Origin of the sequence: Clostridium neonatale (genome assembly GCF_900465025.1) — a bacterium.
Lineage (GTDB): Bacteria > Bacillota > Clostridia > Clostridiales > Clostridiaceae > Clostridium > Clostridium neonatale.
In genome coordinates this window covers 605,343-663,013 of sequence record NZ_UICR01000001.1, presented here as the reverse complement: position 1 = coordinate 663,013, position 57,671 = coordinate 605,343, and the positions used below count along the sequence as shown (strand labels likewise).

The window sequence follows — 57,671 nt, the reverse complement described above, 5'->3', positions numbered from 1 at the left end:
TTATCTTAACTATTTTTCCTGCACCTGAAATAGTTATATAACCTGCTAATGTTTTTGATACTTTACTCCAATCTATTGAAATATTAATTGTCTTCCCATTAGAAATGCTTCCATGCATGTTATCTACATTTATCCAGTCTTTGCTTGTTTTTACTTCATATTCAAACTCAATTTTCCCACCATTACTTATAGTGATATCATAATTTTCTTTATTTAAATTTGTAAATGACGGTAAATCTACTGTACCACCACTATATCCTTTTTCACACCCTTCAACATCTACAATCATAATACTTTCATTCTGAAGAGAAACATTATTAACTTCTGGATATTTCCATCCATCTGGACACCATTGAGTATATCCTATATGAGGAGAACTCATCATTCCTTTCCACTTGCCATTCGACATAATATTATTATAATAATTCTGCATTTCAGTATCCTTAACTTTGCACTCTTCAACTAATTGTGCATACAAATTAGCAAGGCAACTTTTACGTTTATAATAAATACTATTTAATCCAGCATATATCTGCATTTTTACTACATTAGCAGATGCTACTGCTGGATAATAAATAAGCTGATAATATGCATCTTTTAAATAATCTGGCATCTGATCATAATATTTCTTAGATCTATTTTCTAAATCAATTACTTTTTTAAGTACTCTTTTAGCTTCATTATAATTTATATAGCTGTATGTTGATGCAGATGTAACTTCAGGCTTTCTACTTCCATTCATTTTTGTATAATCAGTCAATATACTCTCTATTCCATTTATTAAATCTTGTCCTACAACTTTTCCAAATTGCTGCATACACCACTTCTTTGTATATTTTCTTATTTTATTTATTCCATTAGTACCCCATGTTTCGAAACTATAAGCTAAATCTAGAAAATATGAAACTGGAAATTCCATTGGTTTTAAATCTCCAACATTTACAATCCATATATCACGTACACCATAATCATAAGCCATAGACATCTGTTCCCATATCTTTTCAAGTGGAGTTACATTTACCCATTCATAAGAATATGGGCCACCATGATAGTCAAAATGATAATACATTCCCCATCCAGCTTTTCTACTTGCTTCTTTTTCTATAGGAAGTGTACGGACATTTGCGAAATTATCATCAGCAAGCATAATAGTAACATCATCTAATACATCCCAATTTCTTAATCCTTCAGCTTTATCTGTTCCATACCAGTATTTTTCTACCTCTTTATATATTGTAAGAACCTGTCGTTCTTTCTCAAGCCCATGCTTCTTCAATAAATCCTTTTGTGTTATTATTATTTCCTTTAAAAGTTCAATATTTTCTTCTTCTGAACCTTCTAATGCAGAATCTTGCTCTCCTCTCATACCAATTGTAATAAAGCTTTCAAAATTCTTATTACGCTTAAGTCCATCTTCCCAGAATTTTGTTATGGCTTCTTTATTGCTTGCAAAATCCCAGGTTGTGTTATCACCGTATTTATTATTAATCTTCTTCCATTCTTCACCTGAACGAAACATTGATTCATGATGAGATGTTCCCATTACAATACCATATGTATCTGCAAGTTTTGCATTTGCTAAAGGATTGCTTTTACCATTTTCACTAAATACAGCACTCCACATAGCAGGCCACATAAAATTCCCCTTTAGTCTAAGAATCAATTGAAATATTTTCTCATAAAATTCTTCATTAAAATCTCCAAATGAATTTGTTACCCATGAACCTAACGATGGCCATTCATCATTTAAGAAAAATCCTCTATATTTTACAGATGGCTCCTTTGATGTAAAGTTTAAATCATTCTCATCAAAAATCAACTCTGACTTCTTTTCCGGTACAACATCTCCAAAATAACTCCATGGACTAACCCCAATCAATTCCGAAATGTAGTAAATTCCATACATTGTTCCTCTTTTATCGCTTCCTACAATAATAATAGCTTTTTCTATTCCTTTATATGGATTTTCAACAACTTGTATCTTATAACATTCTCTTCTCTCTTTTATATCTGATACATCAATTCTTTTATTAATGATTAATGTGTCAATAATAATATTATTTCCTATAGAACCTGCAATTATGGCACTTTTCTTTAGTTCTTTCACATCTGTTACAACTTTAGGTTTTATTCCAGTAACCATAGTAATATCTTCTGTAAATGATTTTGCCACAAGTTTTAATCCATCGTAATCATTTCCATATCTATCTATAAAAATATCACATGCTTTTCCTTCCGCTGTAATTGCTATCTTTGATTTATAATACAACATTTTCAAATATTCTCCTTTGTTGTCATTTTAATATATTAATTATATCCAAATCCAAGAATAGTAAAGTATTTATCCTTATCACCATGTGCCATCTTTATTTCTATTTTATGTTCCCTTATGTTTTTCTCATTGTATAGAATAACAGTATTACAATGAGTCCATCCTGCTTCTTGTGGATCTATAGTCATAGCAAAAATACCATCAACAAATATATCAGCCTTACCAAAATCTAATCTTCCTGAATCTTTAAATACAAGCAGCAAACTTCTGCTGTTAACTGTTAAAAGAAAGCTTTCATCTCCAAAACCTGGTGCATGCATCCAGTTATATGGAAACTGTGCTGTACCATCTTGATTATCATCCATTTCAACAAATTGAAGATCTGTATCTATTTGTTTAAAACTGCCATGTTCTATTACTGCTTTACATTCATTATCTCTTCTATCAATCAGATGCATTCCTATAAATTCATCACCTATAACTGGTTCTTTATCCAATGAAATATCAATAATATCACAAAAATTTTTTTCAGTTTGTTCAAACAAGTATGCAAGACAATCTGCCATTATAGTATGTCCATCATTTGTAGGATGATAAATGTCATAAAAATACTGTCTCTTACTTATTACATTCCCTTCCTCTTTTGTAAGTTTAAATTGATCAACCACTGCATCAGATATGCTTACCATTGGAAGATTATAATGTTTTCCAACTGGTGAAAGTCTCTCTTGCAAATTCCAGTCATTAGCAAATACAGAAAATAATAAAATTACTGCTGGCTTATTTTCATCAGAAAGTATATTTAAAATCAAGCTTTCATAGCATTTCCCTTTAGTTTCATCGCCTTCATCATTTACCGCAAACTCAACAACTACAATATCAGGCTTTACGTTTCCATTTCTAAGAACATCTCTGTTATATCGCACTATTCCTAGCTCTGATGGTGTTCCACCAACTCCTGCTTTTATAAAGTGAACATTATCTGCTCCATCCCTTTCAAACATCTCTTTGAATTTCAAATAAGATTTGTAAGCATAACAGTTTGTGTGAATTGGTTTAGCTCCTGCTCCTTGAGTTATAGAACCTCCAATATACGCTATGTTTATATCTCTTCCATTTTTCGCCTTATCTATTGCAGCTTTAAGCCTTTTATTATTTCCTAGGCTTAAAAGAGATCTTGAAATCATTGAATTGTAGTCATCACTTTCAAATTCAACTGGCGAATCTATTGAAATTTCTGGAGTCTCATATCCATCATTAAGATAAATTTTCACAGTTGCTTTTGCCGTAAGTCCTGGCTTTTCAAACTCAAAAGCCATCTTTCCTACAACATATTCATCTTTTAACCATTCATACTCATCAATATTAAAAATCATCTCCGAACCATCCTTCTCGCAAGGCAGCTTAATTTGTGTCCCCCCTCCATACTTATCTGTTTCCCCATAATTTTGAAACACAAAATTAATTGTTCCAGCCTCGTCAGATGCTACTACAGAAATTCCTATACTGTGAACTACTTTATAAAAACCATCAAAATTTTTTAAAAGATTAAGTATATTTTCATCTTCAACACCACCTACAAATTGTGCATCAAAAGATAATCTTCCCTCATCTAGATAAAATTCCTGTGAAGGTTTTCCTTCACATCGTGCAGTAGCCTCTAAAATTTTATCTACCATAATATAAAATCCACTTCGTCTTTTTTGTGGATCCTTTGGTGCTTTAGGTCCTGATTGTTTATTATTTGACATAAACTATTTTCCTCCTATATTTTATAAAAATGCTATGATAATATATATAAATTATATTATCTCATTACTTTTAACTATATACATAAATAGATTAATAAATTGTCTCAATTATCATGAATTAATTTACATCCAAATCAACAAATTTCATAAAAAGTATTACAATACATCTAAACTAAATATTATCCTTAAGCTAAATTACTTTTTAGTCTAAATAATAATTAATTATCTTTTACATGAAAATATGAAATTGTATTTTCAAGTTTTTCAACTATTTCATTTAATTTTTTTGAAAAATCAGCTACTTCTTCTATTTCTTTAATTTGATCTTGTGTTGCCTCTGATACTTGTTTGGTTGTTTGTGTTGTTTCTTCTGAAATGGATGATATCCTTTTCATTGCACTTCTTGTAGCTTCCTTTGTACTTACTATTTTTTCAATTGCTTTAAAAACCCCTTTTAATTCATTATCTATCTGATTTATTGAAAAAAATGTTTTATCAAATGCCATGCTTGTATTTTTAAGTGAATGAATTTGATGTTCTATTACATTACTTGAATTATCCGACATTTTAACTACTAATTCAGTTTTAATTTTAACATTATTTATTATATCGTGTATCTTAATAGAAGATCTTTTTGTTTGATCAGCAAGTTTTTTAATTTCATTTGCTACAACCGCAAATCCTTTACCGGCATCTCCTGCCCTTGCTGCTTCTATTGCTGCATTTAAAGATAATAAATTTATTTGTTCAGAAATATCTGCAATTATATTTATAATATCTCTTATATTTTTGACCTCATAATTTAAAGAATTTATTTCTTCAGTTATTTTAAAAGATACTCTATTAGATTCATTAACTCTTAAATTTAAATCTTCAACTGACTCTAAAGCACTTTCTTGCACCTTTTTAGTATTTTCTAAATATCTTGAAACATTTTGTGCTTTTTCGTTCACAGCATTTATTTCATCCGATAAATTATTCATAAACTCTAAACTCTTAATAACACTATCTTCTTGAACAATAGCTCCTCTTTCTATTTCCAACATTGTAGCCGCTATTTCTTCGGATACAGCATATGAATGTTCTGATATATTCGAAACAGTTTCAGTTCCATCAGATATATTTCTTATTAAATTCTTAACGTCACTAATCAATATACTTATTTTTTTTATCATACCTTTAAATTTATAAGTAACTATTCCTACCTCATCAGTATAATTATTATTTATATCTAAATTTAAGTATCCACTCTTAGCTTTTTCCATAAGCTCAACAAGATTTTGTAATGAGATTGAAATGTCTCTAGATATTAATAACGAAATAATCATTGCTACGATAAATGATATTGTTCCAATTATTATAATATTATTTTGCATTTTATTCGCTTCTTGATTTAAATAACTATATGGAATAGTCGTTACTATATACCAGTCATTTATATTTAAACTAGAATATGAAACTAGATTTTTACCATCGCTACTCGAAAAAGTTCCTGATATATCAACATCAAATCCGTCTTCTTTTCTAACTCTATTATTAATTTCATTTAATAAGTTTCCTTTCTCGTACTTTTGGCCTACAAAATTTATATCTTTATTTCCTATAATAGTTCCATCTAAACTCAATATAGATACCTCTGAATCAATTCCTAAATTAATATCTTTCAGTATATTAGTAAACATTTCTCCTTTAATTTCTTGTATTACTGTTCCAATTCTTTGGCCATTATATGAAGATTTTACGCCAAATAAATTATATATTGAATATTTACCTTCCTCATTTTGTAGCACCCATTTACTATTTATATTTTTCTTAATATTATCTTCATTTTTTTCTAAACATTTCATCATATTAGCTGATATATTACCTATACTAATATTATTTTCATCAACAATACTTAAATTTGATACATAATCATTAGATGATATTCTCATTCTAACTATTTTTGATAACGATGTTGTTTTTTTGTATTTATCACTATATCCTAGTGTTTCACTATTAATTAAATAATCCTGAATATCAGAGTCTAACGCTAAAGCCTTCGATAAATCTACATTTTTGCCCATTTCATTAAACACATTGTTTTTTATTTGATTTGTAATTTGTGAAGAAAACTGTATACTTTTATTGTCCATTGCTTTACGAGATTGTATTATAGATGCTTGTCCAATTATTAATAGTATAGCTAATATTAACACTCCATAAGAAATAATTAATCTAAATTTTATTTTAAGATTTCTAGTTAGAACATTCAAATTAATCATTTCTACATTACATATTCCTTTTTTTTTCAATACTTTTTTAATACTACATATGGTGTTTTTCATAATTTTCATGATTAGTTCCTCCTGCCTCTTACATCCGAACTATACTTACTACTAAAATTAAACATGTAATAAAAAATTCTTTAGAATTTGTACTACCTCGTAGCATTTTTAAAGCTTTCTTAATCTATAATATCATTACTTAACTTTTATTTTATATATACTTTCTATAGATAAAATACTAATAATTATATAAAATAAAGAATATACTTTACCTTAGTTAATTTAAATTATCCTCCAAGAAAATAAATCTACAGAAGCAATTCTTATTATAGAATTTGTTTCATTATTATAATTAAATAAATACCAGTATAGAAGTCTTATCTTCTATTAACATCTATAAGATGTCTTCTATATTGTGACGGGGTCATTCCCTTTAACTGAACAAATTTATTAATAAAATAATCAGTATTGCTATATCCAATAGCCTCAGAAATTTCATAAATTTTTTTATCACTTGTCGCCAATAATTGAGAAGCTTTTTCTATTCTAAAATTGTTAAGATATTCTTTGAATGATGTATTATATTTCTTTTTAAAAATCTGTCCTAAATATGCACTATTAATATAGTACTTTTCACTTAAAGATTTTAAACTTAGCTTTTCCATATATCCTTCTGAAATTTCTTTATCTATATAAGTTAAAACTCCTGATACTGAATTCTCTCTTAGTTGAGCTAAATACTTTGCAAATTCAAATGAAAATTCCTTTAAATGTTCTGAACTTCCTCTACTAACTATTTTAGAAAATGCTCCATAAGTAATATATCTCATTACCTCTTTTTGATCTGCATCAGCATCTAATTTTTTAGCAATATTTATTAGATTGCATAATAAGTAATTCACATTCATTTTTATAACATCTAAATCTATTGCAGTTTTCTTAAAGCTACTATACAACCTATCCACACAGTTTGAAATTTCTTCCTCATTATTTTCTTCAATTTCTTTTATTAACTCATCTATATATTGCTTTTCTACTCCATAAGAAACTTCATTTATTTCAATAATCTCATCATAATACGTTATACAGGAAAAATCAGTAAATATTTTTGCTATATTAGCACTTTTATATGATAATGACAAGTCTTCAATACATTCAACTTTCTGCCCAATATACATATAAAAGTCGTATTTTATTCTTTGTATTAATTCACCTCGAATTATTGATATATATTCTTTTTCCGTCAACCCTTTTTCTTTAGCTAATTCTTTATTATAGATAAATCCAACATCATAACAATTTCTATCATTACTTACATCAAAAATAACATTATAATAATGTTCATTTAAAATATCCATCATGCTTTTATATAGTTCTCTTTGAGCTTTTCTCTTACAGTCATCTGAAATATAGGTATCTGTATCATAATTTATTTCGACTATTATATATCTTAATAATCCATCAAAATCTAAATATTTTTTTACATAATCTAATTCAGCTTGGTCATATTTACCTAATATAATTGAACTTAAATTCTTATCATAAATAGTTTTATCTTTTATCTTTTCTTTATTATCCTTTATTTTTTCTTTTAGATATTCTTCTTTGAAACTAGTCAACACTTTTATAAGTTCATCCACTACAATTGGTTTTAAAATATAATCTTTGACATTATATTTTATAGCTTTTTTGGCATATTCAAATTCATAAAATCCGCTAAGTACAATAAATTTATACTTTTTCTTTATATTACTTTGGGTATACTCAATAAATTCTAATCCATTCATTTCTGGCATTTTTATATCTGTTATGATTAAATCTATTTCATTTTTCTGTAATTCCTTTATTGCTTCTACTCCATTACTTGCTTCTGCTACAATTTCATACCCATAACTCTCCCAGTCTATGAGTATTTGTATACCTTTTCTTATAAAAGGTTCATCATCTACTAATAATATCTTTATCATAATACTCTCCTCTCATTATTTAATGGTATTTGTATCAAAATCTCTGTTCCCCTATTTAATTCACTATCAAATTCAAATTTCATTGAATAATTACTATATGCTTGTAATCTTATACAAGTATTAATCATGCCTATACTTTTACTGTTATTCAACATTTCTATCTTTAAATTTTTTAGTTTCTCTTTTATTTCATTTAGCTTTTCTTCTTCCATACCTATTCCAGTATCTATGATTTCAATAAATAGATCTACTTCATTCTTAAATATAGTTACATATATACTTGCATTACGTGGAACTTGCTCAACTCCATGCACACATGCATTTTCAACAAAACCTATTATAGATAGCTTAGGTATTTTAATTTTTTTGCAATTTTCCATAACATTCAAAACAAAGTCAAGTTTATCTCCAAAACGATATTTTTGAATATTAAGATAATTCTCTACAAATGTCATTTCTTCTTGAATTGTCACAGTATCATCTCCCCAGTTAACTATATTTCTCAATAATACTGCTAATTTTTCAATTATCTCCCCCGTTTCTTTTTCACCTTTTATTAAACTTCTCATTCTTATGCTTTCAAGAGTATTAAATAAGAAATGTGGATTTATTTGGCTTTGTAGAGCTCTCAGTTCTAATTGCTTTTTAGCCAATTCTAAAGCTTGTTTTTCTACATTTTTAAGAAGTACTTCTTCTATTAATTCTTTTATTCTACATACCATTAAATTATAACTTTTTATTAGCCTCCCTATTTCATCTTTGCCTTCATCACACACTATTGTGTTAAACTCTTCATCTTCAACCTTATCTAAATAACTATTAATTAATAAAATTCTATCTTTAAAAGATTTAGATACCATATTAATTACTATAGTTGGTAACAATAAATTAAATAATATAAGTATTAAAATAACAGCTTTTTCTTCTCTTAGTTTATTTAATACATTAATATTATCCGCAGTAATAACTACATTCCACACTTCGCCTGTTCCTCTTACTTTAATAGATCTACTAAATTTAAAATCTTTTTCTTTAATATTATCAATCGACTTAAATTCTTCTTTAGAATTATCATCTTTGACATTAGAAAATAATATATTCTTATCATTACAGACGTATAAATTAGCATTCATTTTTTCACTTGCTATTTCATTGAATATCTTATCATAGTTTAGATCTATCTTTAAAATCTGGGTATTCTCTGGGGAATCATTTAATTTGTTAATTATACTTATCTTTCTATAGGGGTTATCATTTAAAATGTTTATTACACTTCTATCAAAATACGTACTTAAAATTAAGCTTTTATTGCTCTCAAATGCATCCTTATACCATTTAGTTTCTTTTAATTCTGGAGTGATTTTTTCAAAGTATGCAGAATCAGATATAGTATTGTTATCTGTATAAATTGTTAACTTATATATATTGCTTGAAGTATAGTATGAGTTTATAGATGTTATTTTTAATAAATCAGTATATTCTTCATAGAACTCTATGTAACTAGCATACTTCTTATTTAGAAAACTTTTTAATACACTATTAATATATAAATCGTTTGCAATAGACATACTTTCTTCTATTCTTGTACTAAGATTATATTTTACTCTATCAAGGGTATTCTGAATATTTATCATTTGCTCATTATCGTAATACTTTTTCATACTAAAAAAAATAAGAGAATTAGTTACAATAATAGGAATTAATACACATACTATATATATTATTAATAATTTCGACCTTATACTGTAGTTATTAATCATATATTTATTTTTCATAGCTTTCTCCTTATAATATGAATTTTAACACATATACCTTTATATTTCATTAATTGATATTAATTCTCTTTTCTTTATTACTTTATTTAAAAGCTTAGATTTGCAAAGAGAGGATTCAATATTGAATCCTCTCTTTATTTATAGGTGTAGTTCTTTACTTTGTGCTAAATGGTGAGGCTGGCAATCCTTCTTTATTATATAATGTAACTTCTAACGGACAATCTGCCCAACAATATCTTACACCACATATGCAATCCACTTTATCACTAACTACTTCTACTACATTATTAGTTAATATTGCTTTTGCAGGTATATATATATCATCTTCGCCACATACTGCAAAATGTTTTAATTCTGATCCTTTTACTAAAAGTCCACTAGCTATATTAGTAAAATAGACCTTAGCTTTGTTATTACATACTTCTAACTTTTCATATAGTGGTCCACTATGAACAATCTCTTCATTATAAATTATTTTTCTAGCACATAATGCTAACCTTTTACCAACATCTTTTTTATTTAGCGGATGTAAGTCATTATATTCTCCTAAATCTATAGCTACTGCCATTCCTGTATTATTAACTTTTAACGTTCTCCTTTGTAAATCTCTAACAAGTGCCCAATTACTTTCGCTATATTCTTCACTTGGTTCCATATAATTAGCTAATTGAACAAATAAGAATGGAAAATCACCTATATTCCAAGTCTCTCTCCAATTTTTGATCATATCTGTAAATAATTCTTCATAATCATAAGGATATTCAGTATTGGACTCACCCTGATACCATATAACCCCTGCTATATTATAATCTTTAATTGGATAAATCAACTTATTATAAAGACCTACTGGTTTAAATTCAAAAAATGTTTGCTGCTCTAAAGCTTCCATCTTACATCCTATTTTATATTTCCATAAACCTTTTAAATCTATTTTTTCAGATCCGATAATCAATTCATAATCCTTATCTTTTATAAATCCACCTACATTAATGTTGCTTATTAATCGTATAGTTATAATATTTTTACCTTCTTTTAGTATATCTTTAGGAATATCATATTTCCTTGGTGGATACATATAATCGGTCTGTCCTACTTTAATACCATTAATATATACTGCATCCCAATCTACAATCGCACCTAATAATAATTTACTTTTTAAATTTTCTGCACATTTTGATAAATATATCTCTTTTCTAAACCATATACATCCATTAATATTTTCAAGCTCTGTCCCCTCAAAACTTTGCGGAACTGTCATAGTGCTCCAATTTGAATCATCATAATTTTCACTATACCATCTATCTTGTTCATCCTTATAACCTTCATCAATATTATTTATGGTTGTATACCACTCATTTATTCTATCCATATCGCTTTTTATTGTGGCTTGCACATAATAATCATTTTTACATCTTTCTATTGTTTCAGTAAACCTCGAATATTTATTCAAAGCTTCCTCGCTCATCCAGCTTTCTGCTCTACTTCCACCTACTGCATTTATTATTAATCCTATTGGTATTTTATATCTTTCATATAAATCTTTTGCAAAAAAATATGCTACCGCACTACATTCACAAGCATTTTGTGGATTAATTTCTAACCATCCACTTCCATTAATTTCTTCTTGTGGTCCATGAAAATCATATTCTTTTAGTAATGTAAATCTTCTTATATTTGAATTACTATATCCATTTACTTCATCTTCATATAAATCAACAACTCTACTTATTGGTAATTCCATATTAGATTGCCCACTACAAACATATACATCACCTATTAAAATATCTTTAATTCGTCTTTCTTCTTTTCCCTTAATTATCATTTCATAAGGGCCACCAGCTTCTAAGTTTTTTAATGTCACTTTAAAATATCCATTTTCATCAGTAATACTTTCGTACTTTTCATCGCAAAATTCGATTAGTATATTTTCATTTTTATTTGCTTTTCCTGTAATTGAAGTTTTATTTCCCCTTTGTAAAATCATCCCATCACTAACTAAAGCAGGCAACCACATTTTATTCAAATTTAATGACATACTTTAAATCTCCTTTAAGTTAAAAATTATAAAATATATAAATATCATCAAAATCTCATATTTAGCTTCTCTTTTTTGAATATTTATTTTGTATATATTATTTTTCTAATATATTTATTAGGATTATTTAACCAATTAATAATATATTACCGATATTCTTCAGAGTAGACCATGTCATAGAAGATTCATCACACCAAATATTTACCCCATTTCTTGTACCATTAGTAGCATCATTTACTTGAAAATCAAATCCTAAAATTTGATTAACTACAGCTTGATTATTTAAAGGTATAGCCATTTCTACTACGTATCCATCATCAGTTTTACTAGCTGCTGATTTGAATTTATCAACAATTCTGTTTCCTCCACCACTTTGTTCATTATCATAATTTACTCTATATTGAGCATCATCATTATCATAATCCGAAGTTCTCGCATTATTTTCATCAATAAATGCCTCAACAGAATCTTGCTCGTGTAAATTTTTACTAGTTTTATCTAAAGTGCCATCACTAACTTCACTTAATACATAAATATAATTTTTATCCCATAAAAGTCTAACTTTAGCTTTAGCTGTACCTTCCCCTTGTAGACTTACATCTGTGCTGATAACATTAGCTGTCTTCCATATATCATCTATACTACCATCAATAACTGGAGTTCCTTTTTTAACTTCTACTAATTTTGATGCTTGACTAAATAATAATATTCCACCATTTTCAGGATTTAATGTATCTGTGCTTGCATAATCATTCCAAACTGCTGAAGATGTTATATCCCCATTAGAATCATTGTCATTAATTTTCATATCAAATATAATTTTAGTTCCTAATTTAGCTTCAATGCCCTCTAATGGTAATTTAGCTTGTATTTGATATCCACTAGATGTTTTACTAACCTTAATTCTATCATTGTTAGTACTACGATTAATTGAATATTTTTCATATTTACCTTCACTATTAGATACATATATATCTACACTATCTTTATCTCCAACTGTTTCATCATGTACATCTGCAAAAATATATAAATTATCCACATCCCACATAGATTTTACCTTAGCTGTAGCTCCATCTAATCCTTTTACAAATGAATTAACATCAAAGGATTTAGTTGTGATCCATTTGGCGTCCACATTATTTCCTATTACAGGCGTTCCACTTGATGTATTTACTGTCTTTTTATATACATCAACTTTCGAAGGATCTACAATCGCCCAATAAGCTGGCTTAGCCTGTAAATTTCTATCGAAAAGCAATGCGGCATTATTTCTACCCACTACTGGGAAATTATCTAACCATGAATCATCATCTGAATTACCCCAGAACATAACTAATCCTAAATTACCTTTTTGGGCTTCTTCTTTATAAACATCAAATAGTGATTTGTATTGACTTGCTTGTTGTACTAAAATATCATTTGTTATATTTTCAGGTTCATCATCACTATTATAAATTGACATATCTAATTCTGTAACTTGAACAGTAAAATCTGGGTTGTATTTTTTCAAAGTTGCAAATTTTTCAATACACGATTTAATTTGCTCTACTGAAGGGCTAGTTATAGAAATATGACTTTGAATACCTATACCGTCTACTGGGATGCCTTTTTTAAGCATTCTCTCAACTAAATTATATAAATCATCTCTTTTTCTAGTGCTTCCTTCTGTACCATACTCATTTATAATTAATTTTGCCTCTGGATCAGCTTCATGAGCATATTTAAAGGCTAATTCAATATAATCACTATCATAGCCATCACCATCAATATCTCCTATTATAGATTTCCATTTTGATCCTTCATTCTCTCCTCTTAAGCCACTATTATCTGAGATAACTTCATTTACAACATCCCAATATTTTATCTTTCCTTTATATCTTCCAACCACAGTTTTTATATGATTCTCTAGTCTACTTCTTAATAATTCACTTGAAGCTGATTTAGTTGAGTCATTTTTATCTTCAAAGAACCAATTAGGTATTTGACTATGCCAAACCAAAGTATGTCCTCTTAATATCATTCCATTTTCTTGACCAAACTCTACATACTTATCTGCTTCATCCCAATTAAAATTACCTTCAGTTGGTTGTAGTGCATCAGGTTTCATAAAATTACCTGGCACCAATGCATTATATTGATATTTTAAGAATTCAGAATGAATATCACTACTATCAAGCTGATTTGAATTAATTGCTGTTCCAACAGGAAAATAATCGCTAAATATCTCTTTTAATTTTGGAATATCTTTTTGGAAATCTTTTTTTGCTATTTCTGTTTTTGTAATAACTAAATTGTCTAAATAAAAATCAATTTTATCCGAATCATTAACTTTATCATCTGCTTTATAAGGTAATTCTATATATAAAGAATATTTATCTGCGCTTTCAGGAATTGTATAGTCACCTTCTATTTTAGTCCACTGACCTTTTTTTGCTATACCACTTCCAGCAGTTTTGTAAGTTTTGCTCTCACTAGTAACATTTTCAAATTGTAAATTAAAAGCTTGATTATCTAATCCATTTTCATCACCATACATTACATATACAGAAAAATGATAAGTTTCTCCTTTAGTAAGTATATTAGTTAAGTCTTTTATAGGTCCTTCCCATGTTTTTGTTCTTCCTGATACTTTTAAAGAATTATTTTCTTCGTATTTTTGTGTTGAATCCTGTGAAACTACAGCTCCTCCTCTAGTTTTCCATTCACCTATACTTTCCTCAAAATTTTCGGAATACTGCACATCTGCTATCTGCTCTGTTTGTGCTAAAGCTGGTACAATATTATGTTGTAATGGTATACAAATTATATTAGTTATTAGTCCAATAGTAATTACGCTAATCCATTTTAATACTTTTTTCTTATTTAACATATAACCTCTCCCTTTACATATCAAATCTCATTATCTATATTGCTATTTTATATCTTGATACTCAAAACATAAAAAGTCTGCATAATTATTGCTTTTATACCTATTACTTGATCCATACATACCTAATGTGCAACCTACAAATCCTCCAGCTACCTCAGTGCTTAAATTCCTTGTATCCACATCACGTTGTAATACCTCATAATTAATCCCATCATAACCATAATAGAATGTTAATAAAGAATCTTTACATTGTATTTTTAAATATAATCTTTTATTTTTTATTTCTACTTCATTAAGTATGATAGATTTTTCTTTATTCTTTTCAATTATTCTTAGTACATATTTTTCTTCTTTTTTTGTGTATTCATATGTCATATAATATTCATTACTTTGAACTACAGCAATACCAGCACACTCATTTTGTGAGTTCGGAGTAAAATCCATTGCTGTTGATGCAATATAGTTATAACTCTTTTGTCTTAAAGCTATATAAGCCGGATTATCTAAATCACTTAAGGTTTGTTCTTTAAGATATAGTCTTAGAGCTCCTTCCCTTTCTTTAAGAGAATACAAATTTTCTGACGGATTTTTTAAAAATAGCCACTCTTTTTCAAGTTGTTCTTTATAAAAATGATATGAATTTGTTTTTCTTTCTACTGGATATTCACAAAGATCAACTTCTTGTTCTTCCTGCAATATTCCAACCCCATAATTTATAATCGGCCAATCTTCTTCCCAATCAACTGTTGCTAAGAATGTTTCTCTTCCTATATTACAATATCCATTAAACTTTCTGCTTGCTAGCATTATAATAAACCATTTATCATCTTGTGTACTTATTAAATCACCATGTCCAACATGTTGTATTGGATATTTATTACCTAAATGTCTGTGCGTAATTATTGGATTTTTAGGATTTCCTACATACTCTCCAAATATAGATGTACTTCTTGCTACTGTGATACAATGATCAGGACCTGTACCTCCCTCAGCAATCATGAGATAATAATAATTGCCTTTCTTATAAATATGAGGACCTTCTGGCCAAATTACATTTTTAAGAGCACCTTTCCATATTTTATGACTTTCTCCTACTAGCTTCATAGAGTTTAAATCTAATTCTTGTGTCCACACTTCCCAATCTCCATTATATCTTACGCCTTGCTGATTCGGTCTTGTTCCTACATAATAAGCCTTTCCATCGTTATCAAAAAATAAACTTGGATCAATTCCTTGAGCACCTTCTAAAAAGTTAGGATCACTCCATGGACCAGCCGGATCTTTAGATGTAACTATAAAGTTACCTCCATGAGTAATATTAGTTGTTATCATGTAATATGTTCCATCATTATATCTTATAGTTGGAGCAAATATTCCTTCTGAATGTCTTGTATTACTCAAGTCTAGCTGAGATTTTCTATCTAAAACATTACCTATCTGTTCCCAGTTGCTTAAATCCTTACTTCTAAATATAGGTACTCCTGGGAAATAAGTAAATGTTGAAGTTACTAAATAAAAGTATTCATCATCTTTACATATTGATGGATCTGGATAAAATCCAGATAATATAGGATTCTTAATTTTCATAAACTGTAACTCTCCTTTACTTCCAGATTTTATAATTTCCACTTAACGCTAAAAAAGCAAATAAGTATAAACAGTTATCATAATATCTTCTTTCATCGCTTCTTAAAGGTGTGTTCCAAAATAAATCTATACATTCCTTTTTATACTTTCCTTTAGCTGCTAAAGATGCCATAGCGTTTGTTGCTATAATAGCTACAGGATGAAGTGCTTTTTCATTTATAATTGTTCCATCTATTTCATAAACTAAATCATCTTGTCCCTTTACTGTCTCACAAAAGAATTTTTGAATTTTATCTGCACATTCACATTCCCAATCCGAATATTCAAACCATTCATAGCTTAGTCCTAAATTTGCAGCAACTCTATATGAATCACTATAATACCTTTCACGATTATCATGCTTAAAAGGAGAGCCATCATAATATGAATATTCAGGTGCTAAACCTGTCACTGGATGACATGCCTTTTTTAAATATTCTCTACTGTTTTGAGAGGCTTTTTTCCAAAACTCTTTATCTTCTTCATTACACCATAAAGCAAACAAATCATAAAAATGTGGTAAATGATAGGATGGATCAGTAAAATCTACTGTTGGAACAAATTTTATTAATTTATTATTTATATCCCACATGCTGTCTCCATCATTTTTTTCACCTTTATGAATACAATCATGTAGAATATTTCTTGCTTCCAAAGAATAATTAAATATTCCTTTTCCATCTCCCCATCTATTACTTGCAAAGAATAAAGATAATGCGAAATATTCTTCACCATCTGGAGCTGGACCATCAGAATTTTTTATACCACTTGGTTGAACTGACCAAGCAAAATATCCTTTATTCCAGCCTGAATCCATCCACATATACGTTTTAGCAAATTTCCATAATTTATCAAACTCTTTTTTCATGTTTCTTTGAACACACATCATCATTGCATATGACATACCTTCTGTTCGTACATCATAATTTCCTGTATCTATAAAACATGCCATATTATTCTCTGTTTCATGATACAATCTTTCCTCTTCATTTCCATAAAAAATTGTATCGTATATTTCATCTAATCTCTTTTCAATTTTATTTTCATCATATCCATATTCTTTAAAAAGATTAGTATAATTTTCAGTTAAATATGCTCCCATTATTCTTTAACGCCTCCAATTGTAAGCCCTGTAACAAAGTATCTTTGTAAAAATGGATATAGACATACTATTGGTGCCGCTGTGATTATTGTAGTTGCTGCACGTATAGATTTCGGTGTTACAATATTACCAGCATTTTTCATCATATCAACAGTACCTGAAGTACCTTGTTGTGTCGCTGCTGATAACAATTTCATAAGTTCATATTGAAGAGTTGTCAATGAAGAATTACCTGCACAATATAACATTGAATCAAACCAAGAGTTCCATTGGCCAACAGCTACAAATAATGCTACTGTTGCAAGAACAGGCTTACATAGCGGTAATATTATTTGAATAAATATTCTAAAATCACCTGCCCCATCAATTTTAGCTGATTCTGATAAACTATCTGGAAGTCCATTCATATAAGTTCTAATTACTATCATATTAAAGGCACTAACTAAGCCTGGTAATATGTATACTAGAAAGTTATTTAATAAATGCAATTTCTTTATTAATACATAAGTTGGGATCATTCCACCACCTACATACATTGTCAAAACATATATAAATGAAAGTTGTTTTTTAAACATATACTCTTTTCTACTTAAAACATAAGCTAACATCGCTGTTAGAAATACTTGCAATACTGTTCCTATTACTGTTCTTGAAACTGAAATAAATGCAGCTTGGCTTAAATTTTGATTATTAAATACTGACTTATAGTTTTGAAGTGTGAACACTCTTGGCCATAAATATATTCCTCCTCTTACCGAATCAATACCATCATTAAATGAAATCGCTAATGTATTCAGTATTGGATACAATGTGACAATTAAAAATAGCACCATGAATATTCCTATTAAAGTATCATATACAATATCTCGCTTACTTCTTCTTCTCCAATTTGCCATAATTGCTCCTCCTTCTAGAATAATCTCTCTTCACCAGCAGATTTAGCCAAACGATTTGCTATGAATATTAAAGTCACACTAATTACGCTTTTGAATATACCTGCTGCCGTTGCTAAAGAATAGTTATTTAAACTAATACCATATTTTAATACGAAAATATCTATTGTTTGTGATACTTCCTGTACAAGACCATTACCTAAAAGATATTGAACTTCAAATCCTGCATTTAATATATTACCAATGTTCATTATTAATAATATAAATATAGTAGATTTAATTCCTGGCAATGTTACATGAAGCATCTTTTGAAATCTTCCTGCACCATCAATTTCTGCTGCTTCGTATAAATCTGGACTTATAGCAGTAATTGCTGAAAGGTAAATAATACTTCCCCAACCCACTTCTTTCCATACATTTGTTATACCTACTATTCCCCAAAAATATTTTGTGTCTGCAAAGAAATTAATTGGCTGATTAATAATATTAGTTGCTAATAAGAGTTGGTTTATAATACCACCATCTGAAGAAAGAACATCTGCAACAATCCCTGTTACAATTATCCATGAAAGGAAATGAGGTAAATAAGATACTGTCTGAATGAATTTTTTTGATAATATATTTCTTAATTCGTTAAGTAATAGTGCAAATCCTATTGAACAAATAAATCCTAATGTTAAATTTATCAAACTCATACACAATGTATTTCTTACTACTTTTAAGAACGTTGGATCTGAAAATAAGAATTTAAACTGATCCAGTCCACACCACGTTTGGTCAAATAACCCTTTTGCAGGTTTATACTTTTGAAATGCCATAAGCCATCCTGCAAGAGGAAGATAATTGAAGATAAATATATATATCAAAAATGGAATAGACATGATAATTAGTGTCTTTTGTTTCATAATTTTCTTAAATAAATCTTTTTTAGGTTTTGTTTCTACGTTTAAGCTAAGATTTTTCATTTCTGCTTCCATACTATTTTCTCCTTTAATTTATTTTAGTAGTAAGGGAATTCTAAAAATCTTCCCTTATTACTAACAATTTTTTATTTACTTAATAATTCAACTCTTCTCTTAACTTCTTGTGTCAATACATCTTCATATGCTTTAACGTCTGCTTGAGTAGTTAATGTTGTTGTATATTCATTCCAAGTTGATTCAAAATTTGAAGTCCCTGACATTACAATTTTTGGAAGCCATTGTTTCTTAATATCATCCATCTTTTGTGATGCAATTCCTGCTGCAGAATCTGCAGTTAAAGTATTAACATATGAATAAATAGGGAACCAAAGTTCATTTTCTTCTGGTGGTGGATTTAAAAAGTCTGCAAATGTTTCATATCCATAAGCATCAAGAATCTTCTTATCTGTTTCACTTAATGTAGCACGGAATTCTTCTGGTTGCTCTCCTGGAAGTATAGTATTAATTCCATCTGCTTGCATTCCTTTATAGTTAGGGAAGTAAGAATATGCACACATATTAGCATTAACCCAATCTTGATTTTTAGAATTATCTCTTTGTTCTTCAGTTCTATAAAATTTACCATTTTCATCCACTTTATAGTCTACGTCTTTTTCCCCCCATGATCTCATTGTTATTACTTCAGGATCTAATAAATCATTTATAACTTTTAAAGCTCCTTCTACATCTTTACAACTTGTTGATATACCAATACCACTACCAGCATTAAACTCTAGTTTGCTTCTATAGTGCTCTGTAACATTTGGGTCAATAGTTAAACCTAACGGTACATAAGTTCTTTCATCTTTGCCTTGTTGCTTTAATGAATTTTCAGCATTTTGAAATTGCCAATGTTGATCAACCATACCAAGAACTCTACCTGTAGAGATCTTGGAAATATATTGGTCATATGATGATGTGAACGTTTCTGGATCTATATTTCCTTTAGCATATTGCTCATTTAATATTTTAAAATATTCTTTTGCTTCTGGAATTGTATTATAATTTTTAGCTGTTAATGTATCTTTATCTATAATGGCTTTACCATCATTAGGATATCCAGCTACAAATTGTGGAGGATTTTCTAAACAGAAATATCTCCAATCATCAGAAAGAATCTCAAAACCTATAGTAGGTTGTCCATCTATTGTTGGGTTTGCTTCCTTATATGCTGATATTAAATCAAAATATTCCTGTACTGTTTTTATTGTTGGATAATTTGCCCATTCTAAAACAGCTTTTTGAATCCAAAATGCTTCTGATCCCATATTGGTATCTGTTTCTTTTCCTTGAACTGTTGAGAATTGATTTATATAGTAAATATGACCATCAGGTTGTGTTAACCTTTTTCTATCTTGTTCAGATAAGTACTTGGATAGATTTGGATATTTATCTATATAATCTTCTAATGGAATAAGTGCGCCAGCATCAATCAATGCTTGTGTTGCATCTCCTGCATCTATAAAATCTGGATATTCGCCCCCCGCAACCATAACACCAATTCTTTCTTTAGAAGTTTGTCCAGTAAGCCATTGTTCATCAACTTCTGCTCCAATTTTCTCTGTTATTAATTTTTTCACTCTATTATTATCTGGAATTTCCTTTCCAGCTGTTGCAAAAAATGCTGTGAATTTTTTTACTCCACCATCGGATGCTGAACTATTATCAGCATCCGATTTACTACCACATCCACCCAATGCACCTACCAAAAACATAGTTGTCAATACTAAAGCTAATAATGATTTTGTTTTTTTCATTTACCTTTCCCCCCATACTAAAATCACATTGATTTTGACTATTATTTGTAAACGTTTGTTACAAATATATTGTATCATCCATCTTTATTAGTTACATCATAACTTTCTATATATAAAATACCAAAAACTATAGTTTTTATAATCAATATATTTTTCTATTCTTCTTATCGCTTATTCCACTTATTCTATAAAAGTACGTATTTATAATGTCTCTCCATTCTTTAGCACTTTCTAGTTGTACATATAAGCCATTTAAGATACTTTCATAAATTTCTCTATTTAGTCTCTCTTTAATTTCTTTTATTGCATCAATGAATTTTTCTACTGTTTCATACCCTTCAAAGTGACTATCATAAATGTGCTCAATCACAGTCTTATTCGATTTTAATATATGATTATAAGAAACATGATGAAAAAATAATAATAATTCATCTGGACATGAATATAAATTATTATATCTGCTACTAAGTGGTTCGTTATATTGATTTACATAGCCTGTACCAGTTTCCATTGTTCTATCTATCCCAATTCCTTTGCAGTCTGCTCTATGATAAGTGCCCCAAGGAGAAAACTCATAGCCATTAACATCTGGTCCATAATGATGTCCTGGAGCTACCATCCATCCTATTCCTAAAGGAGATGTGTAATTTTCATAAGCTTTCCATGAGTTCATTAGTATATATTCAATATTTTTCACAACTAATTCATCATCACCCAAAGTAAGCTTAATCCATTCTTGTGCAATTTGTTCACTGCTTATTTCACTATTCCATATAATTCTTCCATAACCATATAGATTGGCTTGTGCTAATATACTTCCTGTCCAATTTTCATCATTCCCTACATTAACAACACCAGCAATTCCTTCTATTCTATCAGCTACAGAGCTATATTCATTATTTGCATATGTTTCTGACTCTAAAATTTCCTTCCACCATGGAATCAAGTAGCATACATGCTTTTGTTGTCCTGTATATTCTTGAGTTATTTGAAATTCCATTAGCATATTTGTTTTGTCTAATTTCCCAAATAAAGGTGATATAGGTTCTCTAACTTGAAAATCCATTGGTCCATTTTTTATTTGTAAATATACATTATCTAAAAATTCACCATCTAATTGAGCAAAACATTCAAAAGCTGCTTTTGCTCTATCTGTTCTTTTATCTCTCCAATCCTGTCTACAGTTATATACAAAACACCTCCATATAAGCTTTCCACCATAAGGTTGTAATTCTTTTGCTAGCATATTAGCTCCATCAGCATGATTACGGCCATAAGTAAATGGTCCTGGTCTGCCTTCTGAATCTGCTTTAACCATAAAACCACCTAAATTGGGAAGTACACTATATACATATTTTATTTTTTCTCTCCACCACTTAATTACATTTTCATCTAAAGGATCAGAAGTATCTAAATCTTTTAATGTTATTGGTGATGCAAAATTTATACTTAAATAAGTTATTATTCCATATTTTATCATTATGTCACTTATAGTTTTTACAACATCTATCCTTTTATTTATTAGTTCAGTTTCTAATGTGTGTACATTTGTGTTATTTATTGTTATAGCATTTATTCCAATTGAACAAAGCATTCTAGCATAATCATTTATTCTATCTAAATCAGAAGCTACTTTGTAATCATCATTAAATGCATCTCTTATTAAATCGTAAGTTGCATTTATTCCTATAGCAGCCATAATATCTTTCATTTTATCTTTATTTCTTACACTTTCATATAATATAGAACTACCAGAAAATCCTCTTTCAACAGTTCCATCTAAGTTATCCCAATGATCTATCATTCTTATTGATTTCGATGGATTATCTATTATTTCTTTATTATCTAAATCTGTACCTTGTTCCAATAATCTTAATAAAGCAAAACTTCCATAAAGAATACCTTCTTCATTAATAGCACTTATTGTTATATTAGAAGCTTTTCCTTCTTTTAATTCATGTTTTATAATATAACCATCTTTAACTATTCTACTATCTTCTATTAATCTTAAAACTATATGATCTTCCTTTATTTCATATTCAAAAATATTAGACTTACTCTCTTCGAAATCACATTGTTTTAAAGCAACTTCAAATTCATTTATAGCAGACTTAATTAAACTTGTATTACTTTTCACTACTATGTTTTTAAGATAATTTGAATATTTACTCTTTTTTACTTCTCTATGACTTAACCAGCATAAATACATATTGCTTTCTTTATTCACCATAATAAACCCCCATTTTATTTAAAAGAGCTATATCAAAACAAATAATTTTACTACCACTTAATGTTCTGATAGAGCTTCTCATATTTTATTTTTCTATATTTTAGAATCTTAATTCAAATACTTTATTAAAGTGATTCTTACTGCGCCATTACACCTTACAAGCTCCTCAAAATAACTTTCTATCATTTCACCAATACCAGCTTCATATAAATTAATTCCAAAAGTATTTTCATTAGAAAGAATAGGATGTAATTCTTTTGAAAAAGGTCCCTTATCTCCAATTTTTATATCTTTAACATATTCTCTTAATGTCTCTAACATTGGATCACTACTTAATATAAATTCTTTTCCTTCATCATTAATTCCTAATAAATATCTACACCATCCAGCTATAACTAAAGGTATAAATGTCAAGTCTTTTACATTTAAACTATCATGCTTAATATATGATTTGATTGTTTCACCAAAACGAATACCTAACTTTTGTGATGTATCTGTTGCTATTCTTTGAGGTGTATCTGGCATAAATGGATTTGGTAATCTAACATTTAATACTTCATCTATAAAATCTTTTGGCTTTATTATTTCTGGATCAACGACTACTGGTAATCCCTCTTTATATCCTATGTTTTCAATAAGTAATCTTAATTCTTTATCATTCATTTCTTGATATATTTTTGTATGTGATAATAAACATCCATATATAGCTAATGCTGTATGAAGCGGATTAAGGCATGTACATACTTTCATCTTTTCTACTCTATCTACAGTAGCTCTATCTGTAAATTTAACTCCAACCTCATCAAGCTTTGGTCTTCCATTAGGGAATGCATCTTCTATAACTAAATACTCTGATTCTTCAGCATTTGTAAATAAAGCAGCATAAGTATTTTTAGTTGTTATTATAGGATCTACATTTTCAATTCCATCTTGTATAAGGCTTTCCTTTACATTATCATCTGGTCTTGGGGTTATTTTATCTATCATACTCCATGGAAAAGAAACTAATCCCTTATCATTTATATAATTATAAAATCCTTCTTCTACTAATTTATTTTTAGTCCATGCCTTAGCAAAGGAATTTATTGCATTGTAAAGCTTTGTTCCATTATGAGAACAATTGTCCATACTTACTAATGCTATAGGTTTCTTACCGCTTAAATATCTTTCATAGCATAATGCAGATATCTTTCCAATATAGCTTTTAGGATAATTTGGACCACTAATGAAATCTTCTTCAACATCTGTAATTAAATTTCCATTTTTATCATTAATACTATATCCCTTTTCTGTTATAGTGAAACTTACCATTTGTAAAGAATCTGCTTTAAAAATTTCTTTTAATCTTTCAAAATCTTTTTCATTTTGACTATCAGCCTTTAAAGCTTCTACAACACTAGCTACTACCGTCTTTTCTATTTGCCCATCAGCTTTTAAAGTGACTAATAAACTTAGATTATCATGAGGCTTATTCATTTTATCTATAATTTCATAATCATAACCCTCTGCGACTATTATTCCTGTATGCTCTTTACCTTGTTCTAAAAGTTTTTGCTGTAATAATGCTGGAAATGATCTGAATATATTTCCAGCGCCAAAATGTATCCAAGTTGGATTTTCCTTTGTATTTTTTATCGCTTCATTTATATTAAATTGTGGGAGCTTTATGTTTCTTTCAGTCCACGCTTCGTAGTTTAAAATCCCATCATAGTTTAATCTTAACATATACAACCATCTCCTAAAGTTTAGATTAATCCTCTTTATTTTTATGTTCTTTCATATTACTTAACTATAACCAATAATTACATTATTTCACTTCGAATTACTCACCTTATTATTTGCCTAGCTTTTGTAAACTTTCTAGTATTCCATTTAAATATGCTACTCCAAGTGCTCTATCATAAAGCCCATAACCTGGCATTGACTTTTCTCCCCATATAGCTCTTCCATGATCTGGTCTTACTATTCCATTAAAACCAATTTCATATAATGTTTTCATAATTGCATACATATCTAAAGAACCATCAGAAGATAGATGTGCAGCTTCATCAAATTTTCCCTTACCTAAATGCTTAATATTTCTAACATGTGCAAAATGAATTTTTCCTTTTAGAGATTTTATGATGTCTACAATATCATTATTTGGATTTGAACCTAAAGACCCAGTACATAATGTTACTCCATTACATGGACTATCAACCATTGTAACTAATCTTAACAAGTTTTCTTTACATGTCATTATTCTTGGCAATCCAAATACAGGCCAAGCTGGATCATCTGGATGTATTGCCATCTTTATGTTATATTTTTCGCATGTTGGCATAATAGCTTCTAAAAAATATTTTAAATTACTAAATAATTTTTCATTATCCACGTCTCTATATAATTCAAACAATTCTTTAATTCTAGCCATACGTTGTGGCTCCCATCCTGGCAATTCAAATCCATTAGATTTAGAATCCATAGATGATAATAAATTCTCTAGATTTATCTTATCAATTAATTCTTGGTCATATGATAGAACTGTAGATCCATCATTTCTTACTTTTGCAAGATCACTTCTTGTCCAATCAAATACCGGCATAAAGTTATAGCAAACAACATCAATCTTCTCCTTACCTAACCTTTCTAAAGTTGTAATATAATTTTCAATGTATTTATCTCTATCATCGCTACCAACTTTAATAGAATCATGTATATTAACACTTTCTATTCCAGCTATTCTTAACCCAGCATCCTCTACTTCTTTTTTTATAGCTCTTATTTTTTCTACTTTCCATACTTCACCTGGCATAGTATCATATAAAGTTGTTACTACACCTGTAACTCCTGGTATCTGTCTTATTTGTTCTAATGTAACACTATCAAACTTTTTACCAAACCATCTTAAAGTCATTTCCATTGATAATCACTCATCCTTTTCATATTTTAATAAAATAATAATCATTGTGGTTTTTAGAATCTTTACTTAATAATTCACATTGTTATACTCTTAATCAGCAAGTATTCTAGGATTTATTTATTCCTTATTCTATAATTCTAGCTATTTATTATTTGACTTTACAAGTTGTTACTTATATAATTATAGACAAAATTTATCATCTTAGGAGTTTTATATGTTAAAATACGAAGCCTACCATTTTGGTGAAAATAACCTATTTTCTTCTTTTCATAATTACAATTTTAACTATACAAAAAACTTACATAGAAGCTTTGAGTTTGTTTATGTAAAAGAAGGTAATATTGAAATATGTATAAATACTAGAAGTTTCACTTTAAAAAAGAATCAATGTGCACTCATATTACCTTATGAATCACATTCTTTTTCAACTAAGGATTACTCTGATTCATATATCTGTGTATTTTCTCCAGAATATATAAGCACTTTTAATAATATGGCATATGGAAAATTCTTAGAAAACCCTGTTTTTGAACTTTCAAATATTTCTCAAAATTTAGTAATTAACAATATCTTTAACCCAAATAATAATATTCTACAAATTAAATCAATACTTTATCTTATTTGCTATGAACTACTTGAGCAGACTACATTATTAGAAGCTACAAAAACTGATTATGAACTTCTTCATAAGATTTTAAACTACATACAAGAAAACTTTACAAAAGATATTTCATTAAATCATGTAGCTAATAAATTTGGATACAGTTATACTTATATCTCTAAATATTTAAACAATATTTTAGGTATCTCTTTCAATGATTTTATAAATGAAAATAGAATAAGCTATGCTATACACTTGCTAAAAAACACAGATTTGTCAATTACTGATATTTCTTTCTCGTGTGGCTATTCAAGTATACGGTCATTTAATCGAAATTTTCTAAAAATAGTAAATACTACTCCAAAGAACTATAAAAATAACTTAATAAACAAAAACATAACCTAGATATTTTTAAAAAATTAATTAATAATTTCTTACAATTAGAAAAGAAGAAAACATTAATATACCTTCTTCTTTTCTAAAAATATCATATCCATACTCACCTTTTTTAGAATTACCTTTTTGTAAAATTTTTAATATATTATTTATTAAATTGTGGTTTTATTGTATAATATCTGTAAACCTTTCATTAAGATAATAATGATTTATTATAGTATTTTTGATTTATTTTTCCCCGAAAATAATTTGCTAACAATGAAAGGAGCCACTTATGAAAAAAGATTTTTATGATCAGCCACTTTTCACAATTTCAAACTATTTTATTGCATATTTTTTAAACAGTATTTATTTCTCTTTATGCAATATATTACTAATTTTTTTCTTTCTTTTAATAGAAATATCATCAGATAATTTTAGTTTATTTTCATTATTTGTTGCGCTTATACCATTAGGACCTGCATTAGGTTCACTTTACTGCACAATGGGAAAAGTAGTGCGGGAAAAAGAATTATTTTCTTCTTCTTACTATTGGAAATCTTATAAAAATAACTTTATATCATTTTTAAAGATTTGGATGTTTTTTCTTAGTGTCATTTATATCTTGCTATTTGATTTTATGTATTTTTACTTAAATTCACCACAAACTCAACTTTATTGGATCTTTATGATACTAACTGTACTTTTTGCATTATTAGGCACCTATGCCTTTTCAATAAATTCTAGATTTAGAATTACATTTAAAAACTTGATTATTTTATCAATTAGTTGTATGTTTAAGAATTTCGGTACAAGCATCTTAAAGTTCGTAATTATGGGAATCATATATTATTTGTGTAAAAATCTTTCAATTGGATTTTTACTGTTTATTCCTGGTGCAATATGCATGCTTTTTTATTACTATGATAAAGCCATATTAGATAAAATAGAGAAAACATACATTTCTTCTAGCTCCTATTAAAGAGATTAAACTAATAATTCCTCTAAAATATAAAGACTGCTAAGAATTATTTTCAAAAACCATTCTTAGCAGCACTTTTATATATTTATCAATTTATTATCGTTCTATATTTTTACTCTTTCCTATAAAGCTCATTAATTTATCATAATCTGGATATCCCTCACAATCACCTTTAACAAGTGTTGCCATAGCACCTACACCATTAGCATATTCTCCTATTTCTTTTAATGATAACTTTTCTAAATATCCACATATTATTCCAGCTGCAAAACCATCCCCTGCTCCTGCAGTATCTGCAATAATATCATGAACATCATATCCATTTACAACAACGCTTTCTTCTTTATTTTTTAAATAACATCCATTTGCGCCTAACTTTAAGCAAACTAATTTTGCTCCTTTTTCTAGAAAGTAATCACAAATCTCATCTTTATCTTCTAATCCTAAAAGAAGCTGTCCTTCATCTATTCCTGGAAGAACTATATCCGCATGACTTGCTATATCTAATAGAACTTTTTTAGCTTCTCTAATATCCCATAACTTTAATCTTATATTTGGATCAAATGATATAAGTACATTATTCTCTTTTGCAATCTGTATTGCTTTATAAACTGCTTTTCTACAAGATTTTGATAATGCTGGTGTTATTCCTGTAATATGAAGAATCTTGGAATTCTTAATATATTCTTCATCTATATCTTCTTCACTTATATTGCTTGCTGCTGAATTTTTTCTAAAATAATACACATTCGGATTTTTACCTTGGTAACATTCTTTAAAAAGTAATCCACATGAATTTTCTCTATCCACAATAACTCTTGATGTATCTACACCTTCACTTCTTATTGTATTCAAAATAAACTTTCCAAATTCATCATTTGATATTTTAGAGAACCAGCCAATACTGTGATTAAGTCTTGAAACTGCAATTGCAAAATTTGATTCAGCGCCACCTAATGATTTAGTAAATGTGTTTATATGTCTTAAAGGTCCATTACTGTTAGGAGCTAAAACAACCATAGATTCTCCAAAAGTTACAACATCCATAACTACTCTCCTTATTTATTATAAGTTTGATACAACTTTATTACCCACTTCTTTTGGAGATATTTTTGCGTTTTTATAAGCATCTACAAAACGTTTAGCTGTTTCTTCTATTAATTTATAGTCTCCATATTTCGCTCCTTTAGTAAGATCTCCACCAGTTCCTACGGCAACTGCCCCTGCTTCTATCCACTCATGCACGTTTTCTACGCTTACCCCTCCTGTTGGCATAAACTCTCCCTGTGGAAGCGGACCTTTAAAAGATTTTATTACTGATGGTCCATATAAATTTGCTGGGAATACCTTCACTATATCCACACCATACTCGAGAGCTATTATTGCATCATTAACAGTCATAATTCCAGGCATAACTGCTATCTTATACTTATTACAAAGCTTTAATGTATCAATATCCACGCTTGGACTTACAATAAATTGAGAACCTTCTAAAATACATGCTCTAGCTGTTTCTGAATCTAAAACTGTCCCTGCTCCAATTACCACTTCATAATTATCTTTATATTTTTTTGTTATTTCTCTTATTAGATCTATTGGATTTGGAACTGTCATTGTAAGTTCAATTATTTTAATTCCACCCTTTATAACTGCATCTACTGTTTTAATTGCCATTTCAAGAGACTCACCTCTTATAACTGCAATAACTCCATTTTCTACAATCTTGTTTAATACAACTTGCTTTTTCACTTTTACACCTCACTTACTTTATATATTAAAATACTCTTTAGCATTGTTATAGCTTATATCTTCAATAATTTTCCTGATAAGTTTTTCATCATTTGGTACTTCTCCATTTTCTACCCATTCTCCAACTATATTACATAGAATTCTTCTAAAATACTCATGTCTAACGTAAGATAAAAAACTTCTTGAATCTGTTAACATACCTACAAAAGAATTTAATAATCCCATATTAGCTAATGTTTTAATTTGATTTTCCATACCAATTTTATTATCATTAAACCACCATGCACTTCCAAACTGAATTTTTCCTTTTATATTTTCACCTTGAAAACATCCGATTGCAGTTGCAATCCAAGCATTATCATTTGGATTTAAGCTATATATTATAGTCTTTGGGAGCTTATTTTCAACTTCTAAAGAATTAAGGAATTTTAAAAGTGATGATGCAAATTTCTCATCATTTATAGTATCAAATCCTGTATTTGGACCTATTTTATTAAACATCCTTTTATTATTATCTCTTATACAATTACAATGTAATTGCATTGCCCAATCATGATCATAATATAACTTTCCAAGATATTTTAATGTATATATTTTGTATTTATTTTCTTCTTCTAAAGTTATTTCTTCTTTATTTAGAGCTTTATCAAATATTTCTTTTACTTCTTCAATTGATGCCTCTATATATTTAGGAAAAGAATCCAATCCATGGTCAGATATCTTACATCCAACTTCATTAAACTTTTCTACCCTCATTTTTAGTACTTCCAATAGTTCATCATAAGTATTTATTTTTAACCCACATATATCTTCTAATCTTTTTAGGTATTCTACAAATATATCCTTTTTTATTTCAATGATATTGTCTGGTCTAAATGTTGGCAATACCTTTGTTTTAAAAGAGGTATCCTCATTTATTTTCATGTGATACTCTAAAGTATCTGCTGGATCATCAGTAGTGCAAAGACTTTCTACATTTGATTTACTTATTATTTTTCGTACACTAAACTCATCGCTTCTTAATAATTCACATGTCTTTCGCCATATTTCAGGAGCACTTTTTTCATTTAGAATTTCTTCTATTCCAAAGTATCTTTGTAATTCTAAATGAGTCCAGTGGTATAATGGATTTCCTATTGCACTTGAAAGTGCTTTTGCCCATGTTAAGAATTTTTCATAATCAGTAGATTCACCACTTATATATTTTTCTTCAATTCCATAGCTTCTCATTAATCTCCACTTATAATGATCTCGATAAAGCCATAATTGTGTTATATTTTCATATTTTTTATCTTCAAATATTTCCTTAGAATCTATGTGTGAATGATAATCTATTATAGGTAAATTTACACAATAGTTATGGTATAGTTTCTGAGATGTCTCATTATTCAATAAAAAATTTATATCCATAAACTTTTTCAAAAAATCATCCTCCTTTATTGCGAATCTTTAAATTTTTTGTAAATTTAAGAAATTTTTTTATTGTTATATTTATCGAATAATATTATATTTAAAATTAGAAAACTCAGCACATCCTCCAACTTCCTTTGTAGAAAATAAAAATAATCCAAAGCGACATCCTATAAATTGATCCATTTTCCATACCATACTATGGGTTACACCAAGCTTTTCCCATTTCATCTCATTTAAATAGTAAAACTCACCTTCATCTTTTCCATTAATAAAGTTTCCTCTTGCTTTAAGAGTTATTTTACTTCCATGCAAAGATACTCTTCCATACTCAGTTCCAGGTTCGCTATCTACTAAGTTTCCGAAAATTGATTTGTCCTCACTTTCTCTTGCCAACATTACTAAATAATATTTATCTTCTTCTTTAGTAATAGCTATTAATCCATATGTGCTTATCAAAAAACATATACCTGCATAATCTCCATTTTTAAGTTCACTACCATCTAGTGTTACAATAGCTTCACATTCTGGTCCCATGGTACGTTGTGTTAATGTATTAACTGCAAAATTTAAATTTGGACTTATTTTCCCTGATTTAATTCTGTATGTCCCATATTTTTCAGTTACTGACCATAATCTTTCATCTGGAATATGATTCCATTGCCAAACATCTTTAATGTGAACTTTTCCATTAAAGTCTGGTTCATAAACAAAATCATCATCTCCAACTATTGGACTATATTCATACTCTGGCCTTGTACTATCAATTTCAATATGCTCCGGTGCTTTTTTATCAAATAAAGGAAAATCATTTTCAAAGTGCATTGGTACAATAACAGGTATGCGTCCAACAGCCCCTCTGTCTTGGAATAACATTGCATACCATTTACCATCTGGTGTAGATACTATACCTCCTTGTGCTATGCCTGAATTCTTATATCCCATGTCATCATTAAAAACTTCTCTTCCAATAAACTCTCCATCTAATGTATCTGATACAAAGCATGCTTCAGTTCTACGTCCTTTTGATTTAAGTATATGAATCAAGAAAATGTAGTATTTACCATTTATTTTATAAAAATGAGATCCCTCATAGCCAAGATCATACTCTTCTGTTTCAGTTACTATAATTTTATCTAACCCATTAGGTTTAGGCCCCGATAAATCTTCTTTTAGTTCTGTAATATGAATATCTGTATTCCCATAAGCAATATAAACTTTTCCATCATCATCAAATAATAATGAACAATCATGATAAAATCCTTCAATTATTTGTTTTGTCCAATTTCCAGCTATTTCAGTAGCTGTATACAGATATGTCTTTCCTGTATCATTAGCCACAAAACATACGTAGAATTTATTATTATGATACCTGAGTGAAGCTGCCCACATGCCCTTTCCATAAATTTGGTTTTTACCTTCCAATTTTTGTCCACATGTATCATCTAAAGTATCATATACATATGTTGCTACTTCCCAATTAATAAGGTCATAAGAACGTAAAATAACACATCCAGGCATAAGATGCATTGTAGTGCTAACCATATAATATGTGTCGCCAACTCTTATTACATCTAAATCAGGATAATCAGACCAAATAATAGGATTATTTTTCATCTCAAACACCTTACCTTCACTATTAAAATATATTATTAAATATAACCTTTCAAAATTAATCAAATTAGTAATGAAAAATACACTCAACTTTTATCTGAATTATACTTTTACACTTCAAATCTGAACCACTTGAAATCAAAATTACATCCTGGTAAAAATATAAACGTTACTGTCTTAATTCCTGTCATCTTTTCTAAACTAAACACCATTTCTTCATAATCCTGCGTATGTGCAAACTCAACAATCTGCTTGCTTGTATTTTGATCATCTGCAAATTGAATATTTATGGTATTTTTATCAATAGGTGAGTTACCACAAATAATAAGTTTAGATGCACCTTCACTTTTAAAGTCCATATCTTCAAAATATCAGTGAAACATTATTTCCTATTCTTTCAATACTCTCTTCTTTCATTAAGAATGTATCACCATAAACCTTATTACATTCTGTAGCCATAATTTTTTCAAAAGCTTTGTTCTTCTTCTCAAAAATAAATCCTTTCATATGAACTTTATTATAAAAAACAAAATAAACTGAAGTTACATCTTTAAGTTTTTTGTTTAATTTATAAGTTTCTTCTTGATATACGTTCCATATAGATTTTTTTTGATAAATAAATTCACCAACTAGTGTACTATTTTGACCTTCAGGTATACCTTCCCAAACCTGAAAATCGCATTTTTGATCACTTAGGGTAAAGAATGATACTATGATTGTATCTGAGCCATAAGAACCAAAATCAATATCATAAAAACCTACTCTTGTTTCTTTTTAGCGATCTGAACAAAGACCTTTTTCATTTCCATTTCCAACATTCCCTGTTACATCATGATCAAACAAGCCACCTGACACAAATTCATATGGGTTTTTAAATATAGCTTCAAGCCCATTTACTTTAAATTCTAATTGTGATATTAATTTTACTTTATCAGTACCATTATTACTTGTACACCGGATTCTAAACTCTCCATCTCCTAAAGCAGTTACCTTTGCATAATCTCCAAAACTTTGAACTTTAGCTATGTTTGATACTATTCCACTTTCATTTACAGAACTCCAGTTTATCTCTTTATATGAAGCATTTTCTGGATAAAGCTTTGCTTTAACAATTATTTCTTTCTTATTTATATCAAATTCTTGTCCATCTTCACTTACTATTTCTATTTTACGTATTGGTATTTCATCTAAGCTTCCCATTACTACTTCCATTTCCTTGTTTTCTGTACTTGCACAAATACCTTTTAACTCTTCATCATTTGCACTAATAGCTTCAAGCTGTATGGATGTACTTTCTAATCCAGTTGATGAAACTTCCATATTAATATATCCTTCTTCTAAAGTGCTTCCCTATTATAGCCATTAATTTACCACTAAATAACCTTCTGCTTAATCCTTTATATTGATCATAATCGGTACTATCACCATTATCTAACCCAATTAAACGTCCAGCTCCACTTACATTTACTTTTACTCTATTATTTGCATTTTCTACTATGTTTCCATCTTCATCTTTCATAATAATTTCTACGTTTATAAGGAATCTTCCACCATCCAACAAGATCCTTTCCTTTTTTGTGATCTATATTGTATTTTCCTATAACTTTTCCATTAAGCTTTAATTCAATTTTGGGAGCATTAGAACAAACTCTAACATCTACAATTTGATTTTCACTAAAATCCCAATAAGGAAGTATATGAATCATTGGTTTTTTCCTATAATCTGTCCATTCAGACTGATAAATATAATAAGAATCTTTTTTAAATGTTGCAGTATCAATTTGTCCAAAATAGGAATTCTTTGTATGATAAGGTGTAGGTTCACCTATATAATCAAATCCAGTCCATATAAATTGTCCAAGAGAAAATTCTGCATACCTGTCATCAGTTATACATCTTTCTGGACTTTTTGCTCCCCAACTTGTTGTACTATTTCCAAGTACAGAACATTGTTCATCATCATCTGCAAGTATTGATTTCTCAAATGGAAAGTGATATATTCCTCTACTTTGTACTACTGAAGCTGCTTCACTTCCATAAATAATCCAATCTTTATGTTTTTCATGATGTTCTTCATAATATTTTTCTGAATAATTATAGCCTGCAATTTTAACTATATCAACACACTTTTTAGCGTTCTCCCATGGCATAAAATTTGAACCTATTGTAACTTTCGCATTTTCATTTGGATCAAATTCTTTTACATATTCCATAAGCATTTTTGTGATTTCTTGACCTCTTACATCTGCATGAGTATAATAAATCTCATTCCCAATACTCCACATTAAAAGACTAGGATGATTTCTATTTCTAGTAATCCAGCTCATCACATCTTTATGTGACCATTCTTTAAAAAATCTTGCATAATCATAAGTTGTCTTACTTCTTTCCCACATATCAAATGCTTCAGAGGCAATAAGAAATCCCATTTCATCAGCTAAATCCATAAACTGTGGATCTGGCATATTATGAGATGTTCTTATAGCATTTACCCCCATATCCTTTAATATTTTAAATCTTCTTCTTAGTGCTTCTTTATTAAATGCTGATCCTAAAGCCCCTAAGTCATGATGCTCACATACTCCAAATAATTTTATCTTTCTACCATTTAATATTAATCCTTTATCTGGATCCATAATGACTTCTTTAAATTCTATATTTTTAGAAATATGTTCAATATTTGTTAAATTATACCCGTCTATTAATTTTAGTTCTGTAACTAGCTTGTATAAATTAGGATTGTCTATATCCCATAATAATGGTTCTTTTACAATCATAGTTTGAATATTTCTCTTCTCTCCACGCTTAACTTCTTCACTAGTTGTAGAAATAACTTCATTATTATAAATAATGCTATGATATAATTTTGCATTTTCATAAAGCTTTAATTCTGTACTTATTTCTACATTCCATAATTTATTCTCTTTTCTTATAGAAACGTAAATTCCATTAGTTTCAATATGATTTTTATCTCTTGTTTTTAACCATACATTACGATATATTCCTGCTCCTGAATACCACCTACTATTAGGACTTTGATGGATTACTCTTATAAGTATTTCATTTTCTCCCTCCACAAGAACATTTGTTATATCATGCTCAAAGGATGAGTATCCATACTTCCATTCGCCAACAAACTTATTATTCACATAAAGTGTAGAATCCATATATACTCCATCAAAACATAATAGAACTTCATCTTCGTTTTTAGAGTACATAAATTTTTTTCTATACCATCCAATACTATTTTCATAAAGATCTAACGAATTATATATTAACCAATCGTGTGGTATATCTATCTTTTAAAAACATAATCTACCACTATATTCTGTTTCTAAGTTGCCTTTAAAAAATTCCCATTCGTCATTAAAAAGTATTTTCTTATTCACAGACTCCTCCAATTAATATAAATGTGTTAATTCATACTTTCCTAATTTCTATAGAATTTATGCATTATCTATATTAATTTTATTATTTTAAATTTAGTTCTTTCTCTAATGGTGTTATTCCTGTAAGCTCTATACTTCTCTTATCAGGCTGAGAAACTCCAACAAATAATTTAAACTTTTTACTATCTAGAATTCGTTCTCCCTCATCATTGACAACTTCAAATTCTTTTCTTCTAATATTTAAAGTAACAGTTTTAGATTCTCCCTTCTTTAAACTAATGCGTTTAAATGCTACTAAGCTATGATTTAGTACTGCAAATCTAGATTCTAAATTTTTCAAATAGCATTGAACTACTTCTTCAACATCGTAACCTCCAATATTTTTAATATCTATGCTTACATTTACGTTTTCAAAATCTTCTTTAATATCTTCGATATTTAAATTGTTTAACTCTACTTGTGAATATGTTAATCCATATCCAAATGGATACAAAGCTTCTTCTTCAATATATCTATAAGTTCTTCCCTTCATTGAATAATCGCTAAATTCAAGCATATTATCAATGCTTTTATAGAATGTTACAGGTAACTTACCACTTGGAGAACATTTTCCAAATATTAAATCTGCTGCTGCAGTACCTCCATGACTACCAGGGTACCATGCTTGTATAATTGCAGCACAACTTTCTTCTAATCCATTAAGTGTAAGAGCACTACCTGATCCTAAAATTACTATAACTGGTTTTTTAGTTTCAAGAACCTTTTCTAGTAACTCTTGTTGTGTACCTGGCAAATTCAGATTCTCCTTATCTCCTGCTCCATAACTATTTCCTGCATCGCCTTGTTCTCCTTCAATTGTTGAATCTAATCCTAAACATACTACTACTACATCTGATCTTTCTGCTACTGAAACTGCTTCTGATATTCTATCCTTAGGTTGAGCCAGTCCTTCTACTCTATCTTTGTATAAATGACATCCTTCTGAATAATATACTCTAGTATCTTCATTTACAGCTTCATGTATTCCTTCAAGTATAGTTGTATATTTAGACGCCGTACCCGAATAATTTCCTTTAAGCATTACTTGACTATCAGCATTTGGACCTATTACTGCAATAGATTTTAAACTAGATTTATCTATTGGTAATGTTCCATCATTTTTAAGTAAAACCATTGACTTCCTTGCTGCCTTTAATGAAAGTTCGTTATGTTCTTTGCAATCATTTGATTCATAAGGTATTTCGTTATATTCACATTTGTCATCAAACATTCCTAATCTTATTCTAGTAGCTATTAATCTTTCAGCTGAAGTAGTTATATCTTCTTCCGTAACTAACCCTTCTTTATAGGCTAACATCATTTGAAGATATACATTTCCACAATTTAAATCACATCCATTTTTTATAGCTAATGCTGCTGATTCAGTTGCTGTACTAGTTACTTTATGATTCAAATGAAAATCTGCTATTGCCCAACAATCTGATACTACATGTCCTTTAAAGTTCCATTTACCTCTTAGAATATCTTTTAATAATGTTTTGCTTCCACAACATGGTTCACCATTTGTGCGATTATAGGCCCCCATTACAGCTTCAACATCTGCTTCTTTTACACAAGCTTCAAATGCTGGCAAATATGTCTCATATAAATCTTTTTTTGTTGTTACTGCATTAAATTCATGTCTTATACCTTCTGGACCACTATGAACTGCAAAATGCTTTGCACATGCTGCTATTTTTAAATATTTCCCTTCACCTTGTAAACCATTTATAAAGGCCACTCCTAATCTAGATGTTAAATATGGATCTTCTCCATATGTCTCATGTCCTCTTCCCCATCTAGGGTCTCTAAATATATTTACATTAGGCGACCAATATGTTATTCCCTTATATATATCTCTGTCATCTTTACTAGAATACTCATTATATTTTGCACGACCTTCTGTTGCTATAGTATCTGCTACATTTTCTAAAAGTTCTTCATCAAAAGTAGAAGCTAATCCAATAGCTTGAGGAAACACAGTAGCAGTTCCTGCCCTTGCTACTCCATGAAGACCTTCATTCCACCAGTTATATCTTGGTATATTTAAACGTTTAATCGCTGCTGCGTTATAAGTTAACTGCTCTGCTTTTTCTTGTAATGTCATTTTTTCTACTAATTCTTTTGCTCTAGTCAATGCTTCTTCATGTGTAATTCTATTTTTTTCTTTCATAATAACACTTCCTTCACTCTCTTATTAATTAACATCATTTGAACATTTTAAAATCCATGTATTAAATTTTTCACTAAATTAAAATATTAAAATCATTACTTTATGGATATAATTTGAAATTACATCTACTTAATCTTATATATTAATAATAAATAATTTAGCTCTGATTCAACAAGCAAATATTTATGCATTTCTAGACATTATTTATCATTAACTCAACGTTATATAAAACAAAATAAACTTAAAATACGATATTATTAAAAAGCTATCTTAAGTGTTTAAAACACACTTAAGATAGCTTTTTTTATTTTAATAAATATATTACGGAAATTACAAATATTTAAGATTTTCCATACTATTTTAATTATTTTTCAAATGGATTTTCTGTCTTATAAAGCATTCCCTTTGGTTGGTTAAACCCAACTTCTTTAACTCCTAAGTATCTAAATAAGTTGTAGATAGCTTTTCCATAATGACCAAAAGCAACTGCTCCATGATGTGGATATCTTCCTTCAATTAATACATGACGATAGAATCTTCCCATTTCAGGAATTGCAAATATTCCTATAGATCCAAATGATCTTGTAGCTACTGGTAATACTTCACCTTCTGCAACATATGCAGTAAGCTCAGCATCTGCATTACTTTGTAATCTAAAGAATGTAATCTCTCCTGGGACAATATCGCCTTCAAGAGTTCCTCTTGTAATATTAGGTTCTTGATTTGGTTCTAAAGCTCTAGCCATAATCATTTGATTTTTCATAGTACAGCTTGTAAGCTTGCATGCTGCAGTATTTCCACAGTGGAATCCCATAAATGTATCTTTTAATGTATAGTCAAATTTACCTTTGATTTCTGATTCATACATATCAGCTGGTACTGTGTTATTTATATCTAATAATGTAACTACATCTTGGCTTATACAAGTTCCAATATATTCACTTAATGCTCCATAAATATCAACTTCACATGATACTGCAATGCCTCGAGCAGTTAATCTACTGTTAACATAGCATGGTACAAATCCAAATTGAGTTTGGAATGAAGGCCAGCACTTGTTAGCAAATACTACAAATTCTCTAGATCCTTTATGTTCTTTCATCCAGTCTAATAGTGTAATTTCATATTGTGCAAGCTTAGGTAAAATACCAGGCATTTTATTTCCTTCACCTAATTCTTTTTCCATATCAGCTATTACATCTGGAATTCTTGGATCATCTTTGTGATCATTAAATGCTGCATATAAATCTAATTCAGAGTTTTCTTCTATTTCAACACCTAAATTATATAATTGTTTAATTGGAGCATTACAAGCTAAAAAGTCTTGAGGTCTTGGACCAAAAGAAATTATTTTTAAGTTTTTAAGTCCAATTAATGCTGATGCAACTGGTATAAATTCTTTAATCATATCAGTAACTTCAGATGCAGTTCCAACTGGATACTCTGGTATATATGCTTTTATATTTCTAAGTGCTAAATTATAGCTTGCATTAAGCATTCCACAATAAGCATCTCCACGTCCTCCTACTAAGTTGTCTCCGCTTTCTTCTGATGCCGCTACAAACATAACTGGTCCATCAAATTCTTTTGCAAGTAATGTTTCTGATGTTTCTGGTCCAAAGTTTCCAAGGTAAACTACTAATGCATTTACACCTGCTTCTTTAACTTCTGCTAATGCTTTTCTCATGTGTACTTCATTTTCTATTGTTGTTTTGCACTCATAAATTTCTCCATTAAAAGCTTCAACTACTGCCTTTCTACGATTAGTAGATAACTCCATTGGGAAACAATCTCTACTTACAGCTACTATTCCTAATTTAACTTTTGGTGTATTATTCATATTTAATTCCTCCAAATCATATTTTAATATTTATCTAATTTTTATATTTAATTTGCACACTATATATTTTAAAAACAATTACTTAGAAAGTAATAAGTGTTTTTTACTTATTACTTTTATTTTAGAGATATATTCTCTCCAACTAGTCCAATAAATGCACCTTGTTCACCTAAGTCAGTATCCTTATGACCAATTAGCCACTTATTCTTAGCAAATAATAATGCATCTTCTCCACACTTCTTAATATCTTTTTCTAATGGAAGGTTTGTATCCTTAGGTAATACAACAACACATCTAAATCCACTTTCATCTGCATTACAAGGTGCATAATGAAGAGTAGTTGCATATACTTCTATTATTGTTCCTGCTGGAACTAAGAAAGCTTCTATTTTAGAAGTATCATATGAAAAATCATCATTAATATCTTGCTGGCTTCCTATTAATAAAATAAGATCTGTAACTGCTATATTTATTTCAGAAGATCTATGATATTCAACTGCGTTTAAAATATAATTATTACCATTACAGTATCCAATTTGAATTGGAAGACCTCCAAATTCTCTTTCCATTAAGTCTTCATTAATCTTTAACTCTTCTAGTTCTTTTATTGATGGTTCATATATTACATCATTAGGAAGTGGGGTATTTTTCATTTTTTCTATTATTTCAGAACAATCATAATTTTCTAATATTCTTCCATATTTTTTAAACTTTGAATCGGTAACTTTATTAATAATCATTTAATCACACCTTTCTTAATGTCTTATTTATTAAAATATTATGGTTTTTTATGAGATTTTGAAATTAGGTTAACTATCATTAAAATTATTTGTTCTTGGAAGCAGCAAAAGGGGCTGCCACTTCCAAAATAGACTTGTTTTATATCAATAAATATCTTTTTAGCTTAATCTATTAGTAGATTTAATTTTCTACTTATTAACAACCTTAACTGCTGTATAAACAACATTATCAACAGTGAATCCGAATTGCTTAAATAACTCATTTGCATTTCCTGATGCTCCAAATGTATCAAGTGAGATTATCTCTCCATCTAAACCTACATACTTATGCCATCCAAATGAAGTTAATGCTTCAACTGCAACTCTCTTTCTTACACAGTTTGGAAGTACACTTTCCTTGTAATCTTCATCTTGTGCATCAAATAATTCGAAACACGGAATACTTACTACTCTTGCATCAATTCCTTTAGCTTCTAATTCATCTGCAGCTTTATATATAAGTTCTACTTCTGAACCTGATGCCATTAAAATAACATCTGGAGTTTCTTTCTTAGATTCTTTTATTATATAACCACCTTTTAATGCTCTCTTTGGACATCCTTCATATAGTGGTAGTTTTTGTCTTGTTAACACTAATGATGTTGGTGTTTCCCCATTAGTTACAGCGTAATACCAAGCGGCTGCTGTTTCTTTTGAGTCGGCTGGTCTAAATACTGCCATATTAGGCATACTTCTAAGTGCTGCTAATTGTTCAATTGGTTGGTGAGTTGGGCCATCTTCTCCTACCCCAATACTATCATGAGTTAAGACATATGGTATTGGTAATTTCATAAGAGCTGATAATCTCATTGCACCTTTCATGTAATCACTAAATACAAAGAATGTTGAACAGAATACCTTAAGTCCACCATGAGCGTACATACCGTTAGTAATGGCTGCCATTGCATGCTCTCTTACTCCAAAATGAAGATTTTGTCCACTTCTATCTTCCGCTGAGAAGTCTCCCTTGTCTTTCATATAAGTCTTATTTGAAGGAGCTAAATCTGCTGAACCTCCCATTAAATTTGGAATTATATTAGCTAATCTATTTATAACTATTCCTGACGATTCTCTTGTAGCCATTTCTTTATCAAAGCTCCAGAATTCATCATTGTTTAATAATTCTTCTTTATCTATTTCATTCTTCATCCATTTAGTATATTCATCTGCTAATTCTGGATAAGCTTCTGAATATTGTTTAAATAACTCATGCCAGTTTTCTTCTTTCCATACACCTTCTCCAATATACTTGTCCATATTTGTATACACTTCGTCTGGTACATAGAATGCAGGTTCTAATTGCCATCCTAGATTTTCTTTTAATGCTCTTATATTTTCTTCTCCTAATGGCTCACCATGTGCTGATGCCTTACCTTGTTTGGCTGGGCATCCATACCCTATTACATTCTTCACAATTATAATTGATGGTCTTAAACTGTCTCTTTTTGCATCATCAATTGCATTTGAGATTGAATCTATATCATTTCCATTTTCAACTTTGATTACTTGCCAGCCATACGCTTCGTATCTCTTAGCAACATCTTCTCTAAATGCAATATCAGTATTACCTTCAATTGAAATATTATTTGAATCATAAAGTACAATTAATTTTCCAAGGCCTAATGTTCCAGCAAGTGATGAAGCTTCTCCTGAAATACCTTCCATAAGGCATCCATCACCAACAATTGCATATGTGTAGTGATCTACAATATTAAAATGTTCTTTGTTAAATTTTTCTGCAAGGTGAGCTTCTGCCATAGCCATACCTACTGCATTACATATACCTTGTCCAAGGGGTCCAGTTGTTATTTCAACACCTTTTGTGTGGCCGTATTCTGGATGGCCAGGAGTTAAACTTCCAACTTGTCTAAAGTTTTTAATATCTTCAATAGTTATTCCATATCCAAATAAGTGTAATAAAGAATATTCAAGCATTGATCCATGCCCTGCTGATAAAACAAATCTATCTCTATTATCCCAGTCTGGATTTTTTCCATTATGATTCATTTTTGTCCATAATGTAAATGCCATTGTAGCTGCTCCAAGTGGAAGACCAGGATGGCCAGAATTTGATTTTTGTATAGCATCTGCTGATAAAACTCTTATTGCATTAATAGATAATTTATCTAATTCTCTACTCATTGTTATCCTCGCTTTTTATTTATTTTATTTTTTATTAATCCCAAATATATAGACTCATCTTTTTGGGGTCATCTCAAATCAATATATTAATTTGAGATAAAAATTTATTTGCACACTCTAATCCACATAAAATAAGCATATTCTTAAATTCTTAAATTCTTAAATTCTTAAATTCTTAAATTCTTAAATTCTTAAATTCTTAAATTCTTAAATTCTTAAATTCTTAAATTCTTAAATTCTTAAATTCTTAAATTCTGGGCATTTTTTCATTCTTCAAATATTTGTGCAATAAATTTCTTTTATTTAAAATCTGCTACGTTCATACTTTTAACTATCGTACTTTCTAATTATTCAATTTTTAAATGAAACTCACTATTCACATCCGTTCATAGGAGTAAGTTCGAGCAACCAAATATATTCTGAAACTTCTACTCACATTCGTTCGTAGAAGGGCTATACCACTAAACTCGTTCCTCGCCAAGTGTTATATGCCAATTTGGGCTCTCACTTAAATTTATTTATCTCCAAACGCTGCTGCCCAGTCTGCCTTAAATTTTTCAAGACCTTGATCTGTTAATGGATGCTTTAACATTTGTTTAACTAAATCATAGGGAACAGTTGCTATATCAGCACCGGCTTTTGCAGCTTCTATAACATGTATTGGATTTCTTACGCTTGCCGCAATTATTTCTGTTTCTATTCCATGTATTGCAAATATTTCTGCTATGTCTCTTACTAAATCCATACCTATCATTGATATATCATCTACTCTTCCAAGGAATGGACTTACATATGTTGCTCCTGCATTTGCTGCAAGTAATGCTTGTGTTGCTGAGAATATTAATGTTACGTTTGTTTTTATTCCTTCGCTTGCTAAAACTTTAGTTGCTTTTAATCCTTCACCTGTCATTGGGATTTTTACAATCATATTTTTATGAATCTTAGCAATTTCTCTACCTTCTTTTATCATTCCTTCAGCATCTTCACTTACTACTTCTCCACTTATTGGTCCATCTACTATTTCAGTAATTTCTTTTATTACTTCATTAAAATCTCTTCCTTCTTTGGCTACAAGTGATGGGTTTGTTGTTACACCAGAAATTACTCCCATCTCATTTACTTCTTTAATATATTCTACATTTGCTGTGTCTAAGAAAAATTTCATTTTAGATACCTCTCCCTTTTATTTGATATTTTTACTCTTTACTTATAGACTTATAGTTTATTTAAATCTCTAATTAGGTTTATTTAAAAATTGTCTTAACTCCAGAATTCCAATCAGAAATTTAAGACTCACATTACTGACTAAATTTATTTTAAATATACTTTTAAAAATTATTTTAAAAAGTTTATATACCTAATTTACAATATTAATGTTAAATTAGATATTACACAATGCTATTTTATTGTTAAAAACTCTTCTATTGGAAGTCTTGCTGCTCCTAATAAATATGACTCTTTAAACTTAGTTATTTCTACCTTACAATCATTTTCATTTGTAAACAAGTTATCTTTATATATCGTTTCTTTTAAATAGTTTAAATTTCTATCTATTAAATTATTTATTTCTCCACCTATAACAATACTGTTAGGGTCTAATATCATTGTAAGATTACTTATGCCAACACCTAAAATAGAAATATATTCTTTAAGTACATCTAATGCTATCTCATCTAATGAATTACATAATTTTTCAAATTCTTCAATATCACTAATTTTGCTTTTTGCTTTATCATTATATTCATCCAGAATAGCATTTTTAGATGCATATGCTTCTAAGCAACCTTTAGCTCCACATTTACACTCTTTACCATCTAGGTTAATCTTCATATGTCCCATTTCACCAGATGAATTATTACTACCTCTATAAATTCTTCCATTTATAATTATTCCAAGTCCTAAACCATCTGTTATAGATACATATAAAAGATTATCCACAATATCTTTTTTATTTAAGTACTCATAATATGCTGATAAATTTGCTTCATTATCTACATAAATTGGAACATTTAAATATTCAAATTTTTCTTTTATATTAAAATCTTTTATATTTAATAAATAACAATTTTTTATTATCCCATTTTGTGTATCTACTGTACCTGGTATTGATATTCCTATTCCAAGTAACTGATCAGCTTTTACATTATTTTTTTCTAACAAGCTTTGTATATTATAACTTACTATATTAATTATGTCTTCTATGCTGTTATTATCATGTCTTATTCTAAGTAATTCTACATCTTCACTTCTAAGATTTATTAATGATAATTTTACATGCCTTGGTGTTAACGCTATTCCTAATCCATATTGGCAATTTTCATTTAGCTTAATCGCCATAGCTTTTCTTCCACCAGTAGATTCTAATGATCTGACATCTTCAACAATTCCAATTTTCTTTAATTCTGAAATATTAGTAGATACTGTTGTTATACTTATATCCAATTCTCTAGAGATATCTAATTTTGTAATTTCATCTTTTTCTAGTAATAATTTAATTATTTTTTTCCTATTTGTTTCTTTAATTTTGCTATGATTTACTTCTATCAATTTTAAAATTACTCCCCTCTAGCATTTAATAACCATATTCTACTTAATATGATATCATTATTACTGTGCTAGTTAAATATCCTTTATTCTTGGATATAGTGAATTATAAATTTCATATACTTTTGAATAAACTTCTTTTAAATCTTTATTTGGAACAACCTTCTCACTATCATTTCCACCTAAAATCTTCTCACATGCCGTTTCAACTGAATCATAAACTCCAGCTCCAACCCCTGCAAGTATTGCTACTCCAAGTGCTGGTCCTTCTGAGGCTTTTACTGTAGATAACGGATATTGTAAAATATCACTTAAAATTTGCCTCCATATCTCACTCTCAGCGCCGCCACCACTAACTCTTATGTCCTCAACCTTAACATTCATATCCTCTATTATATCTAAGCAATTTTTTAAGCTAAAACTAACACCTTCTAAGATACTTCTAACAAAATCGTCATGATTATTAATCAATGATACTCCAAAAAATCCACCTTTTACATTAGGATCTAAATGTGGAGTTCTTTCTCCCATTAAATACGGCAAATAAATAACGCCATTAGCACCTGGTTCTGATTTAGCTGCTTTTTCTGTTAATAAATCATAAATATCTCTGCCAAGCTTTTCACTTTCTTCAATTTCTTTTTGACAGAAAGTTCTTTTAAACCAATTAAGCGATAATCCTGCGCCTTGAGTAACTCCCATTACATGCCACTTACCTGGCACTGCATGGCATAAAGTATGAACTCTTCCATACTTATCGAACTTAGGAGAATCTGTTGATGCAAATACTACACCTGATGTTCCCATCACAGTTGATATCACACCTTCTTTTACAATTCCACTTCCTATTGCTCCTGCTGCTTGATCTCCAGCACCACCAACTACTGGGGTATCTACTGAAAGACTAGTTAATTTAGCGGCTTCTTCTGTAATCCTTCCGCTTACAACAACCGATTCATATACATCTGCAAGTATTGATTTATCTATATTTAAATCTTTAAGTAACTCATCGCTCCAGTCTCTTTTGTTTATATCAAGCATTTGCATACCACTAGCATCTGATACTTCAGTTGCAAATACATTTGTTAACTTAAATCTTATATAATCCTTAGGCAAAAGAATCTTATATATTTTTTTATAATTTTCAGGTTCATTATTTCTAATCCATAATAATTTAGAAAGAGTAAAACCAGTAAGAGCTGGATTTCCTGTAATTTGAATTAATCTTTCTTTTCCTATAGTGTTTGTTATTTCTTCACATTCTTTTTCAGTTCTTTGATCACACCATATTATAGAATTTCTTATCACTTTGTAATCTTTATCTACTAGAACTAGGCCATGCATTTGACCACTTAATCCTACGCCTTTTATATCCTCTGATTGTACACCAGCTTTTTGTATAACATTACTTATTCCTTTTACACAAGCATTCCACCAATCTTCTGGATTTTGTTCTGCATATCCTGCTTGTGGTTGGAATAAATCATAACCATAAGTTGCAGTAGATATAGTTTGTCCATTTTCATCAAATAATGCTGTTTTTGTTCCAGATGTACCAATATCTAAGCCTAATAAATAACGCATAGTCCTCCTCCTAAATCTTTTATTTTAAATTTATTAAATATATTTTAAAATTACTTTTTAAATGTTGTTTTATAAGTATAATATACTCTCTATTCTATAATAAGTCAATAAAATTATTGTAAATAATTACACAGTTTTTCTATTTAATATTATATTAATTACTTATATATTTTTCTATATTCTCCAGGTAATTGATCAGTATTTTCTTTGAATACTTTACTAAAATATTTTGGATCATTATAACCAACCTGTTCAGATATCTGATAAAGCTTTAACTCTGTTGATATAAGTAGTTTTTTTGCTTTATTTATTCTATAACTTCTTATATAAGCGCTAAATGATTCTCCAATTTCCTTTTTAAATTGTGTGCTTAAATATTCTGGAGTAACGCCTAATTTAAGTGCTATTTCATCTAGAGTAATTCCTTTATTATAAAATTCATGAATAATGCACTGACTCCTTTTAACCAAAAGACTTATACAACTCACCGATGAAACATCTTTGTGATGATTATTTTTTTGAATTAGTATCTTTAGCGCTCCCTCCAACTCGTTCCATGTTATTGCTGACATAATGTTAGTTAAAAGTTGCTGCGAATCCAAATCGCTATATAAAGTCTCATCGATTTCTTTTGTAAAGCTTATAATTATCCATGCAAACCTTACAAAATTTTCTTTAATTCCTTTTGGATTCCCTCGAATATCTTTACAATAATGAATAAACTTATCAATTATCTTATCAATTTTGTTTAATTGCATTGTGCATACTACTGTTTTCAATTCTTTCTCAATGGCAATTGGATATGATATTGGTAAAGTATATTTTTTCAAAACTTCTGGATAATTAACAATATCATTTGATTCTAAAACTATATTCCAATGTAATTCTTTATTAAGTTTGTGAATAATATCTTTTAAGGCCAATATCCCTTCACACCTCATATATCCTAAAACCATATCATTGGAATCTATATAATTAATCCTAGGTCTAACAGAATTATTCACATACTCTAGTAAGTTAATTTCTATTTTAAAATTAAAAAATATCATCACAATCTCATTACAACTTGGTAAATCTAACATTTTAAATTCAAAATTATTTGTATCGTTCAAAATGATTTTGATATCGTTTTCTATTTTGATATGATATTGCTCATATTTATTACCCAAATATATTACAAATACCTCAAAGATATCATTAACGCTTATTTTATAATTTTCCTTCAATAATTTCTCAATATCACCATCAATAATTAATTCCTCGAACAAACTGCTCTGAAATATATGCTTAAGGTTGAAAAGCCTTTCTGGATTTTTTAATTTATTATTCTGTTCATAATTTAACTGATTGGTAATTTTTTTTAATGACTGTGCAATTTCTTGAATTGAAATAGGCTTTAATATATATTCACTCACTCCTAATTTAATTGCCTTTTGGGCATATTCAAATTCTGAATATGCACTTAATACTATTGTTTTATGTGTAATTCCCATTTTAGCTACACTGCCTAACATTTCAATTCCATCCATCTTTGGCATCCTAATATCTGTAATAACTAAATCAGGTCTTACCTTCTCTATAATTTCTAATCCTACCTCTCCATCCTCTGCACTACCTACTATCTCTACATCTTTATCAATCTTTCCTAATAATTTAATAAGCCCATTTCTTATAATTTCTTCATCTTCTACAATAACAACCCTCATACTATATCCCCTTTTTATTACAAAACTCATTATTTTCTTAAAATTTTGGGCAAAGTGATACTAATTTTAACTCCCTTCCCAATCTCACTTTCTATTAAAAATTCTGCACTACTACCATAATACATTTCTAGCCGCCCAATAACATTATCAATTCCAATATGACAGTCGTCCAAATCATTCACCTTTTTATTTTGTTTTATTTTCTCAATTGTTTCTTTATCCATCCCCCTTCCATTATCAATTATATTAATTCTTATCTTGCTCCCTTCATCTTTAATTTCTATGCATAATAAACATGTATTATCAACATTATAAAAACCATGAATTATTGAATTTTCTAAAAAAGGTTGGAGAATTAATTTATGAATCATACTTTCTAACACGCTCTCATCAACATTTAAAATAAATTCAAAAGGTACACTTAATCTACTTTGCTGTAAGTATACATATTTCTTTACCCACTCCAATTCTTCTCTAATTTTTACACACTCACTGCTATTTTGAATTGCATATCGTAAAATTGTTGCTAATGAATTTATCATATTGCTAATCTCATATTCTTCCTTTTCAATAATTTTCCAATTTATAGTATCTAAAGTGTTATATAAAAAGTGAGGATTTATCTGTGCCTCTAATGCTTTTATCTCTGATTCTTTTTGCTTTAACGTTATAATTTTTACTTTTTCAACAAGATCACTTATGTTGGCTATCATTCTGTTAAAATGTTCAGCAATCAACCTAATTTCCTGAGGCATATCTTCAGTAATGCTAATCACTACTGATAATTCACCTTCTCCTGCACTATTCATAGCTTTTAAAATTATTCTAATTGAGCTAGTTAGTCTATCTGTTACACCTAAAATTATTAAAAGCAAAATATTAATTGTAATAAAACTTACTAATAAAAATATTTTTCTCTGCAAATTAATAGATCTATACAATTCGCTTTGATCATATATATATTCAATAGTCCAATTAGTTTTTTTATCCTTTAATTCTGTTATTCCAATATGAGCATTCTTAGGAACTTCTAATTGATCTGTAGTATATTGATTATTTTCCATTAATTTCACTGAAAAATTCTTAGCATTTTCCACCTCTTCAAGATGATAATAGCTTAAATTCCTACCCATCTTTTTTCTATCAGGGAAAAAAACTATATTTCTATATTTATCATAAATATAGGTTATCCCATTTTTTTTATTTCCTAAATCATTTTCATTACAAATTTCATTTAATACTTTTGCATCTATACTCATTATTATAATGCCGATTCTTTTGTCTATATCTGTATTTTTTACAAACCTGTGTGCCATATGAAAAATATAATAATTATACTTTTCTATTTTTGTTGCAAATCGCGTTGGAATAAGTATCCTTTCATTATTTTTAATCACATTTTCATAATTATATTGATTAATATTAATCCAACTGCTTTTAGTAGATGAAGATGTTAATTTATCATAAAAAATAGTTTGTCCACTATCAGTCATTAATGTTAACGCCTGTATTTGACTTTTAGCATTACATAATTTTTTTAATTTTCTTCTAAGCATATTCGTATTAATTTCAATATCAACATTATTATTTATATTTTCTACACACTGAATTATTTCTTCATCACTATAAATTTGGTATAGCAAATCTCCATATGATTCTAATGTTAAATTCAATGTTTTTTGAGTTTGTATTAAATTTGAATTCACCAATTCCTGCATATTATCTTTCATATTCTCAGTTATGGAATAGTATGAAATCATTTGCATAATAAAGAAAGGAATTATTGAAATAACAAGAAAACTTACTATAAGTTTATATTTTAAACTCTCCTTTTCTTTTTCAAATATAGTTTTAACTTTTTCTAATTTAAACATATAATTAATTCCTCTTTAAATAGTCTCATTTATTGAATTTTGAGTTTTATTAGCTACTATCTTACAATTTACTTTTCCAGAAATACATTCTATTATTAAATTTAAAATTGAATTTGAAACACTAGGAAATTTTTCTGTAATTTATATTTCCTCTACATATTAGCGAAAATATAAATTACTTTCTCTCCGCCTTAAGTATACGTTTTCTACTATTCGCTACATTAGCTACTCCAGCTTTATATTTTTCTAAATAATTCATTAACTTATAACAGTTCTAAACTTTCAAATACTCTCCCCTACATATATGCCTTCAGCCAAATTGCACCAAAAAATATAATTATTTAACAAAATTACAATTTAAGAAATATCTCAATTTATTTTATTATAATACTTTTAATATTATTAATAAATTATATTATAATATATTTTCACATTTTTTGTTAATATTAATGAAATTCTTTAATTGCAATTACTTTTCAATTTGAATTTTTTAACAACATCTTTTAAATACTTAGCTTGATCGCTAAGCTCTACACTTTCTAATGAGCTTTCCTGAGCTATTATAGAATTTTTTTCTACTATTTCCGAAATTTTCTCAACAACTCTAATTGCGTTAACAATTGATTGAGATTGCTGACCAGATGCTTTTGCTATCTCATTTATAAATTTTGTTGATTTATTTGTGTCTTCTACAATAAGCAATAGTTTTTCACTTGTTTCTTTAGCTATTCCAATACCATTATCAACTGAATAAATTGATTTATTTATTAGATTTTTAGTACTGGTAACAGCTTGAGAACTTTTTGCAGCCAAGTTTCCTACTTCTTTAGCAACAACTTCAAACCCTTTTCCAAATTCACCTGCACGTCCTGCTTCTATTGAAGCATTTATTGACAAAATGTTTGTTTGCATAGATACATCTTCTATTACGTCAATAACTTTACCGATTTCATTTGATGATTCTGAGATTTCATCTATTGCATATATCATATTTAATATCTTATTATTTCCTTCTCTAATTTCACTTAATACTTGATTAGTAATATCTATTGTACTTATAGAATTTTTTTCATTTTCAGTTATTTTATTCGATACATAACTCATTAATTGTAATAATTCTTCAACTGAATTTGATTGATTAATTGATGCCTCAGATACTTTCTTTGACTCTTCTACCATTTTAGCTGATCCATTTGCTACACGACTAGCTGTTACATTTATATTTCCTAATAAATCATTTAGAGAAAATACTATATTATTAAGTGAATCTTTGATTTTTATAAATTCACCTTTATAGTCTTCTTTTATTTCTATATCTAAATTTCCATTCGCTATATTATTTAATATACTAGTTATTTCTGTTATATATATTTTTAATGTATATATTGTTTTTGAAAAAGTCTTAGCTAGAATTCCTATTTCATCTTCATATGGATAATTTATTTCTATATTAAAATCCCCATTTGAAATTTTTTCTGCTGCTTTTACAAGCATTGAAATCGAAATACTTATATCATTCACTATTTTCTTCGATATGAATATTGATATTACTATTGATAATATTATAGAAATTGTAATAATGCCTATAAATAATAATTCAATTTTTTTAATATTATTTAATTCCATGTTTCCATTACTAATATTTAGATCAAATAGCCTTTCTATATCATTCCCTATTAAATCAGAAATTTTTGTTCCTTCATCACTAAATAGCTCATACGCTTCACTGTACTTGTTTAATTTAGCTAAAGTCCTTACCTTCTGACTTACCAATTTATATTCTTCCCAATAGTTTTGAATGTTGTCATTAATTTCTTTCGATTCATTATTATTAATTGTCTTTGATACTTTTTTCATATAATTCTCTATATTAATTTCACTAGTCATAATATTAGCATCTAATTTTTTTATTTTTTCATCATCTCTAGCATTTATTCTATCTCTAATAAGACATCCTGATTTTTGAAACTCACTGTTAAGCTTTCCTATATCCCCTTGTGAAAATCCATAATATTTTAGAATATATCTAAAGTTATTACTATTATACATCGAGAAACCTACTTCACTTATTAACGCAAAAGTCATAACTACTATTATTATAGAAAATGATATAATCATTTTTTTCTTTATATTAATATTATTTAATTTCCTATTGTATAATCTTTTAAATTCATTTTTAAAAGCCATGGGATCTCCTCCATAATTGTATACATTATATGTAAAGCATCATTTCATATTCAATTTGTCTTAAAATATAACAAACTAGAAGATAGAATTTATTTATATATCCTATCTTCTAAGAATTGCATCAAGTATATTTATGAATATAAAAATTATTAACTGAAAATATCTAAATACTATTTCTTTGATTGATTATATATATCAAATGCTACTGCCGCCAATAATACTAGTCCTTTAATAGCCTGTTGCCAGTCAACACCAACCCCCACTAAAGACATACCATTATTCAATATCCCCATTACAAGTCCACCAATAATAGCTCCTACAATAGTTCCAATTCCACCTGACGCTGATGCACCACCTATATAACAAGCTGCTATTGCATCAAGCTCAAACCCTTCTCCTGCACTTGGTGCTGCCGCATTTAATCTAGCTGCAAATAACAATCCTGCTAGAGCAGCCATAACCCCCATATTTACATAAACCATAAACATAACTCTCTTGGTTTTAATTCCTGATAATTTAGTTGCCTTTTCATTTCCACCTAAAGCATATATGTGTCTTCCTATAACTGTTCTATTAGTTACAAATGAATAAAATAAAATTAGTGCTCCTAAAATTATAAATACAAAAGGCATTCCTTTATATCTAGATAACCAATATGCAGAGAACATTATCACTAAAGTAATTCCTACCAATTTTGCTACAAACACATTGTTTGCACATTGATCAATTTCATACTCTTTTGCTTGTACTCTTTTTTTTATTTCAGATATTATAAATACTACCGAAACAAATACGCCTATTATTAAAGTTAAGAGATGAATTTTACCTGTTCCAATCTCAGGCAAGAAGCCCATAGACATATATTGGAATGTTGCAGGATATGGAGAAATGGTGTTTCCTTGTAATATTACCATTGTAATCCCTCTAAAAATTAACATACCTGCAAGAGTTACAATAAATGCTGGTACCTTTACGTATGCTATCCAGAAGCCTTGCCAAGCACCTATTAATGCACCAATGCAAAGTGATATAATAATTGCTATTGGAATTGATATTCCCATTGATATAATAAGTACTCCTGATATTGCTGATACTACAGCTACTATAGATCCTACTGACAAGTCTATATTCCCAGTCAAAACACAAGGTAACATACCTATTGCTAATACTAAAACGTAACTGTTTTGAAGTATAAGCTTTGTTACATTCATTGGCCTTAGTAAGACACCCTTTGTTAAAATTTGAAATAAAAGTGCTATTACTATTAATGCAATAAACATTGCATATTTACGTGTATCAAATTTAAATTTTTTAACATTTGTTTCTTCTGATTTTCTTGCTACTGCTTCTGTATTCATTATATAGCCTCCTTAACATTACTTTGCATAATACATTTCATAACATTCTCTTGAGTTGCTTCTTCTTTAGATAATTCTCCAACAAATGATCCTTCATTCATTACATATACTCTATCACTAATACCTAATACTTCTGGAAGTTCTGATGAAATAACTATAACTGACTTTCCTTGACTTGCAAGTTCATTAATTATGCAATAAATTTCATATTTTGCACCAACATCAATACCTCTTGTTGGTTCATCTAAAATCAATATATCTGGATCTGCAAAAATCCATCTTGCTAACATTACTTTCTGTTGATTTCCTCCAGATAAATTTCCTGTATACTGATCAATGCTAGGTGCCTTTATCTTAAGTCTTTTCATGTAATCTCTTGCAATGCTTATTTCCTTACTATCATTTATTACAATCTTTTTACTAATTTTATTCAAACTTGGTAATGTCATGTTTCTTTTGATATTATCTATTAATATAAGCCCTTGAGCTTTTCTATCTTCAGTTACATATGCAATTCCGTTTCTAATTGCATCCCCAACACTATTTATTGATATTTCTTTGCCATCTTTGATTATTGTGCCAGATATATTTCGTCCATATGACTTACCAAAAATACTCATAGCAAGTTCTGTCCTTCCAGCTCCCATTAAACCTGCAATTCCTATTACTTCACCTTTTCTAACATTAAAATTCACATGATTTATTACAATTTTACTACTAATTTCTTCCGAATATGCAGTCCAATCTTTTACCTGGAAGCAAACCTCACCAATATTGCATTCTCGTTTTGGATACCTATCAACAATATCTCTACCAACCATTCCTCGTATGATTCTATCTTCTGATATTTCTCCTGAACTTTTTGTTAATGTTTCTATACTTGCACCATCTCTTATTACGGTAATTTCATCAGTGACTTTTGTTACTTCATTTAATTTATGTGATATTATAATTGCCGTCATTCCTCTTTCTTCTCTTAATTTTAAAATTAAATTTAATAATTTATCACTATCTTCATCATTTAGCGCTGCTGTTGGTTCATCTAATATTAAAAGTTCAACATTCTTTGATAGTGCTTTTGCAATTTCTACAAGTTGTTGCTTTCCAACTCCAATTGTATTTACAGGAGCTTCCGGATCTTCATGCAATCCTACAATTTTCATTAGTTTCTTAGCTTCAAATCGTGCTTTACTCCAATTTATCACTCCCTTGTCAGCTTGCTCATTTCCTAAAAATATATTTTCCATTATTGATAAATATGGGATAAGGGCTAATTCTTGATGTATTATAACAATTCCTTTAGTTTCACTTTCTTTTATATCTTTAAACTTGCATATTTCTCCATTATAAATTATATCCCCTTCATATGTACCATATGGATAAACGCCACTTAGTACATTCATAAGTGTAGATTTTCCTGCTCCATTTTCTCCTACAAGAGAATGTATTGTTCCTTTTTCTATTTTTACATTTACATTATCAAGAGCTCTTACACCTGGGAAAGTTTTTACTATATTCTTCATTTCTAGAATAACTTCTTTCATTTTCTGACCTCCATTCTGCTCAATATACATGAATAGTAACTATTCAGCCACTATATATTGATTTATATATTTAAAAAATTACAATGTGCAGTGTAATAATTAAAATTGAATAGTATAGAACAATTTGTACAACTCTTCAAAAGTAATATAAATATAAAATAACTAAATAGGCTATTAAACAGCATAATTAGTATTTGTCAATAGCTTAATAGTTCCCATGAATATTCTTTAAGTAAAATTATTCTTCTTTTCTTATAAATGGGTTATGCTTAGCATAAAAATACTTAAGCATAACCGCTAACATAATTACTTTAATTGATCTTCAGTATAATATCCTGAATCAATTAGTAAAGATTTATAATTACTGCCATCTACAAATTCTGGCTTTAATAAATATGAAGGTACTACATAAGTTCCATTATTATATGTTTCAGTATCATTTACTTCTGGTTCTTTTTGATTTGCAATAGAATCTACCATTTCTACAACTTTTTCTGATAATGCTCTTGTATCCTTAAACACTGACATTGATTGATCTCCAGCTACAATAGCTTTTACATTTGCTATATTAGCATCTTGTCCAGTAAGTATTGGCATTGGTTTATCTGCTGTTCCAAATCCAACAGATTTTAATGATGATTGTACTCCTAATGACACTGAATCATTTGAACATAATACTGCATCTAATTTATCGCTTGTATAATTAGCTGTAATTATATTATCCATTCTTGATTGTGCTTCTTTTTCATCCCAATTTGGAGTTGCACATTGTTCTCTTGTTGTTTGTCCTGATTTAACTACTAACTGACCGTTATCTATATATGGTTGAAGAATACTCATAGCACCACCATAAAAATAAACTACATTATTATCATCTAATGGACCTGTTGCGATTTCAATATTAAAAGGTCCAGCTCCATCTTTTAATCCTAATTTTTCTTCAATATATTCTCCTTGTATTACACCTACACTAAAATTATCAAATGTAGCATAATAGTTTACAGCATCTGTATTCATGATAAGTCTATCATATGCTATTACTTTTATTCCTTCAGCTTTTGCATCTTCTAATACCGATGATAATGCTCCACCATCAATGGATCCTACCACTAGTACTTTTGCTCCTTTCGTTATCATATTTTCTATTTGGTTTACTTGTGTTTCAACTTCATTTTCCGCAAATTGCAAGTCTACCTTATATCCTTTTGCTTTTAGTGATGCCTCCATATTTGCACCATCTTGATTCCATCTTTGCAATGATTTTGTAGGCATAGAAACTCCAACAATAATATCTTTTGACTCAACACCTTCGGCTTGTGGTTCACCATCACTATTTGCTCCTCCACATCCAATTAATGCTGTCATGACCAATG

39 protein-coding genes (2 of these 39 cut by a window edge) are annotated in these 57,671 nt (G+C 28.8%); 2 read left to right on the top strand and 37 right to left on the bottom strand.

Features of this window, described 5'->3' with window-relative positions; translation table 11 throughout:
• The 15 genes from CNEONATNEC86_RS03090 to uxuA form a co-directional block, all read right to left on the bottom strand.
• Positions 1-2,272: the 5' portion of a glycosyl hydrolase 115 family protein gene (locus CNEONATNEC86_RS03090; protein WP_159135498.1), read on the bottom strand. The gene continues 587 nt to the left of window position 1, outside the view; the window shows 2,272 of its 2,859 coding nt (coding positions 1-2,272); its start codon is at positions 2,270-2,272; its stop codon lies beyond the left edge, outside the window.
• Between the two features lie 35 nt (positions 2,273-2,307).
• Entirely contained in the window at positions 2,308-4,023 is a 1,716-nt protein-coding gene (locus tag CNEONATNEC86_RS03085; protein WP_058293777.1) for an SGNH/GDSL hydrolase family protein, read from the bottom strand.
• Positions 4,024-4,241: 218 nt separating this feature from the next.
• Entirely contained in the window at positions 4,242-6,359 is a 2,118-nt protein-coding gene (locus CNEONATNEC86_RS03080) for a methyl-accepting chemotaxis protein (protein WP_159135497.1), read from the bottom strand.
• Between the two features lie 308 nt (positions 6,360-6,667).
• The gene (locus tag CNEONATNEC86_RS03075) at positions 6,668-8,257 is read right to left on the bottom strand and encodes a response regulator transcription factor (protein ID WP_159135496.1); all 1,590 of its coding nucleotides are present in this window, start codon (positions 8,255-8,257) and stop codon (positions 6,668-6,670) included.
• The gene (locus tag CNEONATNEC86_RS03070) at positions 8,254-10,032 is read right to left on the bottom strand and encodes a sensor histidine kinase (RefSeq protein ID WP_159135495.1); all 1,779 of its coding nucleotides are present in this window, start codon (positions 10,030-10,032) and stop codon (positions 8,254-8,256) included. The genes CNEONATNEC86_RS03075 and CNEONATNEC86_RS03070 overlap by 4 nt, the downstream gene beginning before the upstream one ends.
• Before the next feature lie 154 nt (positions 10,033-10,186).
• Positions 10,187-12,067: a sialate O-acetylesterase gene (locus tag CNEONATNEC86_RS03065; protein WP_159135494.1), complete on the bottom strand. Its 1,881-nt coding sequence runs from the start codon at positions 12,065-12,067 to the stop codon at positions 10,187-10,189.
• 127 nt (positions 12,068-12,194) lie between these two features.
• The gene (locus tag CNEONATNEC86_RS03060) at positions 12,195-14,936 is read right to left on the bottom strand and encodes an endo-1,4-beta-xylanase (protein ID WP_159135493.1); all 2,742 of its coding nucleotides are present in this window, start codon (positions 14,934-14,936) and stop codon (positions 12,195-12,197) included.
• Positions 14,937-14,978: 42 nt separating this feature from the next.
• Positions 14,979-16,523, bottom strand: a complete 1,545-nt coding sequence (locus CNEONATNEC86_RS03055) for a glycoside hydrolase family 43 protein (protein WP_159135492.1) — start codon at positions 16,521-16,523, stop codon at positions 14,979-14,981.
• 16 nt (positions 16,524-16,539) lie between these two features.
• Complete coding sequence (locus CNEONATNEC86_RS03050) at positions 16,540-17,664, bottom strand: family 8 glycosyl hydrolase (protein WP_159135491.1); 1,125 nt, start codon at positions 17,662-17,664, stop codon at positions 16,540-16,542.
• Positions 17,664-18,560 (bottom strand): carbohydrate ABC transporter permease, encoded by an 897-nt coding sequence (locus CNEONATNEC86_RS03045; protein ID WP_058293769.1) that lies wholly within the window; start codon positions 18,558-18,560, stop codon positions 17,664-17,666. Before CNEONATNEC86_RS03045 ends, CNEONATNEC86_RS03050 begins: the two co-directional genes overlap by 1 nt.
• Before the next feature lie 14 nt (positions 18,561-18,574).
• Positions 18,575-19,534 (bottom strand): ABC transporter permease, encoded by a 960-nt coding sequence (locus CNEONATNEC86_RS03040; protein WP_058293768.1) that lies wholly within the window; start codon positions 19,532-19,534, stop codon positions 18,575-18,577.
• A gap of 71 nt (positions 19,535-19,605) precedes the next feature.
• Positions 19,606-21,276: a type 2 periplasmic-binding domain-containing protein gene (locus CNEONATNEC86_RS03035; RefSeq protein ID WP_159135490.1), complete on the bottom strand. Its 1,671-nt coding sequence runs from the start codon at positions 21,274-21,276 to the stop codon at positions 19,606-19,608.
• A 142-nt stretch (positions 21,277-21,418) separates the two neighbouring features.
• Complete coding sequence (locus tag CNEONATNEC86_RS03030; RefSeq protein ID WP_159135489.1) at positions 21,419-23,506, bottom strand: alpha-glucuronidase family glycosyl hydrolase; 2,088 nt, start codon at positions 23,504-23,506, stop codon at positions 21,419-21,421.
• A 108-nt stretch (positions 23,507-23,614) separates the two neighbouring features.
• Positions 23,615-25,231 (bottom strand): mannitol dehydrogenase family protein, encoded by a 1,617-nt coding sequence (locus tag CNEONATNEC86_RS03025; protein WP_159135488.1) that lies wholly within the window; start codon positions 25,229-25,231, stop codon positions 23,615-23,617.
• A 109-nt stretch (positions 25,232-25,340) separates the two neighbouring features.
• The gene (gene uxuA, locus CNEONATNEC86_RS03020; protein ID WP_058293764.1) at positions 25,341-26,408 is read right to left on the bottom strand and encodes a mannonate dehydratase; all 1,068 of its coding nucleotides are present in this window, start codon (positions 26,406-26,408) and stop codon (positions 25,341-25,343) included.
• A 214-nt stretch (positions 26,409-26,622) separates the two neighbouring features.
• Here uxuA and CNEONATNEC86_RS03015 point away from each other — a divergent pair, with 214 nt between their 5' ends.
• Together CNEONATNEC86_RS03015 and CNEONATNEC86_RS03010 are read left to right on the top strand one after the other, a co-directional pair.
• Entirely contained in the window at positions 26,623-27,414 is a 792-nt protein-coding gene (locus CNEONATNEC86_RS03015; RefSeq protein WP_125149479.1) for a helix-turn-helix domain-containing protein, read from the top strand.
• A 265-nt stretch (positions 27,415-27,679) separates the two neighbouring features.
• Positions 27,680-28,366 (top strand): DUF624 domain-containing protein, encoded by a 687-nt coding sequence (locus tag CNEONATNEC86_RS03010; protein ID WP_058293762.1) that lies wholly within the window; start codon positions 27,680-27,682, stop codon positions 28,364-28,366.
• Positions 28,367-28,462: 96 nt separating this feature from the next.
• On the opposite strand, the gene CNEONATNEC86_RS03005 is transcribed toward CNEONATNEC86_RS03010, so the two are convergent.
• The 22 genes from CNEONATNEC86_RS03005 to chvE all read right to left on the bottom strand — a co-directional run.
• Positions 28,463-29,413 carry a sugar kinase gene (locus CNEONATNEC86_RS03005; RefSeq protein WP_058293761.1) on the bottom strand — a complete coding sequence of 317 codons (951 nt, stop codon included), beginning with the start codon at positions 29,411-29,413 and terminating at the stop codon, positions 28,463-28,465.
• Between the two features lie 18 nt (positions 29,414-29,431).
• Positions 29,432-30,115, bottom strand: a complete 684-nt coding sequence (locus tag CNEONATNEC86_RS03000) for a bifunctional 4-hydroxy-2-oxoglutarate aldolase/2-dehydro-3-deoxy-phosphogluconate aldolase (RefSeq protein WP_159135487.1) — start codon at positions 30,113-30,115, stop codon at positions 29,432-29,434.
• A gap of 18 nt (positions 30,116-30,133) precedes the next feature.
• Complete coding sequence (gene uxaC / locus CNEONATNEC86_RS02995) at positions 30,134-31,537, bottom strand: glucuronate isomerase (protein WP_058293759.1); 1,404 nt, start codon at positions 31,535-31,537, stop codon at positions 30,134-30,136.
• 69 nt (positions 31,538-31,606) lie between these two features.
• Positions 31,607-33,142 (bottom strand): glycoside hydrolase family 43 protein, encoded by a 1,536-nt coding sequence (locus CNEONATNEC86_RS02990; RefSeq protein ID WP_125149480.1) that lies wholly within the window; start codon positions 33,140-33,142, stop codon positions 31,607-31,609.
• A 107-nt stretch (positions 33,143-33,249) separates the two neighbouring features.
• Positions 33,250-33,498 carry a carbohydrate-binding protein gene (locus CNEONATNEC86_RS21400; protein WP_230131922.1) on the bottom strand — a complete coding sequence of 83 codons (249 nt, stop codon included), beginning with the start codon at positions 33,496-33,498 and terminating at the stop codon, positions 33,250-33,252.
• 4 nt (positions 33,499-33,502) lie between these two features.
• On the bottom strand, positions 33,503-33,646 hold the full coding sequence (locus tag CNEONATNEC86_RS21395) for a hypothetical protein (RefSeq protein ID WP_230131923.1): 144 nt from the start codon (positions 33,644-33,646) through the stop codon (positions 33,503-33,505).
• Between the two features lie 267 nt (positions 33,647-33,913).
• Positions 33,914-34,459 (bottom strand): Ig-like domain-containing protein, encoded by a 546-nt coding sequence (locus CNEONATNEC86_RS21390; RefSeq protein WP_230131924.1) that lies wholly within the window; start codon positions 34,457-34,459, stop codon positions 33,914-33,916.
• 1 nt (position 34,460) lies between these two features.
• Positions 34,461-34,658 carry a hypothetical protein gene (locus CNEONATNEC86_RS21385; protein WP_058293755.1) on the bottom strand — a complete coding sequence of 66 codons (198 nt, stop codon included), beginning with the start codon at positions 34,656-34,658 and terminating at the stop codon, positions 34,461-34,463.
• On the bottom strand, positions 34,648-36,381 hold the full coding sequence (locus CNEONATNEC86_RS21380; RefSeq protein ID WP_276508219.1) for a glycoside hydrolase family 2 TIM barrel-domain containing protein: 1,734 nt from the start codon (positions 36,379-36,381) through the stop codon (positions 34,648-34,650). Before CNEONATNEC86_RS21380 ends, CNEONATNEC86_RS21385 begins: the two co-directional genes overlap by 11 nt.
• A 229-nt stretch (positions 36,382-36,610) precedes the next feature.
• The gene (locus CNEONATNEC86_RS02980) at positions 36,611-38,740 is read right to left on the bottom strand and encodes a glycoside hydrolase family 3 C-terminal domain-containing protein (RefSeq protein ID WP_159135486.1); all 2,130 of its coding nucleotides are present in this window, start codon (positions 38,738-38,740) and stop codon (positions 36,611-36,613) included.
• A gap of 364 nt (positions 38,741-39,104) precedes the next feature.
• Positions 39,105-40,580, bottom strand: coding sequence for an L-fucose/L-arabinose isomerase family protein (locus tag CNEONATNEC86_RS02975; RefSeq protein WP_159135485.1), 1,476 nt, complete (start codon positions 40,578-40,580; stop codon positions 39,105-39,107).
• A gap of 116 nt (positions 40,581-40,696) precedes the next feature.
• Positions 40,697-41,320 carry a DUF4867 family protein gene (locus CNEONATNEC86_RS02970; RefSeq protein ID WP_058293751.1) on the bottom strand — a complete coding sequence of 208 codons (624 nt, stop codon included), beginning with the start codon at positions 41,318-41,320 and terminating at the stop codon, positions 40,697-40,699.
• A gap of 189 nt (positions 41,321-41,509) precedes the next feature.
• Positions 41,510-43,501, bottom strand: coding sequence for a transketolase (gene tkt, locus CNEONATNEC86_RS02965; RefSeq protein ID WP_159135484.1), 1,992 nt, complete (start codon positions 43,499-43,501; stop codon positions 41,510-41,512).
• A 514-nt stretch (positions 43,502-44,015) separates the two neighbouring features.
• Positions 44,016-44,666, bottom strand: a complete 651-nt coding sequence (gene fsa / locus CNEONATNEC86_RS02960; RefSeq protein WP_125147510.1) for a fructose-6-phosphate aldolase — start codon at positions 44,664-44,666, stop codon at positions 44,016-44,018.
• 233 nt (positions 44,667-44,899) lie between these two features.
• Entirely contained in the window at positions 44,900-46,048 is a 1,149-nt protein-coding gene (locus CNEONATNEC86_RS02955; RefSeq protein WP_159115558.1) for an ROK family transcriptional regulator, read from the bottom strand.
• Positions 46,049-46,120: 72 nt separating this feature from the next.
• Complete coding sequence (gene xylB / locus CNEONATNEC86_RS02950; RefSeq protein WP_159135483.1) at positions 46,121-47,629, bottom strand: xylulokinase; 1,509 nt, start codon at positions 47,627-47,629, stop codon at positions 46,121-46,123.
• Between the two features lie 158 nt (positions 47,630-47,787).
• A complete protein-coding gene (locus CNEONATNEC86_RS02945; RefSeq protein WP_159115556.1) occupies positions 47,788-49,335 on the bottom strand; it encodes a response regulator transcription factor in 1,548 nt (515 codons plus the stop codon).
• A gap of 29 nt (positions 49,336-49,364) precedes the next feature.
• Positions 49,365-51,209 (bottom strand): cache domain-containing sensor histidine kinase, encoded by a 1,845-nt coding sequence (locus tag CNEONATNEC86_RS02940; RefSeq protein WP_159135482.1) that lies wholly within the window; start codon positions 51,207-51,209, stop codon positions 49,365-49,367.
• 459 nt (positions 51,210-51,668) lie between these two features.
• Positions 51,669-53,396, bottom strand: a complete 1,728-nt coding sequence (locus CNEONATNEC86_RS02935; protein WP_159135481.1) for a methyl-accepting chemotaxis protein — start codon at positions 53,394-53,396, stop codon at positions 51,669-51,671.
• A gap of 170 nt (positions 53,397-53,566) precedes the next feature.
• Positions 53,567-54,754, bottom strand: coding sequence for a multiple monosaccharide ABC transporter permease (gene mmsB / locus CNEONATNEC86_RS02930; protein WP_058293742.1), 1,188 nt, complete (start codon positions 54,752-54,754; stop codon positions 53,567-53,569).
• On the bottom strand, positions 54,754-56,298 hold the full coding sequence (gene mmsA / locus CNEONATNEC86_RS02925; protein WP_159115553.1) for a multiple monosaccharide ABC transporter ATP-binding protein: 1,545 nt from the start codon (positions 56,296-56,298) through the stop codon (positions 54,754-54,756). Before mmsA ends, mmsB begins: the two co-directional genes overlap by 1 nt.
• A gap of 306 nt (positions 56,299-56,604) precedes the next feature.
• Positions 56,605-57,671: the 3' portion of a multiple monosaccharide ABC transporter substrate-binding protein gene (chvE, locus tag CNEONATNEC86_RS02920; protein ID WP_159115552.1), read on the bottom strand. 34 nt of this gene lie beyond the right edge of the window; 1,067 of the gene's 1,101 nt are visible here — the last part of the coding sequence; the start codon falls outside the window, past its right edge; its stop codon occupies positions 56,605-56,607.

Coding starts and splice junctions, on each gene's coding strand:
- CNEONATNEC86_RS02970 (WP_058293751.1), bottom strand. CDS start 41,320: ATGATTATTAATAAAGTTACCGATTCAAAGTTTAAAAAATATGGAAGA.
- CNEONATNEC86_RS03035 (WP_159135490.1), bottom strand. CDS start 21,276: ATGAAAAAAACAAAATCATTATTAGCTTTAGTATTGACAACTATGTTT.
- mmsB (WP_058293742.1), bottom strand. CDS start 54,754: ATGAATACAGAAGCAGTAGCAAGAAAATCAGAAGAAACAAATGTTAAA.
- CNEONATNEC86_RS21390 (WP_230131924.1), bottom strand. CDS start 34,459: ATGGAAGTTTCATCAACTGGATTAGAAAGTACATCCATACAGCTTGAA.
- tkt (WP_159135484.1), bottom strand. CDS start 43,501: ATGAGTAGAGAATTAGATAAATTATCTATTAATGCAATAAGAGTTTTA.
- CNEONATNEC86_RS03040 (WP_058293768.1), bottom strand. CDS start 19,534: ATGGAAGCAGAAATGAAAAATCTTAGCTTAAACGTAGAAACAAAACCT.
- CNEONATNEC86_RS02935 (WP_159135481.1), bottom strand. CDS start 53,396: ATGGCTTTTAAAAATGAATTTAAAAGATTATACAATAGGAAATTAAAT.
- CNEONATNEC86_RS03050 (WP_159135491.1), bottom strand. CDS start 17,664: ATGGGAGCATATTTAACTGAAAATTATACTAATCTTTTTAAAGAATAT.
- CNEONATNEC86_RS03055 (WP_159135492.1), bottom strand. CDS start 16,523: ATGAAAATTAAGAATCCTATATTATCTGGATTTTATCCAGATCCATCA.
- CNEONATNEC86_RS03015 (WP_125149479.1), top strand. CDS start 26,623: ATGTTAAAATACGAAGCCTACCATTTTGGTGAAAATAACCTATTTTCT.
- CNEONATNEC86_RS03075 (WP_159135496.1), bottom strand. CDS start 8,257: ATGATAAAGATATTATTAGTAGATGATGAACCTTTTATAAGAAAAGGT.
- CNEONATNEC86_RS21395 (WP_230131923.1), bottom strand. CDS start 33,646: ATGAAAGGATTTATTTTTGAGAAGAAGAACAAAGCTTTTGAAAAAATT.
- CNEONATNEC86_RS02975 (WP_159135485.1), bottom strand. CDS start 40,580: ATGAATAATACACCAAAAGTTAAATTAGGAATAGTAGCTGTAAGTAGA.
- CNEONATNEC86_RS03025 (WP_159135488.1), bottom strand. CDS start 25,231: ATGTTAAGATTAAACTATGATGGGATTTTAAACTACGAAGCGTGGACT.
- CNEONATNEC86_RS03045 (WP_058293769.1), bottom strand. CDS start 18,560: ATGGCAAATTGGAGAAGAAGAAGTAAGCGAGATATTGTATATGATACT.
- mmsA (WP_159115553.1), bottom strand. CDS start 56,298: ATGAAAGAAGTTATTCTAGAAATGAAGAATATAGTAAAAACTTTCCCA.
- CNEONATNEC86_RS21400 (WP_230131922.1), bottom strand. CDS start 33,498: ATGGACTTTAAAAGTGAAGGTGCATCTAAACTTATTATTTGTGGTAAC.
- CNEONATNEC86_RS03030 (WP_159135489.1), bottom strand. CDS start 23,506: ATGGTGAATAAAGAAAGCAATATGTATTTATGCTGGTTAAGTCATAGA.
- CNEONATNEC86_RS02940 (WP_159135482.1), bottom strand. CDS start 51,209: ATGTTTAAATTAGAAAAAGTTAAAACTATATTTGAAAAAGAAAAGGAG.
- CNEONATNEC86_RS21385 (WP_058293755.1), bottom strand. CDS start 34,658: ATGAAAGATGAAGATGGAAACATAGTAGAAAATGCAAATAATAGAGTA.
- uxuA (WP_058293764.1), bottom strand. CDS start 26,408: ATGGAAATGACTTTAAGATGGTTTGGTAAAAAGTTTGATAGTGTTACA.
- CNEONATNEC86_RS03065 (WP_159135494.1), bottom strand. CDS start 12,067: ATGTCATTAAATTTGAATAAAATGTGGTTGCCTGCTTTAGTTAGTGAT.
- CNEONATNEC86_RS03070 (WP_159135495.1), bottom strand. CDS start 10,032: ATGAAAAATAAATATATGATTAATAACTACAGTATAAGGTCGAAATTA.
- fsa (WP_125147510.1), bottom strand. CDS start 44,666: ATGAAATTTTTCTTAGACACAGCAAATGTAGAATATATTAAAGAAGTA.
- CNEONATNEC86_RS02980 (WP_159135486.1), bottom strand. CDS start 38,740: ATGAAAGAAAAAAATAGAATTACACATGAAGAAGCATTGACTAGAGCA.
- CNEONATNEC86_RS03085 (WP_058293777.1), bottom strand. CDS start 4,023: ATGTCAAATAATAAACAATCAGGACCTAAAGCACCAAAGGATCCACAA.
- CNEONATNEC86_RS03060 (WP_159135493.1), bottom strand. CDS start 14,936: ATGTTAAATAAGAAAAAAGTATTAAAATGGATTAGCGTAATTACTATT.
- xylB (WP_159135483.1), bottom strand. CDS start 47,629: ATGCGTTATTTATTAGGCTTAGATATTGGTACATCTGGAACAAAAACA.
- CNEONATNEC86_RS03010 (WP_058293762.1), top strand. CDS start 27,680: ATGAAAAAAGATTTTTATGATCAGCCACTTTTCACAATTTCAAACTAT.
- CNEONATNEC86_RS02945 (WP_159115556.1), bottom strand. CDS start 49,335: ATGAGGGTTGTTATTGTAGAAGATGAAGAAATTATAAGAAATGGGCTT.
- CNEONATNEC86_RS03080 (WP_159135497.1), bottom strand. CDS start 6,359: ATGAAAATTATGAAAAACACCATATGTAGTATTAAAAAAGTATTGAAA.
- CNEONATNEC86_RS02990 (WP_125149480.1), bottom strand. CDS start 33,142: ATGAAAAATAATCCTATTATTTGGTCTGATTATCCTGATTTAGATGTA.
- CNEONATNEC86_RS03005 (WP_058293761.1), bottom strand. CDS start 29,413: ATGGATGTTGTAACTTTTGGAGAATCTATGGTTGTTTTAGCTCCTAAC.